The following is a 56,311-nucleotide window of genomic DNA, read 5'->3' as shown; positions in this document are numbered from 1 at the left end:
GTCGGCGGAGCGCGCGGCAACGATGGCCCAGCCCGCGGTCCAGGTGCTCGGCTGGGGACAAGCCCACCCCGGGAATTCCTTCCGCCGCAACGACAATCTCGGTCTCGTGAGCGGCGCGGCGCAGTCCGGTCCGGCGGCGATGGAGATGGCCGGAGTGACCGTCGACGACATCGACGTCGCCGAGATCTACGACTGCTACACCTTCACCGCACTGCTCACCCTGGAGGACTACGGGTTCTGCGGCAAGGGCGAAGGCGGCGAGTTCGTCGCGACGCCGGGCATGCTCGGCCCGGACGGCAAGCTCGCGGTGAACACCGGCGGCGGCCAGCTGTCGTCCTACTATCTGTGGGGCATGACGCCGCTGTCCGAGGCGATCATCCAGGCGCGCGGCCAGGGCGGCGAACGCCAGGTACCGAAGCACGACACCGTGCTGGTTTCCGGCAACGGCGGCATTCTGGACCACCACAGCACGCTCGTGCTCGGAACGGAGGGATGACAGTGCGGATCAACCCGGTCGCCCGCGACGAGGAGTCCGCGGCGTTCTTCGACGGCGCCGCGGTCGGAGAATTCCGGCTGCTGCGGCGGCGCAGCACCGGCGAGTACCTGGACCCGCGCACGGTCCCGGACCCCGACGACGATCTGGAGTGGACGGCCGCCGCCGGAACCGGCACGGTGGTGTCGTGGTCGGTGGTGCACAAGCGGGCGCGCGACGGCGGCGAGCCGGAGCGCGTGGTCGTCGGCATCGTGGAGCTGGCCGAGGGACCGTGGTGGTGGTGCCGGCTCGACGCCGACCCGGACGCGGACCTCTGGCAGCTGCCGGTGCGGGCGGTGTTCGTGCCCTCCGGACCCGAACCTGACCACGAGAAGGTGCCGGTCTTCGCGCCGGCGGAGGAGGCAGACCATGCCCGATGACGCTCCGGCCGCGCTGGTCGAACAACGCGGACACGTCCTGGTCGTCACGCTCAACCGGCCGCACGCGATGAACGCGGTCAACGCCGAGCTGAGCGAACTCGTCGGCACCGCGCTGGAACGGGCCGAGCAGGACCCGGAAACGCGCGTCGTGGTGCTGACCGGCGCGGGGGAGCGGGCGTTCTGCGCCGGAGCCGACCTGAAAGCCGTGTCGCGAGGCGAATCGCTCGCCGCGCCCGGCCACGAGGAATGGGGCTTCGCCGGATACGTGCGGCACCCGATCTCGAAGCCGACCATCGCCGCGGTCAACGGATTCGCCCTCGGCGGCGGTACCGAACTCGCGCTGGCCAGCGACCTGGTGGTGGCGGCCGAATCGGCGAAATTCGGGCTGCCCGAAGTGAAGCGCGGCCTCTTCGCCGCGGCGGGCGGCGTCTTCCGGCTGCCGCGGCAGATCCCGCGGAAAATCGCGATGGAGATGATGTTCACCGGCGAACCCCTGGACGCCGCCCGCGCGGCGACGCTCGGCCTGGTGAACCACGTGGTCCCGGACGCCGACGTGCTCGCCGAAGCGCTGGCGCTGGCGGAGAAGATCGCCGCGAACGCTCCGCTGGCGGTGCAGGCCAGCAAACGCGTGGCACTGAGCATTGTGGACGGTGCGATCGCGGCCGAGGACAGCGATTGGGACAACACGCGCGAGAACGCTGTCGGGGTCATGACGAGCGAGGACGTCCGGGAGGGGACGGTGGCGTTCGTCGAGAAGCGTGCGCCGGTTTGGCAGGCCAAGTAAGCGCTCCGCACCCGAGAGAACACGCTCTGTCCGCCCCAAGCCCGTGATCGTCCGTGAAGGGCTCCTTGAGGGAATCAGATTCCCTCAAGGAGCCCATCACGGACATCGGGCAACGCCGCCCCGCGGGTGTCGGGATCGTGGCAGACTCGGCGGATGCGCGGGTGGGGGGCGACGCCGTGGACGCGGGCGCCGAAAACGGGGTGGCGGCAACCAGCGGTCGTCGTGGCCGCGATCGCGGCGGCGGTGCTCGTCGCGTTGCCCGCCGCGGCCGTCGCGTTGTTCCTGTCCTCGGCCGGGAACGCGACGCTGCACGACCAGGTCAACCGGGCGTGTCAGTGGGCGGTCGGGGCGGAGTGGACCGGCGGGCTGCCGATGTCGCAGCCGTATCCGGGTGCCACTGGACCGACCGGGAAGGCCCTCGACGACGCCCGGCTCGCGCTTGCCCGCGACGCGGCTCGCCAGGTGCCGCGGCTGTCCGGGGTGCCTTCGACGCTCACCAGCTCCGCGAAGGTCGACCCGGTCCGGCCGGGCTCGCCGAATCCGGAACAGTCCGCGATGTGGCTGGTCTACCAGGACGATTTCGCCGCCCACCTGCAGGTCCTGGAGGGCGGCAAGGGCCAGGGGATCTGGGTGTCGAGCCAGTTCGCGCGGGCGCGCGGCCTGCACGCGGGCGACCAGGTGGCGGTGCAGGGCGGCTGGAGCCCGAAGACCGGCGTGCTGCCGGGCGCCCCGGCGGCGACGATGCCGGTCGCCGCGGTGTACCGGGACCTGCGCGAGCTGCCGGACCAGCCGTTCTGGTGCCATCTGCAGCCGCTGTACCGGCCCAAACCGCTGAGCGAGGCTCCGGTGTTCCCGGTGGCGTTCGTGTCGCGGGACGCGCTGTTCGGGCTGACCCCTGCCGATTCGGGCGTCGGCAGCTTCCTCGCGGCCTCGGTCGACCCCGACGGGCTGACCACGGCGAACGCACCCGAGACGATCGCCGGGCTGGAGAAGGTGCGAGCGCGCACCGAAAACACCCCGGAGTTGTTCGCTCAGCGCGGCCGGATGCAGTTCACGTCGTCGCTGCGCGGCATCGCGGACCGGGCGGACCAGGTCGTATCCTCGCTCGCCGCGACGGTCGTGCCGATCGGCGTCGCCGGGTCGCTGACCGGGCTGGTCATTTCGGCGACGGTCGGGTCGTTCTGGGTCGAACGCCGCCGGGCCGAGCTGGCCGTGCTGTCCGCGCGCGGGGCGGGGCCGGGCTCGCTGGCCGGGAAAGCATTGCTGGAGCTGGGGTCCATCGCGCTGCTCGGCGCCGTCGGCGGCTGGTTCGCCGCGCGCGGGCTGGTCCGCGCGCTGGGGCCGAGCCCGCTGGTGACGCCGTCCGCGCTCGGCTGGTCGATCGGCGGCGCGGCGGTCGCGTTCCTCGCGACCCTCGCCGGGATCGCCGGTTCGGTCGTCTTCCGCACCCGGGCGCTGTTCGACGCGCGCCGGTCGCGGATCCGGCATCTGCCGTGGGAAATCCTCCCGCTGGTCGCCGCGGCGGCCTGCTATTTCGCGCTCGGCGACGGCACGCAGACCGGGCTCGGCCAGGCCGGTTCGGTCGCGCGGATCCCGCCGCGGCTGATCGTCGTGCCGTTGCTGCTGGTGCTGGGCCTGGCGATGCTGGCGACCCGGATCGTGCGGCTGGCCTTGCCCCGGGTGCGCGCGGTGCGGCGCGAGCGGGCAGTGGCGTTCCTGGCCTGGCGACGGCTCGCCTCCGCGCCTGCCGCGGCGGCCGTGCTGGTCGGGGCGACCGCGGTCCCGGTGGCGTTGTCGCTCTTCGCCACCACCGTCACCGGCTCCGTCCAGCGCACGCTCGACGACGAGGGCCAGCTCGTGGTGGGCTCGGACGTCGTGGTGCAGTTGACCGGCCCCGCCGCGCTCCCGGCCGGCCTCAGTGGACAGTCCACATTGGTCGATCGCTACGACTCGGCGTACCTGGGCGCCAAGACGGTGAACGTGCTCGGCGTCGACCCGGCGACGTTCGGCTCCGCCGCGTCCTGGGACGAGCACTTCAGCGGGCCGACGCTGTCCGATCTGCTCGACCAGATGTCCGGCGACACCGCGGTCGGCATCCTCGCCGGGGTCCCGGACACACCCGAGCAGGCGACGTTGAGCATCGGGGGCAAAGACCTGCCGCTGCGCGTCGTCACGGTGGCGCAGCTGCCGGGAAAGAGCGCCGGGTTCCCGGAATTGCTGCTGCGCAAGGACGTTCTCGCCAAGTTCGCCGGAGAGAGCGTGCACCGCGAGCTGTGGGCGCGCGGCGACCCGGCGCAGGTGCTGCCGGAACTGGGCAAAGCCGGGATTCCGGCCGGGACGGCGAGCCGCGCGGTCGACGTCACCGCGCACGGCGTTTACGGCGGAGTCACTTACACCTTCGCGTTCTTGACCGCGGTGTCCGCTTTGGTCGGTGTGGTAGTCCTAATTGGACTGTTGCTGTATCTCAACGCCCGGGCTCGTGCGCGCCGCGGTGCGTATGTCCTCTTGCGACGGATGGGCATCACCTCGGGTGCGCATTGGCGAGCGCTCGCGTACGAGGTCGGCGGGCTGCTGGCGGCCGGATTCGCGGTGGGCGTCGGATTCGCGGCGGTGGCGGTCTCGGTGACCTGCGAAGGCTACGACCTCGATCCGGCGACGCCGCCGGGCACGGTGATCCCGGTGCCGTGGGGGCCGGGCGGGCGATTGCTGCTCGCGGCGGTGGTCGTCGCGCTCGTCGTTGCTTATGCGGCCCAGCGGGCGGCTGCGCGGGCCCTGCCTTCGGAGGTGCTGCGTGACACTGCCTGATGCCGTCCGGGGCACCGGATTGACGCACCGCTACCGTACCGCGGGTCGTTCGCTGACCGCTCTGCACGAGGTGTCGATCGCCGCCGCGCACGGCCGGATCACCGCGTTGGTCGGCCCGTCCGGCTCGGGCAAATCGACCTTGCTGCGGTTGCTGGCCTGCCTGGAACGTCCGGACGAGGGCCGGGTCGAGGTCGGCGGCACGGACGTCACCGCGCTGTCCGCGCGAGCGCGCCGGGCGGTGCGGCGGCGACGGATCGGTTACGTATTCCAGAATCCCGTCGACAACCTGCTGGATTACCTGACGGTGCAAGAACACCTGGAACTGGCGGCGAAAATGCGCGGCACCGGTCTTTCCCTGGCCTTGCTGGAGCGGCTGGGCCTGGACCACCGCCGCGGCCACCGCCCGCGCCAGCTCTCCGGCGGCGAACAGCAGCGAACCGCCCTCGCCTTCGCCGCGGTCGGCGACCCGGACGCGGTGCTGGCGGACGAACCGACCGCCCAGCTGGACCGTGCCTCGGCGCGATTGGTCGCGGAGGCTTTCCGCACGCTGGCGGACGCCGGGCAGACCGTCGTAGTCGCGACGCACGACCCGGTGCTGGCCGAGGCGGCGGACGACGTGGTGGAACTCGTGGACGGGAGAGTCCGGTGAGCGTGCTGCTCAGCGTGTCCGACGTGAGCCGTTCCCACGGCGGGACGCCCGTGCTGCGGCACACGAGCCTGGACCTGACGGCGGGGGAGCTGGTCGCGCTGACCGGTCCGTCGGGGTCGGGAAAAAGCACGTTGCTGATGATCGCGGGCGGCTGGGACCGGCCGGACAGCGGCACGGTGACGGCGCACCCGCCGATGCCGGACGTGCCGGTTTCGCAGCAGCCGTGGCACGCGCTGGCTTTCGTGCCGCAGTCGATCGCGCTGTTCGAGGAACTGACGGTCGCGGACAATCTCGCGTTCGCCGCGCGGACCGCCGCGGACCCGCCGGATCGGGCGAAGCTACTGGAAACGCTGGACCTGGCGAAACTGGCGGACCGGCTGCCGAGCGAGGTTTCGCGCGGGGAACAGCAGCGGGGCGCGGTGGCGCGGGCTCTGGCGGCGGGTCCGCTGGTGCTGCTGGCGGACGAGCCGACGTCGCACCAGGACCGCGCGCACGCGGGGACGGTGCTGACGGCGTTGCGCCGGGCAGCGGATCGCGGGACGGCGGTGCTGGTGGCGTCCCACGATCCGCTGCTGGCCGAGCACGCGGACCGGGCGGTGCCGGTCGGCGAGTGAGTCAGTCCACTTTGGACGGGTGCCGCGCGAGGGCGGTCACCTGGATGTCCATGTACGGGAACAGCGGCAGACCGGACAGGATCCGGTGCAGCTCGTCGTGGTCCGCGACGTCGAGCACCGAGAAGTTCGCGTACTCCCCGGCGATCCGCCAGATCTGCGGCCATTTCCCGCTGCGCTGCAGCTGCTGGCTGTACTCCTTCTCGCGCGCGATGAGGGCGTCGCGGACCGCCGGGTCCAGGTCCGGGGGAAGGCGGACGTCCATCCGCACGTGGTAAAGCATGGGTCTCCTGCCGGATCGGGCCGAATCAGAGGGCCGGGTCGAGGACGAAGCCGTATTCGATGGCCTCGCCGTTCTCCGCGGGCTTGGGGTCGAGCAGCAGTTCCGGCTTCACCGCGGACGCGATGTCGTCGTCATTGTGCTCGTCGCCCGGGAAGTACAGCTGCGCGGTGAGCAGTTCGTGGCCCGGCGCGGACACCTTGACGTGCAGGTGCGCCGGACGCCAGGCGTGCCAGCCCGCCGCCGCGATGAGTTTGCCGCAGGCGCCGTCGGTCGGGATCTGGTACGGCGCGGGCCGCACGGTGTGGATTTCGAAGCGGCCTTCGTCGTCGGTGGTGAAGGTGCCGCGCAGGTTCCACTCCGGGATGCCCGGCGCGAACTGCGAGTACAGGCCGTCGGCGTCCGCGTGCCAGAGTTCGACCTTCGCGCCGCCCAGGGCCGCGCCGGTGGTCGAGGTGACCTGTCCGGTCCAGACCAGCGGGGTGCCCGGCTCGTTCTCCCGCGTCGGGATCGTGCCGCGCGCGCCCTGCTCGGGGGCGTCCGGCACGTAGTACGGGCCTTCGATGGTGCCCTTGTTGCCCTTGCGGTGCTCGGTGGCGACCTCTTCGACGACGTGCTCGACCCAGACGTCCAGGAACAGCGGCCATTCGCCGTCCTCGCCGACGCTGATCAGCCACGACTTCAGCGCGTTGTACTCGTCGTAGGTCACCTTGTGCTTGCGGATCGTCGCGTGCACGGCCTCCAGCACCTCGCGGGCGAGCAGGCTGACCCGTTCCTTCGGGGTGCCCGCGACGCCGGCGAGCTTGTCGCTCTTGAACCGTTCGGTGGCGTTGGCTCCGGACGCGGCGGCGGTGGGGGAATGCGTGGCGGTCATGAATCCTCCTTGATCCATCGGGGGTTTCCGGCTCAGCGGTCTTGCCGGTAGTGCCGGAGCTTGCCGGGGTCGAGTGCGGCGCCGAGGCCGGCGCCGGGGCGGATGGCCAGTTCGCCGTCCGCGATGCGGAGCGGTTCGGCGAGCAGGTCGTCGGTCATGTCGAGGAAGTTGGACAGTTCGCCGGGACGGCGCGACGTCAGCTCGTACGCGGATCCGAACGCGACAGTGCACAGTGAACCGAGCTGGCCGTCGATCTGGTTGCCCATCACCACTTCCAGCCCGAGGCCTTCCGCGAGGTGGTGCGTGCGCTGCGAACGCGTGAACCCGGTGCGGGCGGTCTTGATGCTGATCGCGGTGGCCGAGCCGCCGAGGATCTCGCGGGTCACGTCGGCCGGGGTCACCGCGGATTCGTCGGCGATGAACGGAATGTCCAAACGCGACACGAGCCAGCGGCGGCCGAGGACGTCGTCGGCGGGGCACAGCTCCTCGGCGAACAGCAGGTCGAGGTCGGCCATTTCCCGCATCGCACGAGCGGATTCCGCGGCCGTCCAGCCGCGGTTGCCGTCCACGTACAGATCGACCTCGGCGCCGAACCGCTCCCGCAAGGCGCGAACCACCGCGGTGTCCAGGGAAACCGGGCGGCGGCCGACCTTCACCTTGAACGTCGTGATGCCGTAGCTGTCGCGGATCCGCTCCGCCTCGGCGACCATCGCGGCCGGCTCGTCGAAGCCGAGCATGTGCGACACCTTCATGCGGTCGGTGTAGCCGCCGAGCAGTTCGGTGACCGAGACGTCGAGGCTCTGCCCCAGCGCGTCCCAGATCGCCATGTCCAAAGCGGACTTCGCGGCCGGATTCCCGACCGTGCGGGAAAGCCGCGCGTGCACCGTCTCGCGTTCGAGCAGGCTCAGTCCCACCACCTGCGGGGCGAACACGGTCTCCAGCACGGCCACGATCCCGGCTTGCGTTTCGCCGTAGGTGAACGGCCGCGGCGGCGCTTCGGCCACGCCGACGATGCCGTCGTCGGTGTGCACGCGAACCAGCACGTGCTCGGCCGTGTGCACCTCGCCGGACGCGAAACGCAGCGGTTTGCGGTAGGGGATGGCGAACGGGATCGCCTCCACCCGGGTGATCTTCATCGTGTCCTCCCTGACACGGGCACTTCGACGGGGAACAGCTCGCCGAGCGCGTCGAGCACGGCCGGGACCAGTGCCGAGGCCCGGTCGCGGTGCCAGGCGAGCGCGAGCTGGACGGTGGCCGCCCCGGCGAGGTCGCGGAACACGACCCCGGCCAGCGGCAGCGCCCGCGCGGACGCGGGGACGACGCCGACGCCGAGTCCTCCGGCGACGAGGGCGAGCAGCACCGCGGTACCCGCGGCCTCGTGCTCGCGTTGCGGGGTGAATCCGGCGTCGCGGCAGCTGCGCAGGACCGCTTCGTTGACGACGGAATAGCTGGCCGGATAGGTGACGAACGCTTCGGCGCGCAGGTCGCTCATCGCCACGACCGGTTCCACCGCGAGCCGGTGGTCGGCCGGGACGGCGAGCACCAGCGGCTCGGTCTCGATGACGTGCAGGTCGAGGTCGCCGCCGGTGACCGGCGGGCGCAGCACGCCGATGTCGAGCGTGCCGTCGCGCAGCTGCGCGCACTGCTCGCCGGTGAGCAGGTCGGCGTGCACCTCGAGTTCGACCTCGGGCAGCCGGTGCTGCAGCGCGCGGGCGACCCGCGGCAGGTGCGACAGCGCGGCGGTGCCGGTGAAGCCGATCCGGGCGAGCCCTCGGCGGCCGTCGGCGATGCGCCGGGCTCCGCGCGCGCCCGCCTCGACGGCGTCGAGGATCCGCTGGGCCTCGCCGAGGAAGAAGCGGCCGGCCGGGGTGACCTGCACCTGCCGCGTCGTGCGGCTGAGCAGGGCGACGCCCAGCTCGTCCTCCAGCTGCCGGATCGCGTGCGAAAGCGCCGGCTGGGCGAGGTGCAGGCGTTCGGCGGCGCGGCCGAAGTGGCAGGTCTCGGCGACGGCGGCGAAGTACCGCAGGTGGCGCAGTTCCATCGGGCTGCCTCCTCACCGGCTCCTCGCGTGGTCTCGCTCACCGTAGGTTCCGGCATTGAGTGAAGACAAGGAGCGGTTTGCGTGCGATTGATAAACGGCATCGAATAATCCCACCCTAGGTCAGGACTGGGTCTTGCCCTGGTGTGGCTGCGGCCACGGACTGGCACAGTGCGGGAAACGCCCTGGTGGGGAGCCGATCAGTGCAGATCAGAGGCCCGTTGGAGGAGTCATGACCGACACGCTGGACCACGCCGCTTCCGTAGTCGCGGACGCGGTGGTCGAGGACCCGGAGGCGGGCGTCTACCGCGCGAACCGCCGGATCTTCACCGACGAGGAGATCTTCGAACTCGAGATGAAGCACATCTTCGAGGGCAACTGGATCTACCTCGCGCACGAAAGCCAGCTGCCGAACCCCGGCGACTACTTCACCACCACGATCGGCCGCCAGCCGGTCGTCCTCACGCGCGGCAAGGGCGGCGAACTGCATTGCCTGATCAACGCGTGCGCGCACCGCGGCGCGATGATCTGCCGGCGCAAACGCGACAACCGGCCGACGCTGACCTGCCCGTTCCACGGCTGGACCTTCCGCAACGACGGCAAGCTGCTGAAGGTCAAGGACCCGGACGGCGCGGGCTACCCGGAATCGTTCGACACCGACGGTTCGCACGACCTGACGAAGGTCGCCCGCTTCGAGTCCTACCGCGGGTTCCTGTTCGGCAGCCTCAACCCGGACGTCCTTCCGCTGGCCGAGCACCTCGGCGACGCCGCGAAGGTGATCGACATGCTCGTGGACCAGTCGCCGGACGGGCTGGAAGTACTGCGCGGGGCTTCCACGTATACCTACGACGGCAACTGGAAGGTCCAGGCGGAGAATGGCGCGGACGGCTACCACGTCACCGCGACGCACTGGAACTACGCGGCCACCACCGCCCGGCGCAACACCGGCGAATCGGCGAACGACACGAAGACGCTCGACGCCGGTTCGTGGGGCAAGTCCGGCGGCGGCTACTGGTCGTTCCCGCACGGGCACCTGTGCCTGTGGACCTGGGCGGGCAACCCGCAGGACCGGCCGCTGTGGCCGCGGATGGCGGAGCTGAAGGAGAAGTACGGCGACGCCAAGGGCGAGTTCATGGTGCGCGGGTCCCGGAATCTGTGCGTGTACCCCAACGTGTACCTGATGGACCAGTTCTCGACGCAGATCCGGCATTTCCGGCCGATCGCGCCGGACAAGACCGAGGTCACCATCTACTGCATCGCGCCGAAGGGCGAAAGCGCCGAATCGCGGGCGTGGCGGATCCGGCAGTACGAGGATTTCTTCAACGCTTCGGGAATGGCGACGCCGGACGACCTGGAGGAATTCCGGTCCTGTCAGCTCACTTTCCGCGCGACGGCCGCTCCTTGGAACGACATGAGCCGCGGGGCGCGGCATTGGCTCACCGGGCCGGACGAGGTCGCGTCGTCGCTCGGGCTCGACGGGGTCGTGTCCGCCGGGCAGAAGAACGAGGACGAGGGACTTTATCCGGTGCAGCACGGGTATTGGCAGGAAACGATGCGCGCGGCGATCGCCCGCGAGCAGGCCGTTCGAGGAGAAGCCCGATGACCGCCGCCGCCGAGAAGACCATCACCCAGCACGACGTCGAGCAATTCCTCTACCGCGAGGCGCGGTATCTGGACGACCGCGAGTTCGAGAAATGGCTGGAGTGCTACGCCGACGATGTCGTGTACTGGATGCCGTCCTGGGGAGACGACGATCTGCTCACCGAAGACCCGCAGCGCGACATTTCGCTGATCTACTACCCGAACAAGGGCGGGCTCGAGGACCGCGTGTTCCGGATCCGCACCGAACGGTCGAGCGCGACCTCCCTTCCGGAACCGCGGACCAGTCACAACATCACGAACGTCGAGCTGATCGAACGGCACGGCGACCTGGTGGACGTGCGGTTCAACTGGCACACGATGTATTTCCGCTATCACACGGTCGACCCGTATTACGGGACCTCGTTCTACACCGTCGATTTCTCCGGTGCTTCGCCGTTGATCCGGCGGAAGACCGTGGTGCTCAAGAACGACTACATCCACCACGTCGTCGACGTGTACCACTTCTGAGCGGAGGCGGTCATGAACCACCGGATCGCTCTGTCCTTTGAGGACGGTGTCACCCGCTTCGTCACCTGCGCGCCGGACCAGACCGTCGCGGACGCGTCGTACCGGCAGCGCATCAACATTCCGCTCGACTGCCGCGACGGCGCGTGCGGGACGTGCAAGGCGTTCTGCGAATCGGGGGAGTACGAGGGCGGGTCTTATCTCGAAGACGCGTTGAGCGCGGACGAGGCGGAGCGCGGTTATGTCTTGCCGTGCAGCATGAAGCCGAAGTCCGATCTGGTGTTGCAGATCGCGAGCACGTCAGCGGTCGCGAAGACGCAGGCTGCCGAACATCACGGCACTCTTGTCGCGCTGGACCGGCTTTCGCCGACGACAATGTCGTTGACGGTGGAGATCCGCGATCGCGACCGGCTGGCGTTTCTGCCCGGGCAGTACGTGAACATCACGGTGCCGGGCACGGAGGTCGCGCGCTCGTATTCGTTCAGCAACGCGCCCGACGACGAGCGGCTGACGTTCCTGGTGAAGCTCACGCCCGGCGGCGTCATGTCGGATTACCTGACCGGACGGGCGAAATCCGGGGACGAGCTGACGTTCACCGGTCCGCACGGGAGCTTCTTCCTGCGGGAGACGGACCGCCCGGTGCTGTTGCTGGCCGGAGGCACCGGACTCGCGCCGATTCTGTCCATTGTGCGCACTATGCGCGCTTCCGGCGCGACCCGGCCCGCCCATCTGGTGTACGGCGTGAGCACCGACGACGACCTGGTCGAGACGGAGACGCTGGAGAAGCTGGCGGCGGAGGTTCCCGGGCTGACCTGGGACTACTGCGTTTCCGATCCGGGAAGTGCCGCGCCGAACAAGGGTTACGTGACCACGCTGATCCGCGACGAGCACCTGCACGGCGGGGATGTCGCGGTCTACCTGTGCGGCCCGCCGCCGATGGTGGAGGCCGTCCGCGGGCACTTCGCGTCGGCCGGGTTCGAGCCGACCGGGTTCTACTACGAGAAGTTCGCGCTGGCGGCGCCAGCCCGCGCCCCGGAGATCCCCGTCGAGCCGGTTGCTCTGGCGCTGCCGGAACCCGAGCCGGAGCCGGAGTTTCTCGCGGGCCGCGCGCTGGCCGGGCAGGAGCTGTTCCCGGCGGTGGAGCTGACCCCGTTGCGGGCCGGACCGGCGCTGTCCGCGGTGGAGGAAGCCCGGGTCGCGCGCACGATCGCGGGCCAGGAAATGCTGCCCGCGTCCGACGAGCTGCCGGGCGAATACGAAATCGGCGAGGAACACCCGTCGGTCCATGAATCGGACGCCGTTTTCGAGGCTCGGCAGGCCCTCGAACTGGGTGCGGTCGAACTGACGATCGGGCGGTTGACCTCGGGCCAGCTCGCCGGATACCGCCTGCTCGCCGAGTCGACAGTGCCCTATGTGGACGGTGACCGGTTCCTGGACGCCGCTGCCTACACCGAAACCAACGCGGCGTTCCACGACTACCTGTTCACGCTCACCGGCAACGAACACCTGCTGCAGGCATATCAGGCGCTCGGCGTGAAAGGCCACATGGCCGAGACCCTGCGCAACGCGACCTGGTGCCATCCGCGCTGCACGCAGGACCACCTGGACCTGGTCGCCGCGTTCGAGTCCGGAGACCGGGCGACCGCGCGGCGGCTGGTGGCCGAGCACGCGGAACGGTCGAAGGCGACCACCCGGCGGGCGATGGGCGACCCGGCGGCGCGGCCGAAATTCCTGTCGCCGGGACGGTTCGCGGGCAAGGTCGTCGTGGTCACCGGGGCCGCGCAGGGGATCGGCGAGGCGACCGCCCGGCGGATCGCCGCGGAGGGCGGCGCGCTGGTGCTGGCCGACCGATCGGGCCTGGTCAGCGGCCTGGCCGACGAGCTGCCCGAGGCCGCGGCGGTGGTCGCCGACCTGGAGACGTGGGCGGGCGCGCAGGCGGTCGCGGAAGCCGCGCTGGCCCGGTTCGGGCGGATCGACGTGCTGGTCAACAACGTCGGCGGCGCGCTGCGGTTCAAGCCGTTCACCGAGTTCGGCCCGGACGAGATCGAGGCCGAACTCCGCCGGTCCCTGCTGACCACGCTGTTCTCCTGCCGGGCCGCGCTGCCGTCGATGGCGCAGCGGGGCGGCGGGGTGATCGTGAACGTCTCGTCGGCGGCCACTCGCGGCATCCACCGGATCCCGTACTCGGCGGCGAAGGGCGGGATCAACGCGCTGACCGCGTCGCTGGCCTTCGAGTACGCCGACGCGGGCATCCGCGTGGTCGCGACCGCGCCGGGCGGCACCGAGGCCCCGCCGCGGCGGATCCCGCGCGGCGGCCCCGATCCGGCCACCGACCAGGAACGGGAGTGGTTCCAGGCGCACATCGACCAGACTGTCGGTTCGTCATTGCTCAAGCGGTACGGCACCCTGGACGAGCAGGCCGCGGCGATCGCGTTCCTGGCCTCGGACGAGGCCTCGTACGTCACCGGCACCGTCCTGCCCGTCGCCGGGGGCGATCTTCGGCTGACGGAGGCATCCGGCGAAACGGGGAGGACCGTGACGACCGCGGCGGAGGAGCTGGCCGGCCTGCTGTCCCGGGCGGGCCGCGCGGTGCTGCTGTGCGGACCCGCCGGGTGCGGGCGCACCACGCTGGCGCGGCGGGCCACCGACGCGTTCCCCGGGCCGGTGCTCCAGGCGACCGCGGCCGAGTGGGAGAGCGGCAGCGCGTTCGCCGTGCTGCGGCAGCTGTTCCCGGACTTGCCGACCGACGGCGGTCCGCTCTCGGTCGCCGGCCGGATCGCGGCGGAACTGGTGCCCGGGACGTTGCTGGTGGTCGACGACGCGCAACTGGCCGATGTGGACTCGATGCGGACGCTGTCCTCGCTGCTGCGACACCATCCGGCGGTGCGGGCGACGGTGCTGCTCACCGCCGCGACCGGCGATTCTCGCGCTCGGGCGGACGTTCAGGAACTGCTCGCCCGGATGTCCGGCGACGAGGTGCGCGTGCCGCCGCTCGACGCCGCGGAAGTGTCCGAACTGGCCTCGGCGCGCGGTATCGCCCTGCATCCGACGATGGCCGAACGGTTGTGCCGGCACACGCTCGGCCGACCGCGGCATGTCGTGCAGCTGCTGACCGAGGTCCCGCGCGCGACCTGGGGCGGGTTCGATCCGAATCTGCCCGCACCGGCCGCGGTCGCCGCATCGGTCCGGGAACGGATCTCGCAGCTTTCCCCGGCGGCGGAACGGTTTGTCGCCGCCGCGGCGGTGCTGGGCGCCGGCGCGGCGGTGCGGTCGGTGGCGTCGCTGGCCGATCTCGACGGCGATCCGCTGCCGGTGCTGGACGAGGCGTGCGCGGCGCGGTTGGTCGAACTCGCGCCTCGCGGGCTCGCCGAAGTGGGGCCGCCGGATCCGATGGTGCGCGCGGCGGTGCTGACCGGGCTGGGGCCAGAGCGGCGCTCGACGTTGCAGCGGCGCGCGGCGGAACTGGTCGAGGACCCGGCGCGGAGCTTGCGGTTGCTGGTGGCGGCCAGCCCGGTGCCGGACGCGAGCGTCGCGGACCGCCTGGACGCGCTGGCGGTCGAGCGAGCCGCGGCGGGGGCGTGGGGGACGGCCGCGGTGCTGCTCAACGACGCTGGGCGGCTCACTGAAGACGCTGAGCTGCGGCAAGCTCGGATCACCCGCGCTGTCGACGCGTTGATCGGCGCTGGCGACGTGTTCCGGGCGGCAGCGCTTGCTCCGGAAGTCGAGAGCGTGCGAGAGACCCCGTTGCGCGACGCCGTGCTCGGCTATCTCGCCGTGGTGCGAGGCCGGGCCGCGGAAGCTGGCGGACGGCTGAGCCGGGCCTGGGATATCGTCAACGCCTCGCGAGATCCGGAGACGGCCGCGTTGATATGCCAGCGATATGTCCTTGATGCGCTGTGCCGGTACTCCGCGGAAGATCTCGTGCGGTGGGCGGACCGGGCCCTTGAGCTGGCGGTGCCGGAGACGCCGGCCGCGGTGGAGGCGGCGGCGATCCGGGGTCTCGGGCTTGCCGCTTCGGGGCGCGCCAAACAGGCTCGGCGGGATTACGCGCAGCTGGCGGACCGGATCCGGCACGGTGCGCAGGCGCAGCGGGTCGTCATGGCTCGCGGATGGCTGAACCTGCTCACCGATCGGATCGACGACGCGCGGGTGGATTTGGAAAGTGCCGTGCCCACCAGCTATTTGGGCGGTTCGGCGCGGATTTCCCTGTGGGCGCAAGCCTGGCTGGCGCGGACGCTGTTCCTGAGCGGGGAATGGGACGACGCGTTGCGCGTGGTCCGGGAAGCGCTCGCCTTGGTGGACCGGACCGGGATTGTGCTGACCGCGCCGTTGCTGCACTGGACTTCGGCTGCGGTGCATGCCTTGCGCGGCGATCCGGCGCGAGCGGAGGAGGCGTTGCTGGCGTGTGCTTCCGGGCCGCAGGACTACGAAATCATGCGGGTTCCCGCTTTGCTGGCCCGGGCCCAGGTCGCCGAGGCCGCCGCGGATTCCGCCGGGGTGCTGCGGGCGTTGCATCCGTTGACGCGGCTGTCGCTGCCTACCTCGGTAGACGAGCCGGGGCACTGGCCGTGGCATGATCTGTACGCGCATGCCTTGGTCCTCAGTGGACGGTCAGAGGAGGCGGACGCGTTTCTGGCTCCCCATGAACGGGCGGCGGGGAAACGGGAGCATGTTTCGGCGCGGGCTCGCCTCGCGGCCGCGCGGGGCCGCTTGCTCGGGGCGCGGAACGACCATGTCGGCGCGGTGGCGGCGTTCGACGCCGCGGTGGAGATGATCGGGTCGTTGCCGTTGCGGTACGACCAGGCCCGGATCGCGTTCGCGTATGGACAGACGTTGCGCCGGCTGGGACGGCGGGCTCGGGCGGACACGCAACTGGTCGCCGCGCGGGACGGGTTCGCGTCGATGGGTGCGGTGACCTATGTGGCGCGGTGCGAGCGGGAATTGCGGGCCGGTGGCGTGCATGTGCCGCGGGGCGGGGTGGATCGGTTGACGCCGCAGGAGGAGGCGGTGGCGCGGATGGTGGCGCGGGGGCAGTCGAATCGGGAGGTGGCCGCGGAGTTGTTTTTGTCGGTGAAGACGGTGCAGTACCACTTGACGCGGATTTACGCGAAGCTGGGGATCCGGGGGCGGACGGAGCTGGCGGTGTTGCGTTCCGGGGACGAGTGAGGGCCTCCTTGCCCGCGACGGCAAGGAGGCCCTCATGTGTCCACTATGGACTCAGCGGCACTTCAGGGCGCCGTCGGTGATCGCCACCCCGCTGACCGTGCCGTTGTCCGCGGGGGTGAATTCGAAGCGCCAGCCCGGCTTTTCCGCGATGGGCAGCTCGAACCGCCCGGCCGCGCCGGCCTTCAAACCGCGTGCGTCGTACGCCTTGTGCAGGTCGGCCAGCGAGGATCCGGCGCCGATGCCCTCCGCGGTCTTGGCGTCCGGCGGGGCGCCCAGCGCGTGCAGGCCGTTCTGGCCGAACGAGGCGCCGCCGGCCGCGGCGAACGCCTTGTCGCGCTCTTCCCGCTTGCCCGCCAGTTCGGCGCTCGCCATCGCGGAGTCGGCCGCCAGCTGGGCCGCTTCCGCGTCCTTGGCGGCGGCTTTGGCCAGCTCCGCGGCGGACGTGCCGGTGTTCTGCTTCGCTGCCTTGTCCGCCGCGTCCGACTTGGCGTAGAGGTCGTCGGCCTTGCGCTGCGCCTCGGCCTCGGCGGCCAGCTTGGCCGGGTCCGGCGCGGGGCCGCCCTGCCAGCTCAGGACCGTGCAGCCGTCCAGCGCGGAAACCGGCGCGGTGGCGAGTTTCCCGGTGGCGAGCGCCGCTTCCTTGGCCATCCCCGGGGCGATGCCGCGGTATCCGGCCGCGCCGAAGGCCTCGGGTTTCGCGGCGGCGGACTCCGCCGGCGCCGCGGCGGTTCCCCGGCGAACACGCCGCCAGTGCGGCGACCGCCGCGAGCGCGGCCGCCGAACGGCCGATGGACAGGACAGAACTCTTGTGCATTGATTTCCCCTCGTACGGACCCGCTGTTCCGGGTCGTCGTTCCCGGTGCACCGAGATACTGATCAACTTACCGGCGGGGACCACCGGGTTTTCGCGGCCGCCGCCGACCGCTCGCGAGGGGAACTCGCGGGTTCCCCTCGCGAGCGGGAATCAGCCGCGGATGTCGAACGTCCAGCGCGCGTGCGCGCCCGGGCCGACAGTCAGCGTCGAGCGGCCGATCTGCTCGACGTGCCGGGTTCCGGCCGGATGGTTCAGCGCCAGGTCGATCTGCCGCAAGCCGACCTGGTCCGCGGGGACGGCGTCGAAGCGGATCGCGGTCATGCCGTCGAAAGCGACGGCGCCGGTGGGAATCTGGCGCACGATCATGCCGCCCGCGCGCAGCAGCGGCAGCGTGCTGTCGAGGTCGCGCGCGGTGACGCCAAGGCGGATGCCGGTGACGTCGCGCATCTGGTGGTTGCGGTAGTCGTCCGACAGGTACCGGTTCCGGCTGACGTCGCCGGGATATTGCGCGGGCCCGGTGTTGCCGCGCGGGTCGGCGAAGTACTCCGGACGGTATTCCATGCCCCAGGCGCCGAAGGCGTCGTATTGGTCGGTGGTCAGGACCGCGTCGAACCAGGGGACCGGCTTGCCGTCCCCGAAGTCGCGGGTCTGCAGGAATTGCACCGGGTTCGCGACGCCCGCGTCGCGCAGGCGCTGGACCACTGTGGACAGCTGGCCGGCGTGTTCGACCGAGACTCCCAGGCCCGCCGAACCGAGGTCGCCGTCCTTGCCGGGGACGTCGCCGACCCCGAAAAGCTCCAGGTAGGTTTCGCGGCCCATCAGGTACCGGCCGGTCCACTTTTCGCCGCCGGCACCGGTGGTCGTGCGGACCTGGAAGTTGGCGAAGTCCTTGAGGTAGGCCGAATGCTCGATGGCGTCGGCGGTCTCGCGGTCGAGGACCCCGTAGGAATGGTTGAAGTGCAGCAAGGCCGGTTCGTCCGCTTGCGCGGGGCCGGCGGCGGTCGCGGCCAGGGCCAGGAGGACGGCCAGGAGCTGGAGGATCGTCCGGGTTCTTCGTGATTTCGACATGGCGCTGGAGAGTAAGGCGACGGCGGCCGGTTGGCGGCGTTTTCGGCCAACTCGACCGCAACGGCCTACTGAGAATGTCTTTCTCATTGTCCGGTCAAGTGGAAATTAGTTCACTTGGAGCAGTGACAGTGCATCACAGTTAGCAACAGAATCAGGTCCTCGTGCCACCTGATCGGGTGGCACGTCGCGAGGGCATCCGAAAGGACCTGTCATGACCACTCACCACTGGGGACCCGCCGGGAGGGCGCGCCGCCGCCGGACCGGAGCGGTGCTCGCCGCGGCCGCCGCCCTGCTCGTGGCGACCGCGTCGAACGCCTCGGCCGCACCTGCCGCAGCCGCGAGCACCTCGGCCGAGACTCCGGACAACCACCAGATGGGCGCCTCCATCCGGGCGCACGACCCCGGCGGCGCGGCGGTCGCGCCGGCGTCGGTCGAAACCACCACCGCGGGCATCGACGTGAGCAGCTATCAGGGGGCGGTCAACTGGCAGTCCTGGTGGAACCAGGGCAAACGGTTCGCCTACGTCAAGGCGACCGAGGGCACCGGATACCAGAACCCGGATTTCACCCAGCAGTACAACGGGTCGTACCACGTCGGCATGATCCGCGGCGCATACCACTACGGCCGTCCGGACATCTCAGGCGGCGCGGCACAGGCGGACTATTTCGTCGCGCACGGCGGCGGCTGGTCGAAGGACGGCAAGACCCTGCCCGGCACGCTCGACATCGAATGGGGGCCCAGTTCCGCCTGCTACGGGCTGAGCCAGTCCGCGATGGTCTCGTGGATCAAGGCGTTCAGCGACGAGTACCACGCGAAGACGTCGCGCTGGCCGGTCATCTACACGGCGAACAGCTGGTGGACCCAGTGCACCGGCAACAGGGGCGACTTCAGCTCGACCAACCCGCTGTGGGTCGCGGCGTACTCGTCGTCGCCGGGCACGCTGCCCTACGCCTGGGGCTTCTACACCTTCTGGCAGTACACGTCTTCGCCGCTCGACCAGGACTACTTCAGCGCCGGCCTCGACCGGCTGAAGGTGCTGGCCACCGGCTGACCCGGTCCCGTCCGGGAGCCGCGCGCTCCCGGACGGGCTCGCTAAAACCCGGCCAGCACCTCCATCACCGCGCCGACGATCCGCCGCGTCTGCGGCTGGCACGCCGCCCACGTCGTCAGCGGGACGCCCGGCTCGACCAGTTCGCTCCACGCCCACCCCGGCAGCATCCGGGTCGCGCTGGGCCGGCTCAGCAGCACCGCGTCCGCCTCGACGGCCTCCGCGCACGCCAGCGCGTTCTCGTTGAACCGCGCGAATCGCCAGTTCGGCGACACCCCGAGCCCGTGCGCCGCGGCGAGCATCTGGTCGTGTCCGGCGGGGACCTGCGCGCGTGCGTGCGCGAGCACCCGGACGTCGTCGAGCTCCCGCAACCGGCATTGCGCGCGCCCGAAAAGCTCGTGCCCGGGCCGGATCGCGACCCCGAACGGATGCTCGAACAGGAATCGTCCGTGCAGCGTCGACGGCGGGTTCTGGTGGACGAGCCCGATGTCGATCCGTCCTTCGCTGAGCATCCGCAGCTGTTCGGTGCTGCTGGCGTCCAAAAACGACAGTGCGGCGTCCGGGACCTGGTGGCGGATTTCCGTCAGCGCCGCGAGCACCCAGTCCTGCGGAATGCCCGGCGGCAACGCGATCTCGACCTGTTCCTTCACCGGAGCCGCGGACCGCGTGACCTCCCGCGTCGCGTCGGCGAGCCGCAGCAATTGCCGCGCGTGCTCGTGCAGCGCCCGGCCGGCGACCGTCGCCTGCACGCCCGTCGGCACCCGTTCGAACAGCGGCGTTCCGAGTTCGCGTTCGAGGACGCGGATCTGCCGGGTCAGCGCGGGCTGCGACATCATCAGCGACCCGGCCGCCCGGCTGATCGACCCCTCGGTGAACACGGCGACGAAGTACCGCAGCTGACGCAGTTCCATACCTTGGGGTTATACCCCCTCGTTTGCGCCGCGCCGGCCGGCGGCGGACGCTGGGCGGAGCCCCGACTGCGAAAGGAGCCGCTTTGAGCAAACGTCAAGTCCAGGTACGCCGGGTCTACGACGCGCCGGAATCCTTCGACGGCGCACGGGTGCTGGTCGACCGGCTGTGGCCGCGCGGGCTGAGCAAGGACCGCGCGCACCTCGACGACTGGCTCAAGCAGATATCCCCGTCGACGGAACTGCGGAAGTGGTACGCGCACGACCCGGACCGGTACGACGAATTCGCCGAACGCTACCGCTCGGAACTCGAAGAACCCGAACGCGCGGAAGCACTCGACCAGCTGCGTGCCCTGGCCAAGAAGGGCCCGCTGACCCTGCTGACCGCCACCAAACGCAGCGACATCAGCGAAGCCGCGGTGCTGGCCGACCTGCTGCGCTCCTAGCGTTCAGGAAGCGCCGACCTCGATGCCGTTGCGCTCGGCGTACTGGCTGCCCCATTCGTACAACGCGGTCAGCGCCGGGCGAAGCTCGTCGCCTTCCGGGGTCAGCCGGTACTCGACGGTCGGCACCCGGCCGTCCACCTCGGTCCGGTTCACCAGCCCGGCCGCGGCCAGCTCCCGCAGCTGCTCGGTCAGCACCTTTTCGGTGATCGACGGAATGGCCCGGCGGAGCTGGCCGTACCGGTGCGGGCCTTCCTTGAGCCGCGCCAGGATCACCGGCTTCCACTTCCCGCCCATGACGTCGACGGCCAGTTCGACCGCACAGGAGTAGCGCGCTTTCATCCGTCCATCATCGCGGGTACGCACCGGCAAGTGCGTACTAGGCGGCCGGTCCGGCGAGTGCTTGGCTGATCCGGTGATCATCGAGTACCTCCGCTACCGCATTCGCGACGGCGGGCACGCGGACTTCGAAGCCGCCTACCGACGCGCGGCCAAGTCGCTCGCCGCGGCGAAACAGTGTCAGGACTACGAACTCGCGCGCGCCGTCGACGAACCGGGCAGCTACATTCTGCGCATCGGCTGGACTTCCGCCGAGGACCACCTGAAGGGTTTCCGCGGCGGTCCGGAGTTCGCCGCGTTCTTCGCCGAGATCCGGCCGTATGTCGAGCAGATCGAGGAGATGCGGCACTACGAACGCACCGACGTGGCCGGTTCCGGCGGTGCGGTGCCGACGCTCTACGAATGGGCGGGCGGAGCGGCCGCGCTGACCAGGCTGACCGAGGCGTTCTACGCGAAGGTGCCCGAGGACGACCTGCTGGCCGAGGTGTTCGCCGGGATGAGCCCGGAACACCCCGCGCACGTGGCGGTCTGGCTAGGCGAGGTGTTCGGCGGCCCGGCCGCGTACACCGGCCAGCACGGCGGGCACGCGCACATGATCGCCCGGCACGCTGGCCGCGCGATCACCGAACCGCAGCGGCGCCGGTGGGTTTCGCTGCTGCTGGCGACCGCGGACGAGGTCGGGCTGCCTGCCGACCCGGAGTTCCGCGCCGCGCTCGCGGGCTATCTCGAATGGGGCAGCAGGCTCGCGGTGGTGTTCTCCGCGCCGGACGCCGGACCGGCAGCCGACCAGCCGGTGCCGTGTTGGGGGTGGGGTTCGGCTCCGCCGTGGACGGGGAGCTGAAGCGCTATCCCGTTCGCCGCAGGCGTCGGATGATTCCGCGCACTACCAAGGGCACGCAAATCGCCGCGAACAGCACCAGTGCCGCCCATGGCCCGAATCCGCCGAATCCGCCGCCCTGGTAAGCGGCGGGTTCGGCCTTGCGCCAGTCCCGCGATCCGCCGTTGGCTTCCGAAGCATCGGGCCCGGCCGAAGACGATGCTCCCGGTCCAGCCGATGCTTGCGCGTTGGCTGACGCTTTCGGTCCTTCCTGTGCCGCGGCCTTGTTTCCGCCACCCGTTCCGCCGTGGGTCAGCACATCCACCCCGCCCAACGCGGCGAAGGGATCCGGCGGCGCGGTCGCCCCGGCTCCGAGACCGCCCTGGAACGTCGGATTGGCGCAGTTCCCGGCATTGAGCTGCTTGGCCGGGCGTCCGGTGAGCCGAGCGTTGGCGTTCATCATCTCCTGCGACAGGTTGGGCGGCAGCGGCGAATACCCGATCCGCGCCATGTTGATCTGGCCGTCGCAAGCGACATGCTCGATGAACGCGGTCATGGTGTCCGCCTTGGCCCCGTCCGGATACCCGCCCTTGCAGGTGTCGCGCCCGTTCCCGCACGGCGTCATCAAATACGAATACGCCGAAATCGGGTAAGCGGACGGATCCGGGTTGGCATAAACTCCGGACAATTCCTGGCTGAGGTCCGGGCGCAGGTTGGCCTTGGTCAGCGCCGCCGCGATGTTCGCCGCGTACGGCAGCGTGTATTTCCCGGCCTGGTTCTCCACCCACGCGGTCGGTGCGTTGTACTTCTTGGCGTACCCGAACTCGTCGTAGCCGATGGAGAACGGGACGCTGCCGTTGGCCAGGGTCTGCGCGATCTGGTCGGAGTCGGCGAAGAGACGGTAGAAATCCGCGTCCGGCCCGCGGGTCGGCAGCTGGATCGGCCGCACCCCGGAGGGCAGCGGCCCGATCCCCTTGTCGACATTCCGGGCGATGAAATCTCCGTACGGGCCCGGCGCGACATGGGCCACGAAGTCGTAGAACAACGCCGTGGTGCCGGATTGGCCGCTGCGGCCGACCAGCGTGATCGGCTGGTCCGGCAGCGCGAATCCGCCGTTGGTCGCGCTGATCGCCGGATCGCTCCAGCGCGTGATCTGCCGCGCGAAGATCCGGGCGACCACGTCCCGCGTCAGATGGAGCGTGTCCACCCGGCGGCCGCCGGCGTCGGTGACGTTGTACATCACCGCGACCGCGCCCGCGACGTCCGGAACATATTGGTACCCGCGCTGTTTCGCGGTAGCCCCGCCGCCGCCAGCCGCTTCCAGGGAACTGACTTCCGCTTCGGTGCCCGCGAAATCAACCGTGTGGTCGCCGTATTGATTGACCCCGGCCGGAGAACCGAGCGCGCTGTAGTTCACCGGAATGCCGCGCGAGTTCGCGCCGTTCTGCCAGTCGCTCATCGCGAGCCCGACGTAAGTGGACCCGGACCCGTTGACCTGGCTGAACGCCTCCGCGGCCGGAGCGAGCACAACCTGGCAGGCCAGCAGCGCCGCCGCGCCGCCGAGCCCGAGCCATCTCTTGCGGTCCATCAGGAAACTCCCCAGTTCAGCCGAAACGGCCGTGGACGTAGTCGTGCGTGCGGCTGTCTTCCGGACTCTCGAAAATCTGCTCGGTCGGCCCGTGCTCGACCACGCGCCCCGGCTCGTTCTCCCCGGCGAGGAAGAACGCGCAATGGTGGGAAACCCGTTGTGCCTGCTGCATGTTGTGCGTCACGATCACGACGGTCACCTCGTCGGAGATCTCCACGATCGTCTGCTCGATCCGCCGCGTGGACGTCGGGTCGAGCGCCGAGCACGGCTCGTCCATCAGCAGCACGTTCGGCTGCACGGCCAGCGACCGCGCGATGCACAGCCGCTGCTGCTGCCCGCCGGACAGCGCGCCGCCGGGGGAGTTCAGCCGGTCCCGGACCTCGCGCCACAGCCCGGCCCGTTCGAGGCTCTGCTCGACCAGCCCGTCCTTGTCCGCGCATTTGACGCCGGCGAGCTTGAGCCCGGCGAGGACGTTGTCGCGAATGGACATCGCCGGGAACGGGTTGGGCTTCTGGAACACCATGCCGATCCGCAGCCGGGCGTGCTGCGCGCGGGTGCCCTCGGCGTAGATGTCGTCGCCGTCCAGCAGGACTTCCCCGGCCAGGCTCGCGGTGCCGACCAGTTCGTGCATCCGGTTGAGAATGCGCAGGAACGTCGATTTGCCGCAGCCGGACGGGCCGATCAGCGCGGTCACCTCGTTGGCGGGCATCGCGAGGGTGACGTCTTCGAGCACGAGCCGGTCGCCGAACCAGGCGTGCACGCCGCGCGCCTCCAGCGTCGCCGCGCCCGGGGGCGGCCCGCCGAGCACCCGGACGGGTTCGCGGACTTCGAGGGTTTCGGTCACCGGGCACTCCTGGGTTTCGGGCGGCGCGCCGACCAGCGTTTGCGGCCGATCAGCCGGGTCAGGGCGAACAGCGCGAAGATCAGCAGGATCAGCACCAGCGCGCCGATGTACCCGCGTTCCTGCGCCGAGGCGAGCGGTTCCTTGATGTAGCGGTACACGAAGCGGGGCAAGCTTTCCTGCGGGTCGCTGAACGGGTTGAAGTTCATCGAAAGCGTGCCGAAGGAGGTGAACAGCAGCGGCGCGGTTTCGCCGACCACGCGCGCGATGCCGAGGATGATCGCGGTGCTCACGCCGGTGCGCGCGGTCGGCAGCACCACAGACCAGACCGTGCGTGCGCGGCTCGCGCCGAGAGCGAGCGACGCCTCGCGCAAGCCGTCCGGCACCAGGCGGAGCACCACGTCCACGGTGCGGGTGACGGTCGGCAGCATGATCATCGTCAACGCGAGCGTCGCCATGAACCCGGAGAAACCCAGCTGCGCGGGCGGCAGGATCAGCGCCGCGTACACGAAAAGCCCGGCGACCACAGAGGGCAGACCGCTCATCGCGTCCACGAAAATCCGCACCGGACGGCGGAAACGCGACCGGGTTTCGTTCAGGAACACCGCGGTGAGCACGCCGAGCGGAACGACGAACACGAGCGCGAGCGCCGTCTGTTCGAGCGTGCCGACGATCGCGTGCAAACCGCCGGTCGCTGTCGCCGGATCGGTCGGCGCGACGGCGGACATGTCGTGGCCGAAGAACGCCAGCCGGAGGCTCGGCACGCCCTTGAGGACGATGTAGCCGAGCAGGAACAGCAACGGGATCAGCAGCCCGACCGCGCCGCTCACCACGACCGCGGACACCAGCTTGTCGACCGCGGCGAGCCGCCCGAGCCGGTCGCGGGTGACGAGGTAGAGCATGCCGAGGTAGAACAGATACGCCACGACGAGGTCGGCGAGCCAGCCCGGCGAGACCAGCAGCTGGTGCATCACGAACCAGGTCAGCAGCGTCGCCGACGCGGCGCAGCCGAGCGCTACGAGCCGGTCCTGCGGAGTGGTCGCGGAGGTCCGGCGGCGCACCGGAATCGGGCGCTCTTGCTCGACGCGGATTTCAGTGGTGGTCACGCGTCGACCCCCGCTCCGGAACGGCTGCGGGAAATGATCACCGACGCGGTGAAGTTCGTCGCCAGCGTGAACGCGAACAACACCAGCCCGGCCGCCATCAGCCCGCTCAGCGCGGGCCCGGACTGTCCCGCGTTGTTGGCGATGAACCCGGAAATGGTCGCGCCGCCGAATTCCAGCAGATGCGTCGTCAGTTCCGGAACCTGCGGCAGCAGAAGGGAAACCGCGATCGTCTCGCCGAGCGCGCGGCCGAGCCCGAGCATCGACCCGCCGACGATCCCGCCGCGGCCGAACGGCAGCACGACGGTCCGCACCATGCCCCAGCGCGTGCTGCCCAGCGCGAGCGCCGCTTCCTTTTCGCCGGGCGGGGTCTGGGTGAACACCTCGCGGATGACCGACGTCGTGATCGGAATGACCATGAGTGAAACCACGAGCCCGGCGACGAACATCGAATTGAACAGCACCGCGCCCGGTTTCGTGTCGAACAACGGGAACCAGCCGAGATTGTCGGTCATCCACTGCGACAACGGGGTGATGTACGGGCGCAGGAAGCTGAATCCCCAGAGCCCGTACAGCAAACTGGGAATCGCTGCGAGCAGATCGACCAGTCCGGTGAGGAACCCGCGCATCCGCGGACTGGCGTAATCGCTGATGAACAACGCGGCCAGCACCGAGAACGGCACGGCGACGGCGACCGCGATCAGCGCGACCACCACCGTGCCGTACAGCAGGCCGAGCACGCCGAACCGCCCGGAAGCCGGGTCGAACTGGATCGTGGTGAAAAAGCCGAAACCGCTGGCCTCGAACGTGGGCGCGGACCGGTAGACGAGGAAGAACCCGATCACGGCCAAGAGCGCGAGCACGGAAAGCCCGGTCCCGCTCGTGACGCGGCGGAAGAGCCGATCGGCCCGCGAAGGCAGATCGGCGAGGACGAGACGATCCGGCGGCGCGGCGCCGGACGCGGAGGACGAGACGGTCACGGCAGCGAGTATCGCGAGCCGGCGGCGGGGAAAGTTGGCTGGACAGAGAAGGCCCGACGGCGCGTTAGTGAACCGGTGCCCGCGTTCTGTTCCCGTTTGTTGACGCCGCGCGCGACGCTGGCGAAGTTGAACCCATGAACCGCTTCAGACGCGTGGCGCACGTGCTCGCCGCCGGGGTGCTCGCGGTGCTCGGCGTCGCCGTCGCGCCGACGGCGTCCGCGCAGCCGCAGCCGCTGAATTACCAGGTGAAGGTGACTGGCGCCGATCCGATGAACGCGCAGGACGGGGACCCGCTGCGCATCACGATCTCCGGGTTGCCCGCGGGGGCCACGGCGAACTATTCGGTGTGCCCGCTGCCGTTGCGGGACTCGCTGCTGAAACCGGGGCCGTGGACGCCCAATCCGTCCGTCGAGGCCCGCGTCACCGCCTACTGCAAGAACTTCAACGACGAGCTGTCCGGCACCGAGTTCAAGCCCCCGGGCCATGACGTCGGCCGGAGCGCGACCACCCACGACGTCGTGTTCGACATCTACGTGCCGCGAGGAGCGCGTACGCCCGCGATCATTCCCTTCGACCCGGATTTCACGGCTTTCCCGCAGGGCGCGTTGAAGTGGCCGAACAACCCGGACCACAAGCAGTATTCCTTCTCGTGCGACGAGAACCATCCGTGCACCATGATGCTGCGGATCGGCGTCCCGGCGACGGCGACCAGTCCCGCCCAGACGGTGTTCGACAGCTCGATCACGTTCCGCGCGTCCGCGCCCGGGCTCAAGATCAAAGGGTGCGCCGGAGTCGGCGCCAGCACGCTGACCGGCAGCATGCCGGAGCGGTTCGGCCGCACGGCGGTCGGCTGGAACCAGATGCTCTGCGCGCCGACGAAGGCGGCGCAGCCGGTCAACATCGTGAACGAGAGCGAGGACGTCGGGCTGACCTCGTTCGACAAGGGCGAGTCGGACGTGCAGGTCACCGGTTCCGGCGGAACCCTGGCCACGCAGCAGGTCCGCGCCCGCAGCTACATTCCGGCGGCCCTGAACGCGACAGTGCTCGCCGCGGTCGGGTGGGCGCCGACCGATCGCCGGGACGACGGCGGCGCGCTGAATTCGCGCCTGGCCGACAACCTGAAGTTCGACTGGGACGACCTCGCCAACCTGCTGAGCAAGGGCGGTCTGTCGCCCGACAGCACCGGCCGGGGCGGCATTTTCGTCGACGGGTCCGCGCTCGTGCGGCGCAATCCGGCGCTGGCCGCGGTCAGCGGGGCCGAGAATGCGCTCCGCTCGCCGAACACGCGGGCCGGGCAGTTCACCACCGATTTCTTCGGGGTCACCGGCGAAATCGGGACGAGCACGGTGCCGTTGGTGCTCAGCAGCAGGCTGAACGGGATGCCCGCGTGGACGTACGGGACTTTCGTGGACATCCGCAACGCGAAGCTGCGCGGAAGCGACGGGCCGGTCGGCGTGGTGACCGACCTGAACGCGCTCAACCTCGGCGACGGCGGCGTGCACAACGTCGACGCGAAGACCGGTCAGGTCAACGTCCGCAAGCAGGTCGTCAACGCGGCGCTGGGGACCGGGAACGAATGCACGAACGGATGCCTGAACTGGGTCGTCACCGACCTGGCCACCGCGACCGAGAACGGCTGGGCCCCGGTCGCCCTGCCCAACGGCAAGGGCGGTTACGTCGCGCCGACGCCCAAGTCGCTGCAGGCCGCGGCCGCGCACGCGCAGCCGGCGGAGGACGGGTCGATCCGGATCGTCCCCGGCGGCGATCCGGAGGCGTACCCGCTCACCTACGTCGAGTCCCTGACCGCGCCGCTGAACCCGCTGGTGGACGCTTCGTGCCAGCCGCAAGCCGCCAAGCAGGCCCAGCTCGCGACCTTCGTGAAGGCCGCGGTCAGCGGCGGGCAGGACAGCCTGGGCCCGGGCCTCGTTCCGCTGACTCCGGAGCTGCTTTCCGCCGCCCAGACCGCCGCGGCGAAGGTCGGCACCGGCACGGCCGAGGCGTCCTGCCACGAACACAAGGAAGCGCAGAACCCCGGAGCGGCCGCGACCGGCGGCCCCGGTGCCGCCGTGGGCGGGACTCCCGCGAGCGACGGCCTCGGCGGTCCGCTTGCCCGCTCCGGTTCGAATGGTCCTGGTGCGGCGGAAGCCGCTGCGCTGGCGATGAAGGCGCCGACGCAGGCGAGTGTCCAAGAAGCGCGCAGCGTCGCCGCGGCGGTGAAGGTCCCGCTGTTCCCGGGAGCAGACGTCCTGGGAGCGCTGATTCCGTTGCTCGCTTTGGTCGCGCTGGTGCTGTTGCCGCCGACGACTGGTTACCTGACCGCGGGGAAGCCGTTGCCCGCGTGGCTGAACCGGCTCGCCGAGCGGCTCGTCGCGATGCGGCGCCGGGCATGACCGCGACGCTCCGCGCGCCGGCGCGCCCGGGTCCACAGTGGACGGTTGTCGCCGTGGTCGGCTGGCTGGTCACCGCGGTGGTGTGCTTCGGCATTGTCACGTACGCGCTCGGGCCGATGCTCGCGAACAACGATCAGCGGGCGGCGCTGTCGGTGCTGCAGGGCCGGATGGCACAGGCGCAGGGCGCGGCCCGTACGCTGCTCGGCGCCGCGCCGGTGACGAAGCCGCCGGAGTTCGGTGCGCCGGTGGCGGTGCTGGAGATCCCGAAGCTGCAGGTGCAGCAGGTCGTGCTCGAAGGCGTGGAACCGGGCGAAACGATGTCCGGGCCGGGCCATGTCCCGGGAACTTCGGGACCCGGCCAGCCGGGGAATTCGGCGGTGGTGGGCCGGTATTCGGGATACGGTGCTCCGTTCGCGCGGCTCAACGAGCTGTCGCGGGGAGACCAGCTGGTGGTCGCGACGACGCAAGGGAAATCGGTCTACACCGTGACCGACACGGCAACCCGTGACTTGGACGAGGACCGCGATTACGGCCGTACGGAGAACGACCGGCTGACACTCGTCACGTCCGATTCGTGGTGGCCGGGTTCGGCTTCGGGCGCGACGGTGGTGACGGCGGTTCTCGACGGCAAACCGTTCCGTCCGACGCCGCAGAACGGCCGGGCGGACGCGCAAGACGGCCGCACTGGCGACCCGAGCGGCTGGGCCCGGCTCGTGCTCGCGCTCGGCGGCTTCGCGGCCGTGGCCGTCGGGGCGACGCTGCTGTACCGGCGTTGGCGTTCGGTGTCGACGTACGTGCTGACCACCCCGGCGCTGCTGGCGTTGGCGGTGCTGGCGGCGTCGGCGGTGTGGCGGTTGCTGCCTGCTTGGGCTTGAGCCGACCCTGCCGAAACCGGGGCTGGCACGGAGGTTTGGTTCTCCGCGCCAGCCCCGGTTTCTTGCTCGGGTGGGGGCGGACAGCGAAACCGGCCCGGCCGGGGAGCGGAATCCCCGGCCGGGCCGGTCCGGTGCTTCAGCGGGTCAGGAAAGCGTGCAGGTGACGCCGTTCACCGGGGCGAGCGGCTTGAATCCGTACTGGCTCAGCGTGCCGGCGAGGCTGCCGTTGCACAGCGGGCTCGGGCCGGAGGAGTCGAAACCGACCGCGTTGAGCGCCGCGTCGTGGGACGGCGAGCGGGTGTCCAGCACGTAGTACACGAAACGGGCGCCGAGGAACCCGTCGGCGAAGGCCGGGGCGTAGTTCGGCGCGGAGCCCGAAACCGGGGCGCCGTCCGAACCGGCACCGGTCAGGGTGCCCTCGAAGAAGCCGGCGCGCTTGTCGCTGACGACGCCGTTGCCCTGCGCGACCCACTGGGCCACGGAGTAGGGCGCGATCGCCGACGACTGGTCGCTCGCCGGGATGGTGTTGCCTTCGTTCTCCTGGAAGCGCTTGATCACGACCGGTTTCGTGGTCGGGTCGAAGCCGAGCACCGTGTTCGTGAAGAACGACAGCGTGCCGGAGCCGGCCTGGGGCAGGTAGACGGTGATCGCCGCGTTGGCGCCGCCGACCTGGTTCCAGTTGGTGATGGCGCCGCTGTAGATGCCGCGCAGCTGGTCCAGCGTGAGGGTGACGCCCGCGCCGGCGCCGGTGGACGAGGCGGCCCAGGACACGCCGTCCTTGGCGAAGGCGTAGTACTGGAACGTCGACGGGTCGGAGGCCGACCGCGGGGACGAGGAGCGGGCGAGGTCGATCGACCCGCTGCCGGCCGCGGCGGCGTTCGCCAGCGCGGTCTTGCCCGCGGAGGAGCCGTTGGGCGGCGGGTTGGAGACGGTGTAGGTGGTCCCGCCGTCGTAGACGTCGCCGGGCACGGCGAACGACTGGCTGCCCGCGAGAACCGGCGGGACGTTCACGTAGTTGTCGGGGTCGCTGTTCGCCGCCGAACCGTTGGCCGCGGCGAAGATCGCGCCGGTGACGTCCGCGATCGTGTCGGAGCCCACCGCCGCGACGACCTCGGGGAGCTGGTTGGGGCCGGGGATTGCGCTGGCGGTACCCGGGAAGATCAGGGCCGCCCCCGCGGCGACCGCGGCGGAGGCGCCGGCGAACCGGGCAGTACGAGCACGCATCAGTTTGTACTCTTTCTGTCTGGTCTCGGCCACGGGATTCCGTGGCCGACACCAACTTCGCGGGGTTCGGCGAACAGCGCCCGGTCGGTCGCGTTCTCGCCAGACGGCGCGGGAGTTAATGCCCGACGAACGCGTTCAGCCGGGCAGCCGGTATTTCGTGCGCCAGTCGGTGATCCGGCCCTCCGCCGCGAATTCCGCCGCGTCCGCGATCGCGGCGACGAATCGTTCGTATCCGCGCTGGGCTTCGATGCGGCGGCCGTAGGCGTGGCTCGCCGACGCGATCGTCCCGCTGCCCGCGCGCAGGAACCATCGCCAGTCGATTCCGTGGTCGTGGGTCAGTTCCATGCGCGTGCGCGGGAGGTTCGCGCACAGCCACTGGATCGCCGCGACGCATTCTTCCCCGTTGCGGTAGTCGACGGTGCCCAGCCCCAAGGACGCGTTGTTCGTGCCGAGCAGCCGCCACCTCGTCGCGTTCCCCGGTCCGCCGATCAGCTGGAACCGCGGAGTCCGGCGTGGACTTCGAGCGCTTTTCATGGGTCGCAACCTCAGTCCGGCTCGGACGGCCGTCCGGTGCGCAGCCGTCGCAGTCAGAATGGACATCGCGGGCACGGCGCCGGAAAGTTACCGTCCGCGGTTAAGCGGCGACGGCCACCCGGTGAACAGCGGGTGGGCGCGGGCATTCCACAGTAGACCGTCGGCGGGCGGTCACGCTGGAGATTCTCTTCGCCACTCCTGGCAAGCGCATCGTCTTTGCTCGCACGGATGTTTCGCCCATGCCGCGATTCGGGTCGAATTCGCCTGTTCGCCGCAATCGCGATTCAGTCGTTCGGCGGCACCAGCGGCGAGGTAGTTGGGGCACGCTCGATGTCCTTCGGGGCGGGAAACTCCCGCGCGGAAGGGCAATTCGCGTCATGGGCAAGGGGAGGGAGCCGTGGTGGCGTCTATTGTGGACGTCCGGGGCGGGGTGTTTCGGATATGGTTGGCGGAATGGCTGATCTGACGCTCACCGGCTTGCGGGTCGTGGTCGAGGTGGCCCGCACCGGGTCGTTCAGTGCTGCCGCGCACCGGCTCGGCTACACGCAATCGGCGGTGTCGCGGCAGATCGCGGCGAGCGAACGCGCTACGGGAACCGCGTTGTTCGAACGGCATGCCCGCGGAATCCGTCCTACGACAGCGGGAGAGGTGCTGATCCGGCACGCCGGTCGGGTGCTGGACAGCGTGAGCGCGGCCGGAAAGGAACTCGCCGGACTGCGCGACCGCCTGGCCGGGCGGATCTCGGTCGGCGCGTTTCCCGCGGCGTCGGCGGTTTTGCTGCCGCGCGCGGTTTCCCGGCTGCTGCGCGCGCATCCGGGCGTGGACGTGCAGCTGGCCGAGTCCGCGACGCCCGCCCAACTGCAATCGCTGCGCCGCGGCCGCCTCGACGTCGCGGTGGCCGTCACCGGAGACGGCCTGCCGGAATACGACTTCGAGGGCTTGCGCCGCACCGAATTGCGCAGCGCGATCGGATACGGAGTGGCGGTCGCGGAAGCGCATCCGTTCGCCGGCCGCAGCTGGGTCGAACCGGACGAACTGGCCGAACAGCAGTGGATCGTCGGCGCGGGCAGCTCCGCGGAATTCGGGACGTGGCCGGGGATCGCCGGACCGTCGATCGCGTTCGCGGTGCGCGCGTGGCCGACGCGGTTGGGCCTGGTCGCCGCGGGGCTGGGGATTTCGCTGGTCCCCGGATTCGCCGCGGATTCGCTGCCCGCCGACGTCCGGTGGATCCCGGTACGCGACGAATGCGGCGGCCTGCGCCGCGCACTGTGGGCGGTGACGGGGGAACAGCCTGGCCCGGCAGCGGTGGCCATGGTGCGGGCGCTGGAGCAAGAGGCCGGTGCGGTGAGCCGGGGGTTCTAGGCGTGGAGTTGCTTGAGTGGCGGTTTCCGTGGTTTTCGCGCTCGGCAGCGCCTGTATTCGTTTGTGGGAGCGCACTTTTGGCTAGGGGTGGTGATCGGCCTCGCGGCTCCGCTGGCGAAGTGCCCGATAGTCCTTTATGGACTTTCAGTTCCAGGCGGGTTCGGCGGTGCGCGACCGGACCGTCGGGAACAGCTCCTGGGTGACCTGCCGGGCGGCGGCCACGACGAGCGGGGCGACGCGTTCCAGCGCCGTGTCCGCGTCGCCGACGAGGGAGATCGCCGCTTCGGGTCCTTCCGGTCCTCGGATGGCAGCGGCGACGCAGGAGATATCAGAGAAGCATTCGCCGCGTTCGAAGGCGAGGCCGTTGCGGTCGCGGATCCGGCCGAGTTCGCGGTGCAGCGTCACCAGGTCGCAGATCGTCCGGCTGGTCTGGCGGCCGAGGGTCGGCAGGACGCGGTCCTCGACCTGTTCGGCGGGCAGCCACGCGAGCATCGCCTTGCCGAGCGCGGTGCACTGCGCGGGCGCGCGGCCGCCGACGCGCGACGGGACGGCCGCGGCGAACCGGCCGCCGACCTTGTCGAGATACCGGACATGCGCGCCGTCGAGGATCGCCAGGTGCGCGACCATCCCGGTGCGCAACTGCAGTTCGTGCAGCACGGCCGCGGTCACCGCGCGCAGTTCGAGGTGGTTGCCGCCGGTGCCGCCGAGGTTCAGCGCCCGGGCGCCGAGCGCGTAGCCGAACGACGAATGCGACAGCCACTGCAGCCGCACGAGCTGGTCGAGGATGCGGTGCGCGGTCGAACGGGGGAGGTGGGTCGTGCGCGCGACTTGTTCGAGGGTGAGCCGGGTGCTCGGCGCGGCGAAGGCGTCGAGGATCAGCGTCATCCGCTCGACCATCGACGGCGGCAGCGCGCGGTCCTGCGGGACATCCGTGCCGAGGGAGCCCGTTTCGATCGCGACCACCGTCATGCTGCGCTCCTCGCGGACGGAGTGAAATCATTTCTAGTTTTGACGGTAACACGGTGTCCGGGCTTGGCGTCAACACGCGACGGGTCACGGGTACGGCACGGCGACCGATCGGCGGGAGAAGCCGTTCGTGCAGGAAGGGGCAGCCGGGAGACATGGCGGCATGGCCCGACGTGCTGAGATCCGCTCGCACGTTCGGTTTCCTCGCAGGTGCTCGGGTTGAGAAGCGGTTTCTACCCGGCAGCGGCGAGCACGCGAGACAGTCCCAGTGACGTGCTGAGCGCTTCCCCAGGCGGCTCAGCTCAGCGGCTTCTCCCAGATCGAGACTTGCCGCTCGCTTTCGTGGGTGAACGGCTCACCCGTCCAGTCCTCCCACCGCGACCGCAGCCGCATCCCCGCCAGTTGCGCCATCAGGTCGAGCTCCGCAGGCCAGACATACCGGAACGGAATCGCCCGGAACTCGCCTCGTCCGTCGGCGACCCGGGCATGGTACGAACTCATCGACTGCGTCGAGACGTCGTACAGATCGAATCCCCAATGCTTCGCGCTGAGATCGAACGGCACGACGGTCTGCCCCGGCGGCAGCTTCCGCAGCTCCGGTACTCCGACCTCGATCACGAAGCATCCGCCTGGCTCGAGGTGGGCCGCGGCGTTGCGGAAACATGCCACCTGCGCTTCCTGAGATGTCAGATTGCCGATGGTGTTGTACACCAGATAGGCCACCGAAAAGGCGCCAGCGACGCGGGTCGTCGCGAAGTCGCCGATCGTCACGTCGACGGCCTCGCCGCCCGGTTTGGCGCGCAGTTGCGCGGCCATCGCGGACGACAGATCGATTCCGGACACCGGCACGCCCCGCGAGGCCAGCGGCAGCGCGATCCGGCCAGTGCCGATGCCCAGTTCCAACGCGCGCCCGGCACCGGCCAGCCCGGCCAGCACGTCGACTGCCGGGTCCACCACCTCCGGCGCGAACATTTCAGCCGACGATTCGTCATATCTCGCAGCGACACTTTTCCCGAAGTAGTCCTCCACGACGGCGAAGGTAGCCGACTGGCTCGCCGGGGCGCAGGTCATTTTCCGGCCCGCGCCACCAAATCGTCGACCGCCCGGGCCGCGAAAGCCATCGCCGTGCCCAGCGGAATCCCCGGCCCCGGGTAGTACTGGCCGGTCATGGACGCCGCCGAATTGCCTACTGCGTAAAGACCTTCCACCACCGAACCGTCCTCGCGGAGCACTCGCGCGTCCGGGTCGGTCACCAACCCGCCCTTCGTACCGAGGTCCGACAGCACCAACCGGGCGGCGCGGAACGGCGGCTGATCCACCGGAACCAGCACCGGATTCGCGAAATGCCGCGCGTATTCGTCCTCGCCGCGCCCGAAATCCGCGTCGTGCCCGGCTTCGGCGAAAGAATTGAACCGGGCGACGGTCTCCGGCAATTCCGGCGCGCCGATCAACTTCGCCAACTCCGCGAGCGTCTCCGCTTCCACCCAGGTGCCGGCCGCCAGATGGTCGTCCGGCCGTCCGCCTGGCAATGCGATCGCGGGCAGGCGGCCGCCCTCGCGGCTGTCGAACACGAGGTGGGACGGGATACGCCGCGCCGGGTCCGCTGACATCTCACGGCCCATTTGGTCGTATGGCAGCGATTCGTTCGCATACCGCCGCCCGTCGCGGTCGACGACGATTCCGCCGCGGAAGCCGAGCGTGAACGACGCGCCGCCGTCCGGCATCGCGATGCCCGGGCACCACCAGCCCTCGTCCATCAGGTCGACGGCGGCGCCGAGTTGCACCGCCGCTTCCAGAACCTGGCCGCGGTTCGTTTCCGCGGGTGCCATCGACCACGCCGCCGAGCCGGGTACCCCGGAGCGTTTCCGCAGGTCCGCGTTCCGTTCGAAACCGCCCGCGCCGACGAGCACGCCGTAGGCCGCCCCGATCCGCCGCGAACCGACGCCGACGCCCACGACCCGGCCGCCCTCGGCGACCAACTCGTCGACCGGCGTCCCGGTGAAGACGGCGCCGTTGCCGGTCGCGTCGAAGGCCAGCAGCAGCCGCCCGATGAGCGCGCGGCCGCCGTCCAGCGGGGCGTCCCGGTGCCCGCGGCCGGCGCGGTCGCGGTCGACCGGCGGACGCACCAGCCCGGCCCGTTCGCCCAGTTCGGCAAGCGGCAGGTCGAGCGGCACGAACGAGCGCCCGCCGGGGACCCGGCCCGGCCGGTCGAAGTAGTCCGGGAACGCCCGCCACTCGAATTCGAGCACCGGGTCCGACTCCAGCGCCGCGACCAATTCCGGTGCCTTCGCCAGAAACGCCTCTTGCCGCCCGGTCCGGTCCTCGCCGAGCAACGCGCGCAGGTACTCGCGCGCGGCGGCGGTGGAGTCCGCGACCCCGAAGCGCTGCTGGACCTGCGTGCCGGGCAGCCAGCAGGCCGCGCCGGAATACGCTGAAGTCCCGCCCAGCCGGTCCGCGCCCTCGACCACCGCGGTGCGCAACCCGGCCCGGGCCGCGAGGTACGCGCCGGTCAACGCGCCCGCGCCGGAGCCGACTGCCACCACGTCGAACTGGTCGTCGAAAGCCATGAGTCCTCCAAGTCGTCGCGACCCGGCGAGCCAACCGCATCCGCGGCGCGCCGGGGCGCGGTCATCCCACTCACCGGTAGCGGCAGCGCCCGGTGGGAGGATCGTGCGGGAGGATGGCCTGATCACGAGCGGAGGAGTCGCGGTGCCGAGAGTCGCCGAAAACCGGGCGCCGGCCACGCCGAGCTCGCCCGCGCAGCAGGAGCGCTACCGGCGCATCCTGCGGGCGGCCGCGGAACACGGCGCCGAGCACGGCCTCGACCGGATCCAGATGCTCGACGTCGCCCGCGACGCCGGTGTCGCGATCGCCACGCTCTACCGCTACTTCCCGTCGAAGACGATCCTGTTCACCGCGCTGCTGCGCAGCCAGGTCGAGCAGCTGGACCGCAACAGCGTCCCGGTCAAACCCGGCCAGGACCCGGCCGAGGCGGTCGCGCGCGTGCTGGTCGACGCGGCCCGTCACCTGCTGGAACGGCCGCGGCTCGCGCAGGCGATGCTGCAGTCGAACAACGCGACGGTCGCGGGGGAGTCGCCGAACATGGCCGCGGCGGTCGAGTTCGCGGAGCTGATCCTGCGCGTCGCCGGGGTGTCCGAGGCCAGCGAGCACGACCGCCGCCTGGTCCGGCTGATCGAGCAGACCTGGTACGGCGTGCTGACCTCGCAGCTGAACGGGCACATCACCGCGGAGGAGGCGGAGGCGGACACGGTGCTGGCGTGCCGGTTGCTGCTGGCCGAACTGGGGCGCCCCGCCCCGTGACTGACCCGGTGCCGGTTCGCGCGGCGACCAGACGCTCGGGTTAGCGTGGCTGCTTGGGTGCGCTGACATCTCAGACCGGACAGGTTCTCCCGGTGACCGGGATCGACCCGCCGCGTGCGCCGGCGTTGCCCGTAGCGTCGCGGCCGTTCCCGGAACCCCGCCTCAGGAGGCCGTCATGCCGCGCACCGTCGTCGTCACCGGAGCGAGTTCGGGGATCGGGGCGGCGCTCAGCAGGCTCCTCGCCGAGCGCGGCGACCAGGTACTCGGCGTCGACCTCAAGGGCAGCGACATCGACGCGGACCTCTCGACCCCGCCCGGTCGCACCGCTGCCGCCGAGGAAGTCGGGAAGCGCACCGGGCACGTCGACGCGGTGGTCACCTGCGCCGGAACCGCGAACCCCGGCGAAGTCATGGTCACGGTGAACTACTTCGGCAGCACCGAGTTCATCGAAGCGCTGCAGCCGCTGCTGGCGAAATCCGAGGCACCGCGCGTGGTTCTGGTCGGCTCGATCTCCGGTACCCAGCCGAACGACCCCGCGGTGGTCGAAGCCTGTCTGCGCGGCGACGAGCAAGCCGCGTTGACCGCCGCACGCGAGGCGATCGCGGACAATCGCGCGCTCCAGCTGTATCCGTCCTCGAAGTCCGCGATCGCGCAGTGGGCGCGCCGCACGTCGGTTTCGGAAGGCTGGGCGGACGCGGGAATCGCGGTGAACGTGGTCGCGCCCGGCGTGGTCCGGACGCCGATGACCGACGGGCTTTTCGCCGATCCGCAGATGAAAGCCGTGATGGACAAAGCAGTCCCGATGCCGCTGCACGGTTACGCGGCCGCGGAGGACGTCGCGCGAGTTCTGGCGTATTTCGCCGACGCCGCGACCACGCACATCACCGGCCAGGTCGTCTACGTCGACGGCGGCGCCGAGGCGACCCTCCGCCCGGCGGCGCACTACTGATGACGACTTACGCCGAGAACGTCCCGTTGTCGCCCATCCCGAATGGCGATGGCATCGACGCTGCCGTCGCTGCCGCGCGCCGAGTGGTCAGCGCGCTCCTGCACGCTGGTGCCGGCAGTGCCGCGCCGATGGCGGACCTTGCCCGCGGCCTCGACCGGATCGCTGACCAGCTCGAAGAACACGCGCCCGAGCGGCAGGAACGTTTCGTCGGAATGTGGGCCGGGCGACCGCGCCATGATCCGGTCACCGGCCCGGAAAACGCACTCGCGCCGCCGCTGCGCCTGCACGGCCTGCCGGACGGTTCGGTGGCCGGAACGGTGACGCTCGGCCTGCCGTACCAGGGACCGCCGGGCTGCGTGCACGGCGGGATTTCCGCTCTGCTGCTTGATCACGCGCTGGGCGTCGCCAACAGCTGGGGGCCGGGGCCGGACGGAATGACCGGCACGCTCAATGTCCGCTACCACCGGACGACCCCGCTGTTCGAGGAGCTGACGATTCGCGCGCGGCAGCAATCCAGGGAGGGACGCCGGATTCGCACGACCGGCGAAATTCTCGCCGACGGTCAGCTCTGCGTTTCCGCGGACGGCATTTTCGTGGCGAAACACGTCGCCCGACCGGGTGCCCAAGACGAAGGAGGCCGATGAACACGCTCGCGGGCCGGGTGGCCCTGGTAACCGGTGCCGGACAAGGCGTCGGGCAAGGAATCGCGCTGGCGCTGGGAGGGGAAGGGGCGTCGGTCGCGGTTCTCGGGCGCACGCGCGGGAAGCTGGACGAGACCTGCCGCCTCCTGCGCGAACGAGGCGCTACCGCGGAACCGTTCGAATGCGATGTCGCGGACACTGCGTCGGTTCCCGGCGTCGTCGACGAAGTTGTTTCGCGCTTCGGCCAGCTCGACATTCTGGTCAACAACGCGTACTCCGGTGCCTTCGGGCCGTTGCTGAAAATGAGCGACGAGGATTTCGCGCGCGGTTTTGAAACCGGACCCTTCGCCGCGTTCGCCTTCATGAAAGCCGCCCACCCGCATTTGAAGGCTGCCGGAGACGCTTCGATCGTCAACCTGGTCACATCAGCGATGGTGCGTTGGGATCCCACGACCTACGGTGCTTACGCGGCGGCAAAACAAGCCCTGCGCTCGCTGTCGCGCACCGCCGCCGTCGAGTGGGCGCGCGACGGGATCCGGGTCAACGCGATCGCGCCGCACGCGTTGTCGCCCGGGTTGAAATGGTGGACCGAGCACAATCCCGAAGAGGCCGCCGAATTCGTCGCGACCATTCCGATGGGCCGGATCGGGGAATGCGAGGAGGACATCGGCCGCGCCGTCGTCGCACTGGTCGGCTCCGATCTGCGCTATCTGACCGGAGCCACGGTGCCGCTCGACGGCGGCCAAGCCTTCTTCGGCTGAGCCTTGGGCCTCACTCGCAACCCGTACGACCGGTTCCGCGTGCTGCGGTTTTCGGCGGGGACGAGCGTGGCGAACGTGACCGGGATGCCCGCGATATCGCTCCCCTCGGGAAGGACGATGACGGACAACTGGAGGAAGCGGCTCCTTGGCAAGGGACGGGCTGAAGACTCAATAGCGGTAGAGGGACGACCCGCTGCTGGGGAGATTGGTCAGGATCAGGATGAACCCGATCACGGTCAGGATCGCCCACAGCACGACGATCGTGGCCAGGATCAACGCATGTCGCCGGATGGCCGCGAGCTGGCCGAGGATCTCGAGGTTGATCCTGTTCGCGTAGTCCGTCGGCCCGTCCGTCTCGGACGCCTCTTTGAGGCGCGCGGCGACCGCGGAAGGCCCGGTGAAGGCGTCGGAGTGGTAGCGAGGACGAGGCTTGACGTCGGACACAGTGGTTTCTCCTCCCGAGCACGGATGGACGAACATGAGTCGCCGAGTCCGGGCAGGGCGTTACCGCATCGAGGGCTTCGGGGGCCTCCCGGTCACCGAGATCGCGAGAGCGGGCCAGCCCCTCCGTTTCCTACCGTGGCATGGTGACTTCCACGACCCCCGCCCCGCCCGATCCGCTGGCTCCCGCTCGGCTCGGGCCGGTGCGGTTGCGCAATCGCGTCGTCAAGGCGGCGACCTACGAGGGGCTCAGCCATCACGGCCGGGTGACCCGGGATCTGGTCGATTTCCACGTCGGCTACGCGAAGGGCGGCGTCGGGATGACGACCGTCGCCTACTGTGCGGTCGCCAAGGAAGGCCGCACCGATCGGCATCAGATCTACTGGACCGACGAAGCGCTGCCCGGGCTGCGCGTGCTCACCGACGCGGTGCACGCCGAGGGCGCGGCGATCTCGGCGCAGATCGGGCACGCCGGGCCGGTCGCGGCTCCGAAGGGCAACGGGCTTCCCGCGCTCGCGCCGAGCCGGTATTTCCCCCAGGCGACGCTCAGTTTCGCCCGGGAAATCGACCACGCCGGCATTGAACGCGTCAAACGCGCCCATGCCGAAGCGGCGCGGCGCGCCATCGAATGCGGGTTCGACGCGATCGAGGTCCACTTAGGACACAACTATCTGATCAGCTCCTTCCTGAGCCCGAAACTCAACCGCCGCACCGACGAATACGGCGGTTCGCTGGAAAACCGCGCCCGGCTCGCGCGGGACACGATGCGCGCGGTCCGCGACGCGGTCGGCGACCGGATCGCGGTGATCGTGAAAATGAACATGGACGACGGCGTCCCGGGCGGTTTCTGGCTCGACGAAGCGATTCCGGTGACGCAGTGGCTCGAAGCCGACGGCACCTGCGACGCGCTCGAGATGACCGCCGGTTCTTCCCTGCTCAACCCGATGTACCTCTTCAAGGGCGACGCACCGGTCCGCGAGTTCGCGGCGGTGCTGCCGCAGCCGCTGAGACTGGGCGTGCGGGCGGTGGGGAAGCGGTTCATCCGCGAATACCCTTACCGGGACGCGTTCCTTCTCGAGGACGCGCGGCAGATCCGCGCCGCGGTGAAGCTGCCGATGGTGCTGCTCGGCGGGATCACCGACCGCGCGTCGATGGAACTGGCGATGCGGGAAGGATTCCAGTACGTCGCGATGGGCCGGGCGCTGCTGCGCGAGCCGGACCTGGTGAACCGGATCGCAGCTGACTCCCGGACGCCCTCGTTGTGCATCCACTGCAACAAATGCATGCCGACGAACTTCACCGGGACGCGGTGCGTGCTGGTGGACCGGACGACGCCCCGGGGCGCGGACTGGGGGCGGCCCGGGGGATACGTGGGGTGAACTTGCCGGGGCGCCGGTTGTCTGAGCGGAGGCCGGGTTCGGACGGGGTCGTTGGGCGGGGTCGGTCGGCGGGGGTGGGGTTTGTGCGCGGCGATGCCGGTTCTAACCGGCGCGAACACTCACCAGGTGCTGGAGAGGTCGCCGCCCGATCGTGCATAGGTTGGGGTGCAGACTGCGTGGGGCTTGTGCGTGGCGTTGCCGGTTCTAACCGGCGCAAACGCTCACGAGCCGCAGCATAGCCGTTGCCCTGCCGCGCACGGGCCGGGCAGGCGGTGCAGCGCGGCGGGCTCGGGAATGGCCGAAACCCCCGCGTTGCGCATGCCCGGGGATGTCGCGAGACGCTTCCGGCGTCGAATGGTTCACGATCGCTTCGGAACACTGAGATATCAGGTGCGGCGGCACCGGGTGCGTGAACTTGAAGGCGTACAGCGGATTCAGCCCAGGAAGTCCCCGGCGGCCGCGGCAGTGGCGTCCGTGTCCTTCAGTACGACCAGGCCCCCGCGTGCGGCGAGCCCCAGTGCGCCCCGGCGACGATGCGGACCACCGGACCGCCGGATTGTGTCGGGTGGCATGGGAAACCTCGACGTCCTCAACCTAGCATTTGTTTGGTAAGCTGAGCCCTCCCGGCGAGAAGGAGCAGCATGCCTGTCAGCTTCGACCTGACCGATCGCGTCGTCCTCGTCACCGGCGGAGCGCGCGGGGTCGGGGACGGCATCGTGGCGACGTTCCTCGAAGCCGGCGCCGAGGTCGAGATCTGCGGGCGGACGGAACCCGCGAAGCTGCGCGAGGCGAACGGACGCAAGCCGCGGTTCACGCAGGTCGACGTGCGGGAGCCGGAGCAGGTCGGAAGGTGGCTGGAGGGGATCGGCGAGCGGCACGGGCGGCTCGACGTCGTGGTCAACAACGCCGGAGGCGCGCCGTTCGCGCAGTTCGCCGAGGCCTCGCCGAAGTTTCACCGCAAGATCAACGAGCTGAACTTCCTCGCCGCGGCGTACGTGCTCCACGCGGCGCATCCGCTCCTGCGCGAGACGCCCGGAGCGTCGGCGGTGAACGTCACGTCGATCTCGGCGCGGCGGCCCAGCCCGGGCACCGCGGTGTACGGAGCGGCGAAGGCGGCGCTGGAGAGCCTCACGACCAGTTTGGCGGTCGAGTGGGCGCCGCGGGTGCGGGTCAACGCGGTCAGTTGCGGCTTGGTCGAGACGCCGGGTTCCGAGGACCACTACGGCGATCCCGCGCAGCGCGACGCGGTCGCCCGGACGATCCCGCGTGGACAGTTCGCGTCGCCGGCCGAGGTCGGTCAAGCTTGTCTGCTGCTCGCGTCGCCGCTCGCGAGCCATGTCAGCGGAGCAGTGCTCAATGTGGACGGTGGCGGCGAATGGCCCGCCTTCCTCCAGCACACCCCGAACGCCTGAGGAGGACCCTGCTGTGCCCGAAGCCGTGATCGTCTCCGCCGCCCGCTCGCCGATCGGGCGGGCGTACAAGGGCTCGCTCAAAGACCTGCGGCCGGACGACCTCGCCGCGCAGATCGTCGAAGCCGCGCTGGCCGCGGTCCCGCAGGTCGACCGGATCGACGACCTGATGCTCGGCTGCGCGCAACCGGCCGGCGAACAGGCGTACAACCTCGGCCGGATGGTCGCGCTGCGGCTCGGCCTCGACGCGGTGCCCGGCACGACTGTGCACCGCTACTGTGCGTCCTCCCTGCAGACCACGAGGATGGCGATGCACGCGATCCGCGCCGGCGAGGGCGACGTGTTCGTTTCGGCGGGTGTCGAGTGTGTTTCGCGGTTCTCCCAAGGGAAAGCCGACGGCATGCCGGACACGAAGAACCCGCTGTATGCCGACGCGATGGCGGTCACGGAAAAGCGGGCGGCGGGCGGTCTGCAGTGGACAGACCCGCGTAAGGACGGTGCGCTGCCCGACGTGTACATCGCGATGGGCGAGACCGCGGAGAACGTCGCGGACCATTGTGGAGTGTCCAGACAGGACCAGGACGCCTTCGCGGTGCGCAGCCAGAATCTCGCCGAAGCGGCGGGGGAGTTCTGGCGGAAGGACATCACGCCGGTGACCTTGCCGGACGGGAGCGTGGTGTCTGCTGACGACGGTCCGCGCGCCGGGGTGACGCTGGAGAAGATATCTCAACTCAAGCCGGTGTTCCGACCAGACGGGACGGTGACCGCGGCGAACTGCTGCCCGCTCAACGACGGGGCGGCCGCGCTCGTGGTGATGAGCGACGTCCGGGCGCGTGAGCTGGGCATCCAGCCGCTGGCGCGGATCGTCGCCACCGGGGTGTCCGCGCTGAGCCCGGAGATCATGGGGCTCGGGCCGGTCGAGGCGAGCCGGCAGGCGCTGGCGCGGGCCGGACTGTCCGTTGCGGACGTCGACCTGGTGGAGATGAACGAAGCGTTCGCCGCGCAGGTGCTGCCGTGCGTCGACCAGCTGGGCCTCGACCTCGACCGGGTCAACGTGCACGGCGGCGCGATCGCGCTGGGCCACCCGTTCGGCTCGACCGGCGCGCGGATGGCGACGACCCTGCTGCACGGCCTCCAGGCAAAAGACGCGACCTTCGGCCTGGAAACGATGTGCGCGGCGGGCGGACAGGGCATGGCGATGGTGCTGGAGCGGCTCGCCTGACCACCGGACGCGGGACGGTTCGGTGCCGGCCGAACCGTCCCGCCGCCAGGATTCGGTCATGGATTCCGTCGTGATCGACCCGCCGGTGCTCTACCCCGGCACCCCCGTCGTCCTGCTGTCCAGCGCGAACGCCGACGGGACGGCCAATCTGGCCCCGATGTCCTCGGCCTGGGTGCTCGGCCGCACCGCCGTGCTCGGTCTCGGCGCCACCGGCCACACCTTCGCCAACCTGCGCGAGCGGCCGGGCTGCGTGCTGAACTATGCGAGCGCCGAGCTGTGGCCCGCCGTCGAACGCCTGGCCGGGCTGACCGGTGCTCCCGTCGTCCCGGAGCACAAGGCCGGCCAGTTCCGCACCGAGCGGGACAAATTCGGCGCCGCCCGCCTCACCGCGGTCCCGGCCGACCTCGTCGCGGCCGCCCGGGTCGCGGAATGCCCGCTCCAGGTCGAATGCCGGGTGACCGCCGCGCGCCATCCCGGCGACCCCGCCGTCGGGATCGTCGAGGCCGAGGTGCTTCGGGTGCACGTCCATCCCGCGCTCGCCGAACCGGACCTCCGGCACATCCGCGTCGCCGCGTGGGAGCCGCTGTTCTACGTCTTCCGCCACTATGTGGGCCGGGGACCCGAACTCGGCCGGACTTTCCGCGCCACTTCCGCCCGAACACCGACCGCCTTCCCGGACCGACGGGCACGCAGCCGAGACGCTTGAGCGGGCGGCGGAGCCGTGCTCGGATCCGTCACCCGCCCAGTTCCCGCTTCACGATCTTCCCGCTGGCGTTCCTCGGCAGCTCCTCGATCGCCACGAACTCGCGCGGCACCTTGAAGTTCGCCAGCCGTTCCCGGCAGTACTCGCGCAGTGCCTCCGGGTCCAGTTCGACCCCCGACCAGAGCGTCACGTAAGCCCGGCCGACCGAGCCCATCCGGTCGTCGTCCACGCCGATCACCGCGGCTTCCACGACGTCCGGATGGGTGCTCAGCACGTTCTCCACCTCGGCCGGGTACACGTTGAACCCGCCCACGGTGAACATGTCCTTGAGCCGTCCGGTGATCTTGACGCAGCCGTGCTCGTCCAGCTGCCCGACGTCGCCGGTGTGCAGCCAGCCGTCGGCGTCGATCGCCGCGGCCGTCGCGTCCGGGTCGTCGAAGTAGCCGAGCATCACGAACTCGCCCCGGATGAGGATCTCGCCGTCGGTGCCAACCGGCACGTCCTTGCCCTCGCTGTCGACCGCGCGGATCTCCAGCCCGGCCACCGCCGGGCCCGTCGTGTGCGCGACGTGCCGCGGGTCCTCGTTCGGCCGCGACTGGGTCGCCACCACGCATTCGGTGAGCCCGTACGCCTGCGCGACCTGCTCGAAGCCGAGGATTTCCCGCATGTCCGAGAACAGGTTTTCCGGCACCGAAGCCGCGCCGGCGATCGCGAAGCGCAGCGACGACAGGTCGAACTCCGTGCGGCGCGGGTGGTTGATCAGCGTAGTGAAGATGGTCGGAGCACCGGGCAGCACTGAGATGCCAACTCGCTCGACCAGCTCCATCAACGCGACCGGGTCGAAGGTCAGCACCGGATAGATCGTCGTGCCCGCGGTGATCGCCGCGACCACTCCGGCCTTGTAACCGAAGGAGTGAAAGAACGGGTTGACGATCGCGTACTTGTCGGCCGGGGTGAGCGACGCGCCCTTCGCCCACACGTCCGCGACGCCGATCGTCTGGGCGTGCGTGCTCATCACGCCCTTGGGCACGCCGGTGGTGCCCGAGGTGTACAGAATGTCCGCCACCGTGGAAGGCGTCACCGCGGATTCGTCGACCGACGGCACCGACTCCGCCCCGGCGAGGAATTCGTTCCACGGCAAGGCAACGCCGTCTGAACCGATGTCGATCACGGTGTGCAGCCGCGGAAGCCCCGGCACGACAGAACCAGAAGCACCGGAACCAGAAGCGCCGGAACCCGGACGGGCGGCGGCCGAGGTCAGCATCCCGAGGTAGTCGTTCCCGAGAAACCCGTTGCACAGCACCAGCACCGAAGCGCCGGACCGCTCCAGCACCACCCGCGCCTCCTCGCCGCGGTACCGCGTGTTGATCGGCACCAGCGCCGCGCCGAGGCACTGCGCGCCCAGGAACGTCAGGATGAATTCCACCCGGTTCGGCGACCACACCGCGACCCGGTCGCCGGACCGGACGCCGAGCGCGGCCAGCGCCCGCGAAACGGTCCGCGCCCGCTCCCGCAATCCGGTCCAGGACAGCTGTGTCGTACCGTCGACCACAGCCGGCGCGTCGCCGTGGCGGCGGGCGGCTTCGTCGAGCAGGGCGGGCATCGTGCGAGGTGTCGACACGCGGGTCTCCTCACTGAACAAGTGCTTGTTCGGTAGCATAGGGGAAAGCAGCGGGCAGGAAGGGATCCATGCGATGACTCCGCGAACCGGCCGGGCCCCGGCCAAGAACGGCGGCACCCGGCGCGGCGAGCTGCTGGGCATCGCCGCTCAGCTGTTCGCGACCCGGGGCTACTCCCAGACCACCGTCCGCGACATCGCCGACGAGGCGGGCATCCTGTCGGGGAGCCTGTACCACCATTTCGCGTCCAAGGAGGACATGCTCCGCGAGATCCTCAAGGAGTTCATGGACGACCTGCTGGCCGCGTTCGCCGAAATCGCCGGGAAGGACGGCACGCCGCGCGAGAAGTTCGACGCGCTCGTGTACACCGCCTTCGCGACGATTCACGAGCGGCCGTTCGCGGTGGCGCTGTACCAGAACGAATCGGCCGTCGTCGGCAGCCTCGCCGATTTCGAATTCGTCGGGAAAACCTCGCTGAAGATCGAAAAACTGTGGCTCGGCGTGCTCCAGTCGGGCCGGGAGACCGGCGAGTTCCGCACCGACCTCGAGGTGAGCCTCGTGTACCGGTTCATCCGGGACACCGTCTGGACGTCGGTCCGCTGGTACAACCCGCGCGGAAAGCTCCGCCACGACGTCGTGGCGGAGCAGTACCTCGCGATGCTGTACGGCGGTTTGCTCGCCGGCTGAACGGTTCAGGGCCGGGGCTCCTTGACCTCCCGGTCCCGGGCGTTCTTCGGGTCGAGCACGGTGCGGATCAGGTCCAGCTCGTGCTCGTCCGGCACCCGCGACACCCCGGCGCCGCGGAAATCCAGCTCGAAGCCGGTGTTCGCGCGCACCTCGTCCTCGGTGACGCCCGGGTGCAGCGAACGCACCTTCAGCCGTCCGTCCTCGTCGTAGTCGAGCACCGCCAGGTCGGTCACCACGACGCCCAGGTCGTGGAACCGCAGCGCCGTCGAGGCGTGCGCGCGCGCCCGGTCGTTGCCGACGCCGGACACCACGTCCACCCGGTCCACGAACACCCGGCTCGAATGCCGGCTCACCCAGTAGTCGGTGCGGTGGTTGACCGTGTTCCCCGGCGCGCCGCGCATGCCGATGAGCTGGCGTTTCGGCTTCCGCCAGTCGCCGATCAGCGAGATGTTCTGGTTGCCGAACCGGTCGAGCTGGCTCGCGCCCATCATCGAATGCCGCCGCCCGGTGTTCAGGATGTCGAAGATCCGGCCGAACGGCGCCCAGCCCTCGACGGTCCCGCCGGCCGCGGCGGTCTTGCCCAGCGGCGGCGGGTCGGCCATGAAGTGGCATTCGCCGTCGGACAGCACCAGTTCGGGGGAGTGGGTCAGCCGGGCCAGCCGCGCGCTGATCGCCGGGACCGTGCCGACCGCGTGGGCCAGCACCTCGCCGGAACCGCGCCACGCGTCGGAACACGCGGCGACGCAGACCTCGGCGCGGGTCGCGGGGGCACTCATGCGGACTCCTTCTCGGTCGCGCGGTGGAAGGCGCGCACTGCTTCGTGGTAGCTGGCCTCGTCGCCGGTCAGGAAGGTCTCGCGGAACTGCTTCCACGAGACCTCGTCCTGCGCCGACTGGGCGTAATGCCGCTGGAACGCCTCGTCGCGGCCGTAATCCGGGTCGCACGAGGTGAAGTGCGCGCCGTTCGGGGCTTCGATCACGCCGTTCACGAACATCCGGCTGATCAGCAGCGACGTCGACCGCTCGGTGGCGGTGAGGTCCTCGGTGTCGACGATCTTCTCGACGCTCAGCAGCGTTTTCTCCGACGCCATCGCGAACAGGTCGTCGAAGTACGGGTCGGGGCCGAGGAACTGGCCGTTGCCGAGGGTGTCGCTGCGGTTGAGGTGCAGCAGCGAGACGTCCGGGCGCACCGCGGGCACCGCGATGTAGACGTCGTCGTCATACGGCGACGCGACGGTCTTCAGCTCCGGGTTCATCAGCAGCACGTCGCTCTCCAGCCCGGCCCGCGTCGGCAGGAACGACAGCCGGTTGGCGCCCGCCTTCAGCGCGGCGACGAACATGCCCTCGTCGTACTCGGTCGTCTCGACCCGGCCGCCCTCGCGCGCGGCGCGGAAATGCGGGTCGAGCGGGATCGTGTCGAGCGAGACGAACCCGTAGATCACCCGGCGCACCTTGCCCGCCGCGCACAGCAGCCCGACCTCGGGCCCGCCGAAGGTGACCAGCGTGAGGTCGTCGACGTCGCTGCGCAGCAGTTCGCGCACCATCGCCATCGGCTTGCGCCGCGACCCCCACCCGCCGATCCCGACGGTCATCCCGGACCGGACGTACTCGGTGACGCCGTCCAGGGTCATGGACTTGCCGCCCATTCGTTCCTCCATTGTTTCTCCGCTCAGGCGGGCAGTTGCACCAGTTCGACGCGGACCCGGTCCGGGTCGAGCACGTACACCGCGCGGCAGCCCGCCATCGGATGGCTCGTGACGATCGGCTCCGAGATCGCGGCGACCCCGCGTCCGCGCAACCGTTCCAGCGTCGCGTCCAGGTCGGCGACGGTGATCGCGACGTGCGCGGCGCCCGCTTGCCCGTGGTCCGGGTCGATCCGCTCCGGCGACCCGTTTTCGTACTGCAGCAGCTCGACCACCGTGTCGCCGTCGTCGGCCGACACGAAGCTCTGGCGCACGACCACGCCCGGATATCCGGTGACCTCGTCGATCCGCGGACCGCTGCGCTCGAACGGACCTTCGACGGTCCCGCGCAGCAGGTCGCGGTAGAACTCCGTCGACGCGGCGAGGTCGTGCACGGTGATTCCGACGTGGTGGATCATGCGTCGCTCCGGAGCCGGGCCCGGTGTTCGCGGGCGTCGCCGAAGAGCTGCGCCAGCGCGTGCGCCCGCTTGAAGTACAGCTGGGCGTCGTGCTCCCAGGTGATCGCGATTCCGCCGTGCAGCTGGACGGTTTCGGCCGCGACCGCGGTGAAAGCCTCGCTGCACCACGATTTCGCGTATGCCGCCTGCTGGACGACGTCGTCGCCGTTGCTGGCCGCGAATCCGGCCGCCCAGGACATCGAGCGGGCGGTTTCGACCTGGACCAGCATGTCCGCGACCCGGTGTTTCAACGCCTGGAACGACCCCAGCGGACGGCCGAACTGTTCGCGTTCCTTGAGATGTGCGACGGTTCGGTCCAAACAGGACTGTGCACCGCCGACTTGCAGCGCGGTGCACGCGATCGCGGCGAGGGCGTGCAGCCGGGGGAGCGCCTCGGTGAAGTCGGCGGCGAGCAAAGTGGCCGGGGTGTCGCGGAACTCGACCTTGGCGAACCGGAGCGTCTGGTCGACCGCTGGGGTCGCCTCGGCTGTCGCGTCGGCCTGGAACAGCGCGGGGCGTCCGTCGGCCATGGCGAGCACCAGCAGATGCGACGCCTGCGCGCCGTCCAGCACCAGCGTCGCGGTGCCGTTCAGGGTTCCGCCCGAGGCGACCACGTCCGAACCGTCGGTCCGATGCCGCCCGGCACTGTCCGCCCACGCCAGCGCGACGACCTCGCCGGCCGCGATTTCGGGAAGCAATTCGGGTGCGTCCGCCGCCAGCAATGCTTGCGCGGCAAGCACTCCCGACCCCAGCAGTGGCGACGGGGTCAGGCTAGCGCCCAGTTCTTCCAGCACGACATGCGTTTCGAACAGGCTGAACCCGGCCCCGCCGTACTCCTCGGGAATGGCCAGCGCCGCGACGCCGATCTGCTCGCACAACGCGGACCACAGCTCGGTGTCGTACCCGGACGGCGAGTCGATCGCCGCCCGCAGATCGGTCTTCGCGGCTCGCCGGGCGACCAGCCCGCGGACGGCGGCGGCGAGTTCCCGCTGTTCGTCGGTCAGCGCGAAGTGCATCAACGGCCCCTCATCAGGCTCTCCAGCACCCGCGCGCGGTGCCCGGCGGGCGTGCCCCAGCAGCCCACGAGCGCCCGGACGCGCAACAGCCACAGGCTCAGATCGCATTCGAGCGTGTAGCCGATCGCGCCGTGCAGCTGCAGTCCGGTGCGCGCGGCCAGCTGGGCGGCGTCCGACGTCGCGACCTTCGCCGCCGAGATCGCCCGGGCGCTGGGCTCGCGGGCCGCGCCGAGCAACAGCGGACGGGCGAAGTCGAGCGCCACGCGAACGTCCGCGGCGGCGTGTTTGAGCGCTTGGTACTCGCCGATCACGCGGCCGAACTGCCGTCGCTGGCCCAGGTAGGCCACGGTGTCGGCCAGCATCCGCTCGCCGCAGCCCAGCAGCTCCGCCGCGCAGGCGAGGCTGGCGAGATCGAGTGCTGCGGCGCGCTTTTCCGGGGAGAGCGGCTGAACCTCGGCACCAGCGGTGACCTCGAACAGGTGCCGGGAAGGATCGACCGACTGCCGCGAGCGGCCGATTTCCGCCCGGGCGAGCGAATCGCCGACCACGAAGACATCCGTGGCGACGTCGGCGTCCAGCGCGTACGGAGTGTCCGGCGCGCTCGCGAACGTCGCCACCGCGTCGCCGGAAGCCAGCGCGGACAGCAGCGAAGCGTCCGTGACCAGCGCGGGCGCGGCGGCGATCGACTCGATCACCGGACCCGGTACGCCGTGATATCCCAGCCGCTCGAAGGCCACGATCAGATCGACCGCGGTCCCGCCCACGCCGCCGTGGTCCTCGGGCACGCCGAGCGCGGTGACGCCCAGTTCGGCGAGCTGTTTCCACAGCTTCAGCCCGGGTTCCGGCCGCTTGGCCGCCCAGGACCGGGTGACGCCGGGGACGTCGGCCGCGCCCAGCAGGGCGTCCAGCGCTTCGGCGAACGCGCGCTGTTCGGCGGACAGCCGGAACTTCATGCCTGTGCCTTCCTGCGGTCGCCGCGGGGGAGGCCGAGCAGGCGTTCCGCGACGATGTTGCGCTGGATTTCGTTGGTGCCGGCGTAGATCGGGCCGCCGAGGGCGAACAGGTAGTCGTCGCTCCAGCGGCCGCGCAGCTCCTGGTCCGGCCCGAGCAGGTCCAGCGCCGTTTCGTGGATGCCGAGGTCGAGGCCGGTCCAGAAGAGCTTGTTCACGCTGCCCGCCGCGCCGACGTCGCCGCCGTGCTGCACGTGGTCGACGGTGTCCCAGGTGTAGAGCCGGTAGGCCTCGGCCTTGATCCACGCGTCGGCCACGCGGTCGCGCAGGTGCGGTGCTTCGGCGCCGCGCTCGGCCCAGAGGTCCAGCAGCCGGTTCGCCGCCGCGAGGAACCGGCCCGGCGAACGCAGCGACAGACCGCGTTCGTTGCCCGCCGTGCTCATCGCGACGCGCCAGCCGTCGCCGACGCCGCCGAGGACGTCCCGATCCGGCACGAAGACGTCGTCGAAGAAGATCTCGGCGAACCCGCAGTCGCCGTCGAGCTGGGCGATCGGCCGGACCGTGACGCCGTCGGAGCCGAGCGGGAACAGGAAGTACGTGAGGCCGCGGTGGCGTTCGGCGTCCGGGTCGGAGCGGAACAGGCCGAACCCCCAGTCCGCGAACGGGGCGCGGGAACTCCAGATCTTTTGTCCGTTGAGAACCCAGCCGCCGCGTTCGTCGTCGCGGACCGCGGTGCTGCGGATCCCGGCGAGGTCGCTGCCCGCCTCGGGCTCGGACCAGGCCTGTGCCCAGATCCGGGTGCCGTTCGCGGTCGCCGGCAGGTGCCGCTGGCGCTGGTCTTCGGTGCCGTGCTCGAAGATGATCGGGGCCAGCAGCGAGATGCCGTTCTGCGCGATCCGGGTCGGCGCGCCGCTGAGGTAGTACTCCTCCTCGAACAGCACCCACTCGGTCAGCGTCGCGTCGCGGCCGCCGTACTCGGCGGGCCAGGTGACCACCGACCACCGGCCCTCGGCGAGTTCGGCTTCCCATTCGCGATGCGCGCGGGCGCCGTCTTCGGTGTCCATCGACGGCAGCGGGCCGGGGCTGTTCTCCGCCAGCCAGGCGCGTGCCTCCGCGCGGAATTCCTCTTCCGCGGCGGTGAATTCCGGGCTCATGACTCTCCCGCGGCCTTCTTGTTCGCCTTCGCCATGGAACGCGCGTCGAGCCCGGCGAGCGAGTCGGTGTCCAGTTCGGCGTTGTGCGCGTGCGCGGCGTGGTGCAGGCCGAACACCGAGTCCATTCCGGACCGCATGCCCATCAGGTCCTCGGCCTGGTTGACCGCCTTCTTCGTGAGCGCGAGGCCCAGCTGCGGCATCTGCGCGATGCGCTCGGCGATCGCGAACGTGGCCTCTTCGAGTTCGGCGCGCGGCACGACGTGGTTGACCATGCCGAGCGCCTGCGCGCGTTCGGCCCCGAACCGGTCGCCGGTGTAGAGGAACTCCTTCGCCGCGCGCGGGTTCATCACCCACGGATGCGCGAAGTACTCGACGCCCGGGATGCCCATCCGCACGACCGGGTCAGAGAAGAACGCGTCGTCGGAGGCCACGATGAAATCGCACGACCACGCGAGCATCAGGCCGCCCGCGATGCACGCGCCCTGCACCATCGCGATCACCGGCTTCGGGATCTCCCGCCACCGCCGGCACATGCCGAGGTAGACCTCCGACTCGCGGGCGAACCGGGAATCGACGCCCGCCCGGTCGGTGTGGTCCCACCAGATGACCGCTTTGCGCTCGAAACTCTGGTCGACGTCGCGGCCGGGAGTGCCGATGTCGTGCCCGGCGCAGAAGTGCTTGCCGTTGCCCGCCAGCACGATCGCCTTGACGTCCGGATCGTCCACGGCCTTGGTGAACGCGGCGTCCAGCGCGTAGGTCATCTTCGAGTTCTGCGCGTTGCGGTACTGCGGGCGGTTCAGCGTGACGACCGCGACCGGACCGCGCACCTCGTAGGTCACGACCTGCTCGCCGGTGCTTTCTTCGGTTCCGCTCAACGCGCATCACTCCTTCTCGGTTCGGCGGCGATGCTACCAAACAAGTGCTTGGTTTGGTAGCGTGGCGGGACCGGCACCGGCGGACCAGGAGGACGGGTGGATCTTCGCTACACCCCCGAGGACGAGCAGTTCCGCGCGGAAGTGCGCGAGTGGCTCGCCGACCACCTCGCGGGCGAGTTCGCCGCGCTGAAGGGGCTCGGCGGGTCCGGGCGCGAGCACGAGGCGCCGCAGGAGCGGCAGGCGTGGAACCAGCACCTGGCGGCACACGGCTGGACGTGCCTCGGCTGGCCGGTCGAGCACGGCGGGCGCGGGCTGAGCCTGCTGCGGCAGGTGATCTTCCACGAGGAATACGCGCGGTCGAACGCGCCGGCGCGGGTCAATCACCTCGGCGAGGAGCTGCTCGGGCCCACGTTGATCGCGCACGGCACCGACGAGCAGCGGCGGCGGTTCCTGCCGGGGATCGTCGGGGTGACCGAGCTGTGGTGCCAGGGCTATTCCGAGCCGGGCGCCGGGTCGGACCTGGCCGGGGTGCGCACGCGGGCCCGGCTGGAGGGCGGCGAGTGGGTGATCGACGGGCAGAAGATCTGGACGTCGCTCGCTCAGCACGCGCAGTGGTGTTTCGCGGTGGTGCGCACCGAGCCGGGTTCGCGGCGGCACGCCGGGTTGTCGTATGTGCTGGTGCCGATGGACCAGCCCGGGGTCGAGGTGCGGCCGATCCGGCAGCTGACCGGGACCAGCGAGTTCAACGAGGTCTTCTTCGACGGGGCCCGGACTTCGGAGTCCCTCGTGGTGGGCGCGCCCGGGGACGGGTGGCGGGTCGCGATGGCGACGCTCGGGTTCGAGCGCGGGGTGTCGACTATCGGCCAGCAGGTCGGGTTCGCCCGGGAATTGGCCGGTGTGGTCGCTGCCGCGCGAGAGAACGGGCGTTATGACGATCCGGTGATTCGGGATCGGCTGGCGCGGGCTTCGGTCGGTCTCGAGGTGTTGCGCGTGCATGCGTTGCGGACGCTGAGTGCGTACGAGGCGGGGTCGCAGGGGCCGGAGGCTTCGGTGTCGAAGCTGTTATGGGCGCGGTGGCACCGGGAATTGGGCGAACTGGCGATGGACGTCCGCGGGGGTTCCGCATTGACTGCCGCCGGTTCTTACGAGCTCGATGCGCAGCAAACGCTTTTCTTGTTCAGCCGGGCCGACACCATTTACGGCGGTTCGGACGAAATCCAGCGCAATATCATCGCCGAGCGAGTGCTCGGCCTGCCGAGGGAGCCGCGACCGTGAGCGTCAAACCGGAACAGCCCGCGCCTGATTACGTGCCGGGGCATGGGTTGCTCGCCGAACGCGTGGTCGTCGTGACTGCCGCGGCGGGCGCGGGCATCGGAGCGGCTGTCGCCCGCCGCTGTTTGGAAGAGGGCGCTCGGGCGGTCGTGATCGGGGATACCCACGAGCGGCGGCTCGCCGAGGCGGCGGCCAAGCTGGGGGCGGAGTTCGGCGCCGGCCGGGTCGCGTCTGTGGGGTGCGACGTGACCAAGGAGAAGCAGGTCGCTGCCTTGCTGGACGCTGCCGAGCCGTTCGGCGGGGTCGAGGTCATGGTGAACAACGCCGGGCTCGGGGGTACGGCTTCGATCACCGAAATGACCGACGAGCAGTGGTCGCTGGTGCTCGATGTGACGCTGACGGGGACTTTTCGCTGTATCCGGGCGGCTTCCCGGCGGATGATCGCCCGCGGTTATCGCGGGGTGATCGTGAACAACGCTTCGGTGATCGGCTGGCGGGCGCAGGAGGGGCAGGCGCATTACGCGGCGGCCAAGGCCGGGGTGATGGCGCTGACCCGGTCCGCGGCGATGGATCTGGCTCCGTCCGGGATCCGGGTCAACGCGGTGTCGCCCAGCCTCGCGATGCATCCGTTCCTGGAGAAGGTCACCACCGCTGAACTGCTCGCTGAACTGAAGGGCCGCGAGGCGTTCGGGCGGGCCGCGGAGCCTTGGGAAGTCGCCAATGTGATGGTGTTTCTCGCTAGTGCTTATTCGTCTTATCTCACCGGTGAAGTCGTCTCGGTGAGCAGTCAGCATCCCTGATCCTGCTGGAGGATTCTCGTGCCTGAGGCATATGTGGTCGACGCGGTTCGCACTCCGGTCGGCCGTCGCGGCGGTTCGCTCGCGGGGGTGCATTCGGCTGATTTGGGGGCGCATGCGATCCGTGCGCTGATTCAGCGGACCGGGATCGACCCGGGTGCGGTGGACGATGTCGTGTTCGGGTGCTGCGACACGATCGGTTCGCAGGCCGGTGATGTCGCGCGGACTGCCTGGCTGGTGGCCGGCTACCCGGACCACGTGCCCGGGGTGACTGTCGATCGGCAGTGCGGGTCCAGTCAGCAGGCGGTGCATTTCGCGGCGCAAGGGGTGCTGTCCGGGACTGCGGACTTGATTGTGGCCGGGGGAGTGCAGAATATGTCTGCTATTCCGATTTCCTCGGCGATGGCGGTGGGGCAGCAGTTCGGGTTCAGCACGCCGTTCGCGGAGTCGCCGGGGTGGGTGGCCCGGTATGGGGACCAGGAGGTTTCGCAGTTCCGTGCCGCGCGGATGATCGCGGAGAAGTGGGGGCTTTCGCGGGCTTCTCTGGAGGAATTCGCGTTCGAGAGCCATCGGCGGGCGTTGGCGGCTATCGACGAAGGCCGGTTTTCGCGCGAGATCTCGCCGGTGGGTTCGTTTGCCGAGGACGAGGGCCCCCGGCGGGATACCACCTTGGAGAAGATGGCTGGGCTTAAGCCGCTTGAAGAGGGCAGTCCGCTTACTGCTGCGGTGGCTTCGCAGATCAGCGACGGTGCGGCGGCGTTGTTGATCGCGTCCGAGCGGGCGGTGGCGGAGCATGGGCTGACGCCGCGGGCTCGGGTGCATCACCTCAGTGTTTATGGGGCGGATCCGGTGTGGATGTTGACTGCGCCTATTCCGGCCACTCAGCGGGCTCTGGAGAAGACTGGGTTGTCGGTGGAGGACATCGATCTGTTTGAGTGCAATGAAGCGTTCGCGCCGGTGGTGCTGGCTTGGATGCGGGAGATCGGCGTGCCGCACGAGAAGGTCAATGTGAATGGGGGCGGGATCGCGTTGGGGCATCCCATCGGGGCTACCGGTGCTCGGTTGATGACTACTTTGCTGCACGAGCTGGAGCGGAGCGGGGGGCGGTTCGGGTTGCAGGTCATGTGCGAGGGGGGCGGGCAGGCCAACGTGACTGTGCTGGAGCGGCTTTAGGCTGCGGTTTTGCTCGGGGCTGGTCGTGAGGGGAACCCTGAGGGACTCAGAGTCCCTCAGGGTTCCCCTCACGGACGTGGGGCTCAGTCGAGCAGCGCGGCGGTGGCTTTCAGGCGCTCCTGTGCGGTATCCACGATCCGAGTCACCAGCTCCGCGCAGCTTGGCAGGTCCTCGATCACTCCGACCACCTGTCCGGCGGCCAGCATCCCGGCCTTCGTGTCGCCTTCCACCAGGCCCGCTTTGAGCAGCATGGGGGTGTTCGCGGCCAGCATCGTCTG

53 protein-coding genes and 1 pseudogene (1 of these 54 only partly in view) are annotated in these 56,311 nt (G+C 70.3%); 27 read left to right on the top strand and 27 right to left on the bottom strand.

Annotation, left to right across the window (positions count from 1 at the left end; translation table 11 throughout):
* The 6 genes from SSMG_RS23925 to SSMG_RS23900 form a co-directional block, all read left to right on the top strand.
* Nucleotides 1–496, top strand: the 3' portion of a protein-coding gene (locus SSMG_RS23925) for a thiolase family protein (RefSeq protein WP_009080229.1). 689 nt of this gene lie to the left of the window's left edge; only the last 496 of its 1,185 coding nucleotides appear in the window; its start codon lies beyond the left edge, outside the window; its stop codon occupies nt 494–496.
* On the top strand, nt 493–912 hold the full coding sequence (locus tag SSMG_RS23920; protein ID WP_086024903.1) for a Zn-ribbon domain-containing OB-fold protein: 420 nt from the start codon (nt 493–495) through the stop codon (nt 910–912). Before SSMG_RS23925 ends, SSMG_RS23920 begins: the two co-directional genes overlap by 4 nt.
* A complete protein-coding gene (locus tag SSMG_RS23915) occupies nt 902–1,696 on the top strand; it encodes a crotonase/enoyl-CoA hydratase family protein (RefSeq protein ID WP_009080226.1) in 795 nt (264 codons plus the stop codon). The genes SSMG_RS23920 and SSMG_RS23915 overlap by 11 nt, the downstream gene beginning before the upstream one ends.
* 153 nt (nt 1,697–1,849) lie before the next feature.
* Nucleotides 1,850–4,501, top strand: a complete 2,652-nt coding sequence (locus SSMG_RS23910; protein WP_107487932.1) for an FtsX-like permease family protein — start codon at nt 1,850–1,852, stop codon at nt 4,499–4,501.
* Complete coding sequence (locus SSMG_RS23905) at nt 4,488–5,150, top strand: ABC transporter ATP-binding protein (RefSeq protein ID WP_050788263.1); 663 nt, start codon at nt 4,488–4,490, stop codon at nt 5,148–5,150. Before SSMG_RS23910 ends, SSMG_RS23905 begins: the two co-directional genes overlap by 14 nt.
* A complete protein-coding gene (locus tag SSMG_RS23900) occupies nt 5,147–5,764 on the top strand; it encodes an ABC transporter ATP-binding protein (RefSeq protein ID WP_009080222.1) in 618 nt (205 codons plus the stop codon). The genes SSMG_RS23905 and SSMG_RS23900 overlap by 4 nt, the downstream gene beginning before the upstream one ends.
* A gap of 1 nt (nt 5,765) precedes the next feature.
* Here the strand turns inward: SSMG_RS23900 and catC are convergent, their stop codons facing one another.
* From catC to SSMG_RS23880, 4 genes are read right to left on the bottom strand one after another with little or no spacing between them, the layout of a single operon-like run.
* Entirely contained in the window at nt 5,766–6,044 is a 279-nt protein-coding gene (gene catC / locus SSMG_RS23895) for a muconolactone Delta-isomerase (protein WP_009080220.1), read from the bottom strand.
* Nucleotides 6,045–6,069: 25 nt separating this feature from the next.
* Complete coding sequence (gene catA, locus SSMG_RS23890; protein WP_009080218.1) at nt 6,070–6,915, bottom strand: catechol 1,2-dioxygenase; 846 nt, start codon at nt 6,913–6,915, stop codon at nt 6,070–6,072.
* Between the two features lie 32 nt (nt 6,916–6,947).
* Entirely contained in the window at nt 6,948–8,051 is a 1,104-nt protein-coding gene (locus SSMG_RS23885; protein WP_009080216.1) for a mandelate racemase/muconate lactonizing enzyme family protein, read from the bottom strand.
* On the bottom strand, nt 8,048–8,956 hold the full coding sequence (locus SSMG_RS23880) for a LysR substrate-binding domain-containing protein (RefSeq protein WP_009080214.1): 909 nt from the start codon (nt 8,954–8,956) through the stop codon (nt 8,048–8,050). Before SSMG_RS23880 ends, SSMG_RS23885 begins: the two co-directional genes overlap by 4 nt.
* A 229-nt stretch (nt 8,957–9,185) precedes the next feature.
* On the opposite strand from SSMG_RS23880, the gene benA reads away from it, so the two are divergent.
* Genes benA through benC form a run of 3 tightly spaced genes read left to right on the top strand, consistent with a single transcriptional unit; the run spans nt 9,186 to nt 16,225 of the window.
* Nucleotides 9,186–10,556, top strand: coding sequence for a benzoate 1,2-dioxygenase large subunit (gene benA / locus SSMG_RS23875; protein WP_009080212.1), 1,371 nt, complete (start codon nt 9,186–9,188; stop codon nt 10,554–10,556).
* Nucleotides 10,553–11,062: a benzoate 1,2-dioxygenase small subunit gene (gene benB, locus SSMG_RS23870; protein ID WP_009080210.1), complete on the top strand. Its 510-nt coding sequence runs from the start codon at nt 10,553–10,555 to the stop codon at nt 11,060–11,062. Before benA ends, benB begins: the two co-directional genes overlap by 4 nt.
* Nucleotides 11,063–11,074: 12 nt before the next feature.
* Complete coding sequence (gene benC / locus SSMG_RS47135; protein WP_009080209.1) at nt 11,075–16,225, top strand: benzoate 1,2-dioxygenase electron transfer component BenC; 5,151 nt, start codon at nt 11,075–11,077, stop codon at nt 16,223–16,225.
* A gap of 51 nt (nt 16,226–16,276) precedes the next feature.
* Here benC and SSMG_RS23855 read toward each other — a convergent pair whose 3' ends face one another.
* Nucleotides 16,277–16,873 carry a hypothetical protein gene (locus SSMG_RS23855; protein WP_009080207.1) on the bottom strand — a complete coding sequence of 199 codons (597 nt, stop codon included), beginning with the start codon at nt 16,871–16,873 and terminating at the stop codon, nt 16,277–16,279.
* Nucleotides 16,874–17,189: 316 nt separating this feature from the next.
* Entirely contained in the window at nt 17,190–18,107 is a 918-nt protein-coding gene (locus SSMG_RS23850) for a DUF5829 family protein (protein ID WP_009080205.1), read from the bottom strand.
* A 211-nt stretch (nt 18,108–18,318) separates the two neighbouring features.
* Here SSMG_RS23850 and SSMG_RS23845 point away from each other — a divergent pair, with 211 nt between their 5' ends.
* Nucleotides 18,319–19,158 carry a GH25 family lysozyme gene (locus SSMG_RS23845; protein WP_078560865.1) on the top strand — a complete coding sequence of 280 codons (840 nt, stop codon included), beginning with the start codon at nt 18,319–18,321 and terminating at the stop codon, nt 19,156–19,158.
* Between the two features lie 41 nt (nt 19,159–19,199).
* Here the strand turns inward: SSMG_RS23845 and SSMG_RS23840 are convergent, their stop codons facing one another.
* Entirely contained in the window at nt 19,200–20,066 is an 867-nt protein-coding gene (locus SSMG_RS23840) for a LysR family transcriptional regulator (RefSeq protein ID WP_009080200.1), read from the bottom strand.
* An 83-nt stretch (nt 20,067–20,149) separates the two neighbouring features.
* Here SSMG_RS23840 and SSMG_RS23835 point away from each other — a divergent pair, with 83 nt between their 5' ends.
* Nucleotides 20,150–20,509: a DUF488 domain-containing protein gene (locus tag SSMG_RS23835; protein ID WP_009080198.1), complete on the top strand. Its 360-nt coding sequence runs from the start codon at nt 20,150–20,152 to the stop codon at nt 20,507–20,509.
* Between the two features lie 3 nt (nt 20,510–20,512).
* Here SSMG_RS23835 and SSMG_RS23830 read toward each other — a convergent pair whose 3' ends face one another.
* Nucleotides 20,513–20,848 (bottom strand): helix-turn-helix domain-containing protein, encoded by a 336-nt coding sequence (locus SSMG_RS23830; protein WP_037714651.1) that lies wholly within the window; start codon nt 20,846–20,848, stop codon nt 20,513–20,515.
* Between the two features lie 73 nt (nt 20,849–20,921).
* Between SSMG_RS23830 and SSMG_RS23825 the strand changes: the two genes are divergently transcribed.
* Entirely contained in the window at nt 20,922–21,686 is a 765-nt protein-coding gene (locus tag SSMG_RS23825; RefSeq protein WP_037714649.1) for an antibiotic biosynthesis monooxygenase, read from the top strand.
* 4 nt (nt 21,687–21,690) lie between these two features.
* Here the strand turns inward: SSMG_RS23825 and SSMG_RS23820 are convergent, their stop codons facing one another.
* The 4 genes from SSMG_RS23820 to pstC form a co-directional block, all read right to left on the bottom strand.
* On the bottom strand, nt 21,691–23,250 hold the full coding sequence (locus SSMG_RS23820; RefSeq protein WP_009080195.1) for a substrate-binding domain-containing protein: 1,560 nt from the start codon (nt 23,248–23,250) through the stop codon (nt 21,691–21,693).
* Nucleotides 23,251–23,266: 16 nt separating this feature from the next.
* Nucleotides 23,267–24,025 (bottom strand): phosphate ABC transporter ATP-binding protein, encoded by a 759-nt coding sequence (locus SSMG_RS23815; RefSeq protein ID WP_234392887.1) that lies wholly within the window; start codon nt 24,023–24,025, stop codon nt 23,267–23,269.
* 65 nt (nt 24,026–24,090) lie between these two features.
* Nucleotides 24,091–25,197, bottom strand: coding sequence for a phosphate ABC transporter permease PstA (pstA, locus tag SSMG_RS23810; protein WP_037714645.1), 1,107 nt, complete (start codon nt 25,195–25,197; stop codon nt 24,091–24,093).
* Complete coding sequence (pstC, locus tag SSMG_RS23805) at nt 25,194–26,174, bottom strand: phosphate ABC transporter permease subunit PstC (RefSeq protein WP_037714643.1); 981 nt, start codon at nt 26,172–26,174, stop codon at nt 25,194–25,196. The genes pstA and pstC overlap by 4 nt, the downstream gene beginning before the upstream one ends.
* 134 nt (nt 26,175–26,308) lie before the next feature.
* On the opposite strand from pstC, the gene SSMG_RS23800 reads away from it, so the two are divergent.
* Nucleotides 26,309–28,564, top strand: coding sequence for a hypothetical protein (locus SSMG_RS23800; RefSeq protein WP_009080190.1), 2,256 nt, complete (start codon nt 26,309–26,311; stop codon nt 28,562–28,564).
* Complete coding sequence (locus SSMG_RS23795) at nt 28,561–29,439, top strand: sortase (protein WP_009080185.1); 879 nt, start codon at nt 28,561–28,563, stop codon at nt 29,437–29,439. The genes SSMG_RS23800 and SSMG_RS23795 overlap by 4 nt, the downstream gene beginning before the upstream one ends.
* Nucleotides 29,440–29,583: 144 nt before the next feature.
* On the opposite strand, the gene SSMG_RS23790 is transcribed toward SSMG_RS23795, so the two are convergent.
* Together SSMG_RS23790 and SSMG_RS23785 are read right to left on the bottom strand one after the other, a co-directional pair.
* Nucleotides 29,584–30,663, bottom strand: coding sequence for a substrate-binding domain-containing protein (locus SSMG_RS23790; RefSeq protein WP_050788465.1), 1,080 nt, complete (start codon nt 30,661–30,663; stop codon nt 29,584–29,586).
* Between the two features lie 135 nt (nt 30,664–30,798).
* Nucleotides 30,799–31,197 (bottom strand): hypothetical protein, encoded by a 399-nt coding sequence (locus SSMG_RS23785; protein WP_037714640.1) that lies wholly within the window; start codon nt 31,195–31,197, stop codon nt 30,799–30,801.
* 453 nt (nt 31,198–31,650) lie between these two features.
* Between SSMG_RS23785 and SSMG_RS23780 the strand changes: the two genes are divergently transcribed.
* A complete protein-coding gene (locus tag SSMG_RS23780; protein ID WP_037714638.1) occupies nt 31,651–32,559 on the top strand; it encodes a LysR family transcriptional regulator in 909 nt (302 codons plus the stop codon).
* A 144-nt stretch (nt 32,560–32,703) separates the two neighbouring features.
* Here the strand turns inward: SSMG_RS23780 and SSMG_RS23775 are convergent, their stop codons facing one another.
* The 3 genes from SSMG_RS23775 to SSMG_RS23765 form a co-directional block, all read right to left on the bottom strand.
* Nucleotides 32,704–33,528 (bottom strand): IclR family transcriptional regulator, encoded by an 825-nt coding sequence (locus SSMG_RS23775; RefSeq protein WP_009080176.1) that lies wholly within the window; start codon nt 33,526–33,528, stop codon nt 32,704–32,706.
* Between the two features lie 294 nt (nt 33,529–33,822).
* Entirely contained in the window at nt 33,823–34,497 is a 675-nt protein-coding gene (locus SSMG_RS23770) for a class I SAM-dependent methyltransferase (RefSeq protein WP_234392737.1), read from the bottom strand.
* Between the two features lie 95 nt (nt 34,498–34,592).
* Nucleotides 34,593–36,092 (bottom strand): FAD-binding protein, encoded by a 1,500-nt coding sequence (locus SSMG_RS23765; RefSeq protein ID WP_009080173.1) that lies wholly within the window; start codon nt 36,090–36,092, stop codon nt 34,593–34,595.
* Nucleotides 36,093–36,234: 142 nt separating this feature from the next.
* Here SSMG_RS23765 and SSMG_RS23760 point away from each other — a divergent pair, with 142 nt between their 5' ends.
* From SSMG_RS23760 to SSMG_RS23745, 4 genes are all read left to right on the top strand, one after another.
* Complete coding sequence (locus SSMG_RS23760; RefSeq protein WP_009080171.1) at nt 36,235–36,846, top strand: TetR/AcrR family transcriptional regulator; 612 nt, start codon at nt 36,235–36,237, stop codon at nt 36,844–36,846.
* 175 nt (nt 36,847–37,021) lie between these two features.
* Complete coding sequence (locus tag SSMG_RS23755) at nt 37,022–37,795, top strand: SDR family oxidoreductase (RefSeq protein ID WP_009080168.1); 774 nt, start codon at nt 37,022–37,024, stop codon at nt 37,793–37,795.
* Nucleotides 37,795–38,439, top strand: coding sequence for a PaaI family thioesterase (locus SSMG_RS23750; protein ID WP_009080166.1), 645 nt, complete (start codon nt 37,795–37,797; stop codon nt 38,437–38,439). The genes SSMG_RS23755 and SSMG_RS23750 overlap by 1 nt, the downstream gene beginning before the upstream one ends.
* The gene (locus SSMG_RS23745; protein ID WP_009080164.1) at nt 38,436–39,197 is read left to right on the top strand and encodes an SDR family NAD(P)-dependent oxidoreductase; all 762 of its coding nucleotides are present in this window, start codon (nt 38,436–38,438) and stop codon (nt 39,195–39,197) included. Before SSMG_RS23750 ends, SSMG_RS23745 begins: the two co-directional genes overlap by 4 nt.
* A gap of 168 nt (nt 39,198–39,365) precedes the next feature.
* On the opposite strand, the gene SSMG_RS23740 is transcribed toward SSMG_RS23745, so the two are convergent.
* The gene (locus SSMG_RS23740) at nt 39,366–39,641 is read right to left on the bottom strand and encodes a hypothetical protein (protein ID WP_037714636.1); all 276 of its coding nucleotides are present in this window, start codon (nt 39,639–39,641) and stop codon (nt 39,366–39,368) included.
* Between the two features lie 143 nt (nt 39,642–39,784).
* Here SSMG_RS23740 and SSMG_RS23735 point away from each other — a divergent pair, with 143 nt between their 5' ends.
* From SSMG_RS23735 to SSMG_RS23720, 4 genes are all read left to right on the top strand, one after another.
* On the top strand, nt 39,785–41,017 hold the full coding sequence (locus SSMG_RS23735; protein WP_234392736.1) for an NADH:flavin oxidoreductase: 1,233 nt from the start codon (nt 39,785–39,787) through the stop codon (nt 41,015–41,017).
* A gap of 641 nt (nt 41,018–41,658) precedes the next feature.
* Nucleotides 41,659–42,429 (top strand): SDR family oxidoreductase, encoded by a 771-nt coding sequence (locus SSMG_RS23730; RefSeq protein WP_009080153.1) that lies wholly within the window; start codon nt 41,659–41,661, stop codon nt 42,427–42,429.
* A 13-nt stretch (nt 42,430–42,442) separates the two neighbouring features.
* Nucleotides 42,443–43,648: an acetyl-CoA C-acetyltransferase gene (locus SSMG_RS23725; protein ID WP_009080151.1), complete on the top strand. Its 1,206-nt coding sequence runs from the start codon at nt 42,443–42,445 to the stop codon at nt 43,646–43,648.
* Nucleotides 43,649–43,706: 58 nt separating this feature from the next.
* The gene (locus SSMG_RS23720) at nt 43,707–44,354 is read left to right on the top strand and encodes a flavin reductase family protein (RefSeq protein ID WP_009080150.1); all 648 of its coding nucleotides are present in this window, start codon (nt 43,707–43,709) and stop codon (nt 44,352–44,354) included.
* Nucleotides 44,355–44,382: 28 nt separating this feature from the next.
* On the opposite strand, the gene SSMG_RS23715 is transcribed toward SSMG_RS23720, so the two are convergent.
* On the bottom strand, nt 44,383–45,972 hold the full coding sequence (locus tag SSMG_RS23715) for an AMP-binding protein (protein WP_009080149.1): 1,590 nt from the start codon (nt 45,970–45,972) through the stop codon (nt 44,383–44,385).
* A 73-nt stretch (nt 45,973–46,045) separates the two neighbouring features.
* Between SSMG_RS23715 and SSMG_RS23710 the strand changes: the two genes are divergently transcribed.
* Nucleotides 46,046–46,657, top strand: a complete 612-nt coding sequence (locus tag SSMG_RS23710) for a TetR/AcrR family transcriptional regulator (RefSeq protein WP_009080148.1) — start codon at nt 46,046–46,048, stop codon at nt 46,655–46,657.
* 5 nt (nt 46,658–46,662) lie between these two features.
* Here SSMG_RS23710 and SSMG_RS23705 read toward each other — a convergent pair whose 3' ends face one another.
* From SSMG_RS23705 to SSMG_RS23675, 7 genes are read right to left on the bottom strand one after another with little or no spacing between them, the layout of a single operon-like run.
* On the bottom strand, nt 46,663–47,433 hold the full coding sequence (locus SSMG_RS23705; protein WP_009080146.1) for a CoA-transferase subunit beta: 771 nt from the start codon (nt 47,431–47,433) through the stop codon (nt 46,663–46,665).
* Nucleotides 47,430–48,314, bottom strand: coding sequence for a CoA transferase subunit A (locus SSMG_RS23700; protein ID WP_286156972.1), 885 nt, complete (start codon nt 48,312–48,314; stop codon nt 47,430–47,432). The genes SSMG_RS23705 and SSMG_RS23700 overlap by 4 nt, the downstream gene beginning before the upstream one ends.
* Before the next feature lie 11 nt (nt 48,315–48,325).
* On the bottom strand, nt 48,326–48,757 hold the full coding sequence (locus SSMG_RS23695; RefSeq protein ID WP_009080142.1) for a VOC family protein: 432 nt from the start codon (nt 48,755–48,757) through the stop codon (nt 48,326–48,328).
* Nucleotides 48,754–49,812, bottom strand: coding sequence for an acyl-CoA dehydrogenase family protein (locus SSMG_RS23690; protein WP_009080140.1), 1,059 nt, complete (start codon nt 49,810–49,812; stop codon nt 48,754–48,756). Before SSMG_RS23690 ends, SSMG_RS23695 begins: the two co-directional genes overlap by 4 nt.
* Nucleotides 49,812–50,765, bottom strand: coding sequence for an acyl-CoA dehydrogenase family protein (locus SSMG_RS23685; RefSeq protein WP_009080138.1), 954 nt, complete (start codon nt 50,763–50,765; stop codon nt 49,812–49,814). The genes SSMG_RS23690 and SSMG_RS23685 overlap by 1 nt, the downstream gene beginning before the upstream one ends.
* On the bottom strand, nt 50,762–51,916 hold the full coding sequence (locus tag SSMG_RS23680; RefSeq protein WP_009080136.1) for an acyl-CoA dehydrogenase family protein: 1,155 nt from the start codon (nt 51,914–51,916) through the stop codon (nt 50,762–50,764). Before SSMG_RS23680 ends, SSMG_RS23685 begins: the two co-directional genes overlap by 4 nt.
* Complete coding sequence (locus tag SSMG_RS23675) at nt 51,913–52,791, bottom strand: enoyl-CoA hydratase (RefSeq protein WP_009080127.1); 879 nt, start codon at nt 52,789–52,791, stop codon at nt 51,913–51,915. Before SSMG_RS23675 ends, SSMG_RS23680 begins: the two co-directional genes overlap by 4 nt.
* A 96-nt stretch (nt 52,792–52,887) precedes the next feature.
* On the opposite strand from SSMG_RS23675, the gene SSMG_RS23670 reads away from it, so the two are divergent.
* The 3 genes from SSMG_RS23670 to SSMG_RS23660 are packed head-to-tail and all read left to right on the top strand — an operon-like array spanning nt 52,888 to nt 56,033.
* Nucleotides 52,888–54,066 carry an acyl-CoA dehydrogenase family protein gene (locus SSMG_RS23670; RefSeq protein WP_009080126.1) on the top strand — a complete coding sequence of 393 codons (1,179 nt, stop codon included), beginning with the start codon at nt 52,888–52,890 and terminating at the stop codon, nt 54,064–54,066.
* The gene (locus SSMG_RS23665; protein WP_009080125.1) at nt 54,063–54,863 is read left to right on the top strand and encodes an SDR family oxidoreductase; all 801 of its coding nucleotides are present in this window, start codon (nt 54,063–54,065) and stop codon (nt 54,861–54,863) included. The genes SSMG_RS23670 and SSMG_RS23665 overlap by 4 nt, the downstream gene beginning before the upstream one ends.
* A gap of 18 nt (nt 54,864–54,881) precedes the next feature.
* Nucleotides 54,882–56,033 carry an acetyl-CoA C-acetyltransferase gene (locus SSMG_RS23660; protein ID WP_009080124.1) on the top strand — a complete coding sequence of 384 codons (1,152 nt, stop codon included), beginning with the start codon at nt 54,882–54,884 and terminating at the stop codon, nt 56,031–56,033.
* Between the two features lie 83 nt (nt 56,034–56,116).
* Here SSMG_RS23660 and SSMG_RS23655 read toward each other — a convergent pair.
* Nucleotides 56,117–56,311, bottom strand: a pseudogene (locus SSMG_RS23655) (nitronate monooxygenase); the annotation flags it as partial.

This window comes from Streptomyces sp. AA4 (assembly GCF_000158875.1).
Taxonomy (GTDB): Bacteria; Actinomycetota; Actinomycetes; order Mycobacteriales; family Pseudonocardiaceae; genus Amycolatopsis.
Note: the sequence above shows the minus strand (reverse complement) of the source record. Positions and strands in the feature narration are given on the sequence as shown.

Coding starts and splice junctions, on each gene's coding strand:
- SSMG_RS23920 (WP_086024903.1), top strand. CDS start 493: ATGACAGTGCGGATCAACCCGGTCGCCCGCGACGAGGAGTCCGCGGCG.
- SSMG_RS23915 (WP_009080226.1), top strand. CDS start 902: ATGCCCGATGACGCTCCGGCCGCGCTGGTCGAACAACGCGGACACGTC.
- SSMG_RS23910 (WP_107487932.1), top strand. CDS start 1,850: ATGCGCGGGTGGGGGGCGACGCCGTGGACGCGGGCGCCGAAAACGGGG.
- catC (WP_009080220.1), bottom strand. CDS start 6,044: ATGCTTTACCACGTGCGGATGGACGTCCGCCTTCCCCCGGACCTGGAC.
- catA (WP_009080218.1), bottom strand. CDS start 6,915: ATGACCGCCACGCATTCCCCCACCGCCGCCGCGTCCGGAGCCAACGCC.
- SSMG_RS23885 (WP_009080216.1), bottom strand. CDS start 8,051: ATGAAGATCACCCGGGTGGAGGCGATCCCGTTCGCCATCCCCTACCGC.
- SSMG_RS23880 (WP_009080214.1), bottom strand. CDS start 8,956: ATGGAACTGCGCCACCTGCGGTACTTCGCCGCCGTCGCCGAGACCTGC.
- benA (WP_009080212.1), top strand. CDS start 9,186: ATGACCGACACGCTGGACCACGCCGCTTCCGTAGTCGCGGACGCGGTG.
- benB (WP_009080210.1), top strand. CDS start 10,553: ATGACCGCCGCCGCCGAGAAGACCATCACCCAGCACGACGTCGAGCAA.
- benC (WP_009080209.1), top strand. CDS start 11,075: ATGAACCACCGGATCGCTCTGTCCTTTGAGGACGGTGTCACCCGCTTC.
- SSMG_RS23855 (WP_009080207.1), bottom strand. CDS start 16,873: ATGGCCAAGGAAGCGGCGCTCGCCACCGGGAAACTCGCCACCGCGCCG.
- SSMG_RS23850 (WP_009080205.1), bottom strand. CDS start 18,107: ATGTCGAAATCACGAAGAACCCGGACGATCCTCCAGCTCCTGGCCGTC.
- SSMG_RS23845 (WP_078560865.1), top strand. CDS start 18,319: ATGACCACTCACCACTGGGGACCCGCCGGGAGGGCGCGCCGCCGCCGG.
- SSMG_RS23840 (WP_009080200.1), bottom strand. CDS start 20,066: ATGGAACTGCGTCAGCTGCGGTACTTCGTCGCCGTGTTCACCGAGGGG.
- SSMG_RS23830 (WP_037714651.1), bottom strand. CDS start 20,848: ATGAAAGCGCGCTACTCCTGTGCGGTCGAACTGGCCGTCGACGTCATG.
- SSMG_RS23820 (WP_009080195.1), bottom strand. CDS start 23,250: ATGGACCGCAAGAGATGGCTCGGGCTCGGCGGCGCGGCGGCGCTGCTG.
- SSMG_RS23800 (WP_009080190.1), top strand. CDS start 26,309: ATGAACCGCTTCAGACGCGTGGCGCACGTGCTCGCCGCCGGGGTGCTC.
- SSMG_RS23795 (WP_009080185.1), top strand. CDS start 28,561: ATGACCGCGACGCTCCGCGCGCCGGCGCGCCCGGGTCCACAGTGGACG.
- SSMG_RS23790 (WP_050788465.1), bottom strand. CDS start 30,663: ATGCGTGCTCGTACTGCCCGGTTCGCCGGCGCCTCCGCCGCGGTCGCC.
- SSMG_RS23785 (WP_037714640.1), bottom strand. CDS start 31,197: ATGAAAAGCGCTCGAAGTCCACGCCGGACTCCGCGGTTCCAGCTGATC.
- SSMG_RS23780 (WP_037714638.1), top strand. CDS start 31,651: ATGGCTGATCTGACGCTCACCGGCTTGCGGGTCGTGGTCGAGGTGGCC.
- SSMG_RS23775 (WP_009080176.1), bottom strand. CDS start 33,528: ATGACGGTGGTCGCGATCGAAACGGGCTCCCTCGGCACGGATGTCCCG.
- SSMG_RS23770 (WP_234392737.1), bottom strand. CDS start 34,497: ATGTTCGCGCCGGAGGTGGTGGACCCGGCAGTCGACGTGCTGGCCGGG.
- SSMG_RS23765 (WP_009080173.1), bottom strand. CDS start 36,092: ATGGCTTTCGACGACCAGTTCGACGTGGTGGCAGTCGGCTCCGGCGCG.
- SSMG_RS23755 (WP_009080168.1), top strand. CDS start 37,022: ATGCCGCGCACCGTCGTCGTCACCGGAGCGAGTTCGGGGATCGGGGCG.
- SSMG_RS23750 (WP_009080166.1), top strand. CDS start 37,795: ATGACGACTTACGCCGAGAACGTCCCGTTGTCGCCCATCCCGAATGGC.
- SSMG_RS23745 (WP_009080164.1), top strand. CDS start 38,436: ATGAACACGCTCGCGGGCCGGGTGGCCCTGGTAACCGGTGCCGGACAA.
- SSMG_RS23730 (WP_009080153.1), top strand. CDS start 41,659: ATGCCTGTCAGCTTCGACCTGACCGATCGCGTCGTCCTCGTCACCGGC.
- SSMG_RS23720 (WP_009080150.1), top strand. CDS start 43,707: ATGGATTCCGTCGTGATCGACCCGCCGGTGCTCTACCCCGGCACCCCC.
- SSMG_RS23710 (WP_009080148.1), top strand. CDS start 46,046: ATGACTCCGCGAACCGGCCGGGCCCCGGCCAAGAACGGCGGCACCCGG.
- SSMG_RS23705 (WP_009080146.1), bottom strand. CDS start 47,433: ATGAGTGCCCCCGCGACCCGCGCCGAGGTCTGCGTCGCCGCGTGTTCC.
- SSMG_RS23700 (WP_286156972.1), bottom strand. CDS start 48,314: ATGGAGGAACGAATGGGCGGCAAGTCCATGACCCTGGACGGCGTCACC.
- SSMG_RS23695 (WP_009080142.1), bottom strand. CDS start 48,757: ATGATCCACCACGTCGGAATCACCGTGCACGACCTCGCCGCGTCGACG.
- SSMG_RS23690 (WP_009080140.1), bottom strand. CDS start 49,812: ATGCACTTCGCGCTGACCGACGAACAGCGGGAACTCGCCGCCGCCGTC.
- SSMG_RS23685 (WP_009080138.1), bottom strand. CDS start 50,765: ATGAAGTTCCGGCTGTCCGCCGAACAGCGCGCGTTCGCCGAAGCGCTG.
- SSMG_RS23680 (WP_009080136.1), bottom strand. CDS start 51,916: ATGAGCCCGGAATTCACCGCCGCGGAAGAGGAATTCCGCGCGGAGGCA.